This window comes from Demequina rhizosphaerae, assembly GCF_000971255.1.
GTDB lineage: Bacteria > Actinomycetota > Actinomycetes > Actinomycetales > Demequinaceae > Demequina > Demequina rhizosphaerae.
Genome location: NZ_BBMC01000004.1, coordinates 1 through 56,417, shown reverse-complemented (window position 1 = coordinate 56,417; position 56,417 = coordinate 1). Strand labels below are relative to the sequence as shown.

General features: G+C 73.1%; 51 protein-coding genes and 1 riboswitch (1 of these 52 running past the window's edge). Of the genes, 14 read left to right on the top strand and 37 right to left on the bottom strand.

Going from position 1 to position 56,417, the window contains the following annotated elements; translation table 11 throughout:
• Positions 1-749 carry the 3' portion of an LLM class flavin-dependent oxidoreductase gene (locus tag AOM07_RS06475; RefSeq protein WP_062311998.1) on the top strand. 229 nt of this gene lie to the left of the window's left edge, so only the last 749 of its 978 coding nucleotides appear in the window; its start codon lies off the left edge, out of view; its stop codon occupies positions 747-749.
• Between the two features lie 168 nt (positions 750-917).
• Here the strand turns inward: AOM07_RS06475 and AOM07_RS06470 are convergent, their stop codons facing one another.
• Complete coding sequence (locus AOM07_RS06470) at positions 918-2,318, bottom strand: aminotransferase-like domain-containing protein (RefSeq protein ID WP_062311997.1); 1,401 nt, start codon at positions 2,316-2,318, stop codon at positions 918-920.
• Positions 2,319-2,417: 99 nt separating this feature from the next.
• Between AOM07_RS06470 and AOM07_RS06465 the strand changes: the two genes are divergently transcribed.
• The 3 genes from AOM07_RS06465 (at position 2,418) to AOM07_RS06455 (ending at position 5,453) form a co-directional block, all read left to right on the top strand.
• Positions 2,418-3,728 (top strand): magnesium transporter MgtE N-terminal domain-containing protein, encoded by a 1,311-nt coding sequence (locus AOM07_RS06465; protein WP_062311996.1) that lies wholly within the window; start codon positions 2,418-2,420, stop codon positions 3,726-3,728.
• A complete protein-coding gene (locus tag AOM07_RS06460) occupies positions 3,721-4,248 on the top strand; it encodes a DUF1003 domain-containing protein (protein WP_062311995.1) in 528 nt (175 codons plus the stop codon). The genes AOM07_RS06465 and AOM07_RS06460 overlap by 8 nt, the downstream gene beginning before the upstream one ends.
• Positions 4,249-4,328: 80 nt before the next feature.
• Positions 4,329-5,453: an Mrp/NBP35 family ATP-binding protein gene (locus tag AOM07_RS06455; RefSeq protein ID WP_082101388.1), complete on the top strand. Its 1,125-nt coding sequence runs from the start codon at positions 4,329-4,331 to the stop codon at positions 5,451-5,453.
• 44 nt (positions 5,454-5,497) lie between these two features.
• Here the strand turns inward: AOM07_RS06455 and AOM07_RS06450 are convergent, their stop codons facing one another.
• Positions 5,498-6,130: a hypothetical protein gene (locus AOM07_RS06450; RefSeq protein WP_062311993.1), complete on the bottom strand. Its 633-nt coding sequence runs from the start codon at positions 6,128-6,130 to the stop codon at positions 5,498-5,500.
• A 78-nt stretch (positions 6,131-6,208) separates the two neighbouring features.
• Here AOM07_RS06450 and AOM07_RS06445 point away from each other — a divergent pair, with 78 nt between their 5' ends.
• Entirely contained in the window at positions 6,209-7,435 is a 1,227-nt protein-coding gene (locus AOM07_RS06445; protein WP_062311992.1) for a galactokinase, read from the top strand.
• 42 nt (positions 7,436-7,477) lie between these two features.
• Here AOM07_RS06445 and AOM07_RS06440 read toward each other — a convergent pair whose 3' ends face one another.
• The 5 genes from AOM07_RS06440 to AOM07_RS06420 all read right to left on the bottom strand — a co-directional run bounded on the left by AOM07_RS06440 (position 7,478) and on the right by AOM07_RS06420 (position 12,251).
• Complete coding sequence (locus tag AOM07_RS06440) at positions 7,478-8,278, bottom strand: exodeoxyribonuclease III (protein ID WP_062311991.1); 801 nt, start codon at positions 8,276-8,278, stop codon at positions 7,478-7,480.
• 195 nt (positions 8,279-8,473) lie between these two features.
• Positions 8,474-9,352 carry a bifunctional methylenetetrahydrofolate dehydrogenase/methenyltetrahydrofolate cyclohydrolase gene (locus AOM07_RS06435; protein ID WP_062311990.1) on the bottom strand — a complete coding sequence of 293 codons (879 nt, stop codon included), beginning with the start codon at positions 9,350-9,352 and terminating at the stop codon, positions 8,474-8,476.
• On the bottom strand, positions 9,352-10,644 hold the full coding sequence (gene glyA / locus AOM07_RS06430) for a serine hydroxymethyltransferase (protein ID WP_062311989.1): 1,293 nt from the start codon (positions 10,642-10,644) through the stop codon (positions 9,352-9,354). Before glyA ends, AOM07_RS06435 begins: the two co-directional genes overlap by 1 nt.
• A gap of 52 nt (positions 10,645-10,696) precedes the next feature.
• Positions 10,697-10,785, bottom strand: a riboswitch (ZMP/ZTP riboswitch).
• A gap of 32 nt (positions 10,786-10,817) precedes the next feature.
• Positions 10,818-11,687, bottom strand: coding sequence for a hypothetical protein (locus tag AOM07_RS06425; RefSeq protein ID WP_062311988.1), 870 nt, complete (start codon positions 11,685-11,687; stop codon positions 10,818-10,820).
• A gap of 24 nt (positions 11,688-11,711) precedes the next feature.
• Positions 11,712-12,251, bottom strand: a complete 540-nt coding sequence (locus AOM07_RS06420) for a GNAT family N-acetyltransferase (protein ID WP_062311987.1) — start codon at positions 12,249-12,251, stop codon at positions 11,712-11,714.
• A gap of 86 nt (positions 12,252-12,337) precedes the next feature.
• Between AOM07_RS06420 and purU the strand changes: the two genes are divergently transcribed.
• Positions 12,338-13,189, top strand: a complete 852-nt coding sequence (gene purU, locus AOM07_RS06415) for a formyltetrahydrofolate deformylase (protein WP_062311986.1) — start codon at positions 12,338-12,340, stop codon at positions 13,187-13,189.
• Between the two features lie 131 nt (positions 13,190-13,320).
• Here purU and AOM07_RS06410 read toward each other — a convergent pair whose 3' ends face one another.
• The 10 genes from AOM07_RS06410 to AOM07_RS06365 form a co-directional block, all read right to left on the bottom strand.
• A complete protein-coding gene (locus AOM07_RS06410) occupies positions 13,321-14,199 on the bottom strand; it encodes an N-acetylglucosamine-6-phosphate deacetylase (RefSeq protein WP_228374394.1) in 879 nt (292 codons plus the stop codon).
• Positions 14,200-14,201: 2 nt separating this feature from the next.
• Positions 14,202-14,984: a glucosamine-6-phosphate deaminase gene (locus tag AOM07_RS06405; protein ID WP_062311984.1), complete on the bottom strand. Its 783-nt coding sequence runs from the start codon at positions 14,982-14,984 to the stop codon at positions 14,202-14,204.
• A complete protein-coding gene (locus AOM07_RS06400; RefSeq protein WP_062311983.1) occupies positions 14,977-15,873 on the bottom strand; it encodes an ROK family protein in 897 nt (298 codons plus the stop codon). The genes AOM07_RS06405 and AOM07_RS06400 overlap by 8 nt, the downstream gene beginning before the upstream one ends.
• A gap of 1 nt (position 15,874) precedes the next feature.
• A complete protein-coding gene (locus AOM07_RS06395; RefSeq protein WP_084830151.1) occupies positions 15,875-17,305 on the bottom strand; it encodes a glycoside hydrolase family 3 N-terminal domain-containing protein in 1,431 nt (476 codons plus the stop codon).
• Positions 17,302-18,138, bottom strand: a complete 837-nt coding sequence (locus AOM07_RS06390) for a carbohydrate ABC transporter permease (protein WP_062311981.1) — start codon at positions 18,136-18,138, stop codon at positions 17,302-17,304. Before AOM07_RS06390 ends, AOM07_RS06395 begins: the two co-directional genes overlap by 4 nt.
• On the bottom strand, positions 18,135-19,091 hold the full coding sequence (locus tag AOM07_RS06385) for a carbohydrate ABC transporter permease (RefSeq protein WP_062311980.1): 957 nt from the start codon (positions 19,089-19,091) through the stop codon (positions 18,135-18,137). Before AOM07_RS06385 ends, AOM07_RS06390 begins: the two co-directional genes overlap by 4 nt.
• A gap of 128 nt (positions 19,092-19,219) precedes the next feature.
• Positions 19,220-20,536 (bottom strand): extracellular solute-binding protein, encoded by a 1,317-nt coding sequence (locus AOM07_RS06380; RefSeq protein ID WP_082227031.1) that lies wholly within the window; start codon positions 20,534-20,536, stop codon positions 19,220-19,222.
• Positions 20,537-20,594: 58 nt separating this feature from the next.
• Positions 20,595-21,773 carry an ROK family transcriptional regulator gene (locus AOM07_RS06375; RefSeq protein WP_084830150.1) on the bottom strand — a complete coding sequence of 393 codons (1,179 nt, stop codon included), beginning with the start codon at positions 21,771-21,773 and terminating at the stop codon, positions 20,595-20,597.
• Between the two features lie 422 nt (positions 21,774-22,195).
• Positions 22,196-23,185 carry a malate dehydrogenase gene (locus AOM07_RS06370; RefSeq protein ID WP_062311978.1) on the bottom strand — a complete coding sequence of 330 codons (990 nt, stop codon included), beginning with the start codon at positions 23,183-23,185 and terminating at the stop codon, positions 22,196-22,198.
• Positions 23,186-23,255: 70 nt separating this feature from the next.
• Positions 23,256-24,473, bottom strand: a complete 1,218-nt coding sequence (locus AOM07_RS06365) for an NADP-dependent isocitrate dehydrogenase (RefSeq protein ID WP_062311977.1) — start codon at positions 24,471-24,473, stop codon at positions 23,256-23,258.
• A 176-nt stretch (positions 24,474-24,649) separates the two neighbouring features.
• Between AOM07_RS06365 and AOM07_RS06360 the strand changes: the two genes are divergently transcribed.
• Complete coding sequence (locus tag AOM07_RS06360; protein ID WP_062311976.1) at positions 24,650-25,498, top strand: aquaporin; 849 nt, start codon at positions 24,650-24,652, stop codon at positions 25,496-25,498.
• A gap of 120 nt (positions 25,499-25,618) precedes the next feature.
• Here the strand turns inward: AOM07_RS06360 and AOM07_RS06355 are convergent, their stop codons facing one another.
• The 3 genes from AOM07_RS06355 to purN are packed head-to-tail and all read right to left on the bottom strand — an operon-like array spanning position 25,619 to position 28,080.
• Positions 25,619-25,882, bottom strand: coding sequence for a hypothetical protein (locus tag AOM07_RS06355; RefSeq protein ID WP_062311975.1), 264 nt, complete (start codon positions 25,880-25,882; stop codon positions 25,619-25,621).
• Positions 25,883-25,891: 9 nt separating this feature from the next.
• Entirely contained in the window at positions 25,892-27,448 is a 1,557-nt protein-coding gene (purH, locus tag AOM07_RS06350) for a bifunctional phosphoribosylaminoimidazolecarboxamide formyltransferase/IMP cyclohydrolase (RefSeq protein ID WP_062311974.1), read from the bottom strand.
• Complete coding sequence (gene purN / locus AOM07_RS06345) at positions 27,445-28,080, bottom strand: phosphoribosylglycinamide formyltransferase (RefSeq protein WP_062311973.1); 636 nt, start codon at positions 28,078-28,080, stop codon at positions 27,445-27,447. The genes purH and purN overlap by 4 nt, the downstream gene beginning before the upstream one ends.
• Positions 28,081-28,130: 50 nt before the next feature.
• Here purN and AOM07_RS06340 point away from each other — a divergent pair, with 50 nt between their 5' ends.
• Positions 28,131-28,556, top strand: coding sequence for a hypothetical protein (locus AOM07_RS06340; protein ID WP_062311972.1), 426 nt, complete (start codon positions 28,131-28,133; stop codon positions 28,554-28,556).
• On the opposite strand, the gene AOM07_RS06335 is transcribed toward AOM07_RS06340, so the two are convergent.
• The 5 genes from AOM07_RS06335 to AOM07_RS06315 all read right to left on the bottom strand — a co-directional run bounded on the left by AOM07_RS06335 (position 28,528) and on the right by AOM07_RS06315 (position 34,195).
• Positions 28,528-29,760 (bottom strand): cell division protein PerM, encoded by a 1,233-nt coding sequence (locus tag AOM07_RS06335; RefSeq protein ID WP_062311971.1) that lies wholly within the window; start codon positions 29,758-29,760, stop codon positions 28,528-28,530. The genes AOM07_RS06340 and AOM07_RS06335 overlap by 29 nt on opposite strands.
• Positions 29,761-29,988: 228 nt before the next feature.
• Positions 29,989-30,873, bottom strand: a complete 885-nt coding sequence (gene sucD / locus AOM07_RS06330; RefSeq protein ID WP_062311970.1) for a succinate--CoA ligase subunit alpha — start codon at positions 30,871-30,873, stop codon at positions 29,989-29,991.
• Positions 30,874-30,883: 10 nt separating this feature from the next.
• Positions 30,884-32,053 (bottom strand): ADP-forming succinate--CoA ligase subunit beta, encoded by a 1,170-nt coding sequence (gene sucC / locus AOM07_RS06325; protein ID WP_062311969.1) that lies wholly within the window; start codon positions 32,051-32,053, stop codon positions 30,884-30,886.
• Positions 32,054-32,177: 124 nt separating this feature from the next.
• Complete coding sequence (locus AOM07_RS06320; RefSeq protein WP_062311968.1) at positions 32,178-32,828, bottom strand: response regulator transcription factor; 651 nt, start codon at positions 32,826-32,828, stop codon at positions 32,178-32,180.
• The gene (locus AOM07_RS06315; protein WP_062311967.1) at positions 32,825-34,195 is read right to left on the bottom strand and encodes a sensor histidine kinase; all 1,371 of its coding nucleotides are present in this window, start codon (positions 34,193-34,195) and stop codon (positions 32,825-32,827) included. Before AOM07_RS06315 ends, AOM07_RS06320 begins: the two co-directional genes overlap by 4 nt.
• A gap of 216 nt (positions 34,196-34,411) precedes the next feature.
• Between AOM07_RS06315 and AOM07_RS06310 the strand changes: the two genes are divergently transcribed.
• Entirely contained in the window at positions 34,412-36,583 is a 2,172-nt protein-coding gene (locus AOM07_RS06310; RefSeq protein ID WP_062311966.1) for an MMPL family transporter, read from the top strand.
• A gap of 61 nt (positions 36,584-36,644) precedes the next feature.
• On the opposite strand, the gene AOM07_RS06305 is transcribed toward AOM07_RS06310, so the two are convergent.
• The 5 genes from AOM07_RS06305 to AOM07_RS06285 all read right to left on the bottom strand — a co-directional run bounded on the left by AOM07_RS06305 (position 36,645) and on the right by AOM07_RS06285 (position 43,221).
• Positions 36,645-37,598, bottom strand: coding sequence for an L-lactate dehydrogenase (locus AOM07_RS06305; RefSeq protein ID WP_062311965.1), 954 nt, complete (start codon positions 37,596-37,598; stop codon positions 36,645-36,647).
• A 96-nt stretch (positions 37,599-37,694) separates the two neighbouring features.
• Positions 37,695-38,324, bottom strand: a complete 630-nt coding sequence (locus AOM07_RS06300; RefSeq protein ID WP_156171834.1) for a hypothetical protein — start codon at positions 38,322-38,324, stop codon at positions 37,695-37,697.
• A gap of 42 nt (positions 38,325-38,366) precedes the next feature.
• Complete coding sequence (gene pcrA / locus AOM07_RS06295; protein WP_062311963.1) at positions 38,367-40,925, bottom strand: DNA helicase PcrA; 2,559 nt, start codon at positions 40,923-40,925, stop codon at positions 38,367-38,369.
• A 55-nt stretch (positions 40,926-40,980) separates the two neighbouring features.
• Entirely contained in the window at positions 40,981-41,688 is a 708-nt protein-coding gene (locus AOM07_RS06290) for a hypothetical protein (RefSeq protein ID WP_156171832.1), read from the bottom strand.
• A gap of 69 nt (positions 41,689-41,757) precedes the next feature.
• A complete protein-coding gene (locus AOM07_RS06285; protein ID WP_084830149.1) occupies positions 41,758-43,221 on the bottom strand; it encodes a DEAD/DEAH box helicase in 1,464 nt (487 codons plus the stop codon).
• A gap of 231 nt (positions 43,222-43,452) precedes the next feature.
• Between AOM07_RS06285 and AOM07_RS06280 the strand changes: the two genes are divergently transcribed.
• On the top strand, positions 43,453-44,142 hold the full coding sequence (locus AOM07_RS06280; protein ID WP_062311961.1) for a hypothetical protein: 690 nt from the start codon (positions 43,453-43,455) through the stop codon (positions 44,140-44,142).
• A 17-nt stretch (positions 44,143-44,159) separates the two neighbouring features.
• Here the strand turns inward: AOM07_RS06280 and AOM07_RS06275 are convergent, their stop codons facing one another.
• Both AOM07_RS06275 and AOM07_RS06270 read right to left on the bottom strand, forming a co-directional pair.
• The gene (locus tag AOM07_RS06275) at positions 44,160-44,810 is read right to left on the bottom strand and encodes a response regulator (protein ID WP_062311960.1); all 651 of its coding nucleotides are present in this window, start codon (positions 44,808-44,810) and stop codon (positions 44,160-44,162) included.
• Entirely contained in the window at positions 44,807-45,835 is a 1,029-nt protein-coding gene (locus AOM07_RS06270; RefSeq protein ID WP_062311959.1) for a sensor histidine kinase, read from the bottom strand. The genes AOM07_RS06275 and AOM07_RS06270 overlap by 4 nt, the downstream gene beginning before the upstream one ends.
• Positions 45,836-45,993: 158 nt before the next feature.
• Between AOM07_RS06270 and AOM07_RS06265 the strand changes: the two genes are divergently transcribed.
• Both AOM07_RS06265 and AOM07_RS15040 read left to right on the top strand, forming a co-directional pair.
• The gene (locus AOM07_RS06265; RefSeq protein WP_062311958.1) at positions 45,994-47,685 is read left to right on the top strand and encodes a PspC domain-containing protein; all 1,692 of its coding nucleotides are present in this window, start codon (positions 45,994-45,996) and stop codon (positions 47,683-47,685) included.
• Complete coding sequence (locus tag AOM07_RS15040) at positions 47,682-48,104, top strand: hypothetical protein (protein ID WP_062311957.1); 423 nt, start codon at positions 47,682-47,684, stop codon at positions 48,102-48,104. The genes AOM07_RS06265 and AOM07_RS15040 overlap by 4 nt, the downstream gene beginning before the upstream one ends.
• Before the next feature lie 165 nt (positions 48,105-48,269).
• Here the strand turns inward: AOM07_RS15040 and guaA are convergent, their stop codons facing one another.
• Genes guaA through AOM07_RS06240 form a run of 4 tightly spaced genes read right to left on the bottom strand, consistent with a single transcriptional unit; the run spans position 48,270 to position 52,151 of the window.
• Complete coding sequence (gene guaA / locus AOM07_RS06255) at positions 48,270-49,841, bottom strand: glutamine-hydrolyzing GMP synthase (protein WP_062311956.1); 1,572 nt, start codon at positions 49,839-49,841, stop codon at positions 48,270-48,272.
• Positions 49,838-50,200, bottom strand: a complete 363-nt coding sequence (locus tag AOM07_RS06250; protein ID WP_062311955.1) for a DUF3817 domain-containing protein — start codon at positions 50,198-50,200, stop codon at positions 49,838-49,840. The genes guaA and AOM07_RS06250 overlap by 4 nt, the downstream gene beginning before the upstream one ends.
• Positions 50,197-50,982 (bottom strand): SURF1 family cytochrome oxidase biogenesis protein, encoded by a 786-nt coding sequence (locus AOM07_RS06245; protein WP_062311954.1) that lies wholly within the window; start codon positions 50,980-50,982, stop codon positions 50,197-50,199. Before AOM07_RS06245 ends, AOM07_RS06250 begins: the two co-directional genes overlap by 4 nt.
• Positions 50,979-52,151, bottom strand: a complete 1,173-nt coding sequence (locus tag AOM07_RS06240; RefSeq protein ID WP_062311953.1) for a GGDEF domain-containing protein — start codon at positions 52,149-52,151, stop codon at positions 50,979-50,981. The genes AOM07_RS06245 and AOM07_RS06240 overlap by 4 nt, the downstream gene beginning before the upstream one ends.
• Positions 52,152-52,342: 191 nt before the next feature.
• Here AOM07_RS06240 and pta point away from each other — a divergent pair, with 191 nt between their 5' ends.
• Complete coding sequence (gene pta, locus AOM07_RS06235; RefSeq protein WP_062311952.1) at positions 52,343-54,421, top strand: phosphate acetyltransferase; 2,079 nt, start codon at positions 52,343-52,345, stop codon at positions 54,419-54,421.
• A complete protein-coding gene (locus AOM07_RS06230; RefSeq protein ID WP_062311951.1) occupies positions 54,418-55,554 on the top strand; it encodes an acetate/propionate family kinase in 1,137 nt (378 codons plus the stop codon). The genes pta and AOM07_RS06230 overlap by 4 nt, the downstream gene beginning before the upstream one ends.
• 74 nt (positions 55,555-55,628) lie before the next feature.
• Here AOM07_RS06230 and AOM07_RS06225 read toward each other — a convergent pair.
• Positions 55,629-56,417: IS30 family transposase (locus tag AOM07_RS06225; protein ID WP_156171826.1), on the bottom strand; the 789-nt coding region annotated here is incomplete at its 5' end.

The window sequence follows — 56,417 nt, the reverse complement described above, 5'->3', positions numbered from 1 at the left end:
GCGTCATGCTGCCCCACCACTCGCCGCTCGTCGTCGCCGAGCAGTTCGGCACGCTCGCCGAGCTCCACCCCGGCCGCATCGACCTCGGCCTGGGCCGCGCGCCCGGCGGCGACCGCGGGGTCTTCGCGGCCCTGCGCCGCACCCCCGAGGCCTCCGACCGCTTCCCGCAGGACGTCGTGGAGCTCCAGGGGCTTCTCGCCGGCGCCGACCGCCCCGACGGCCTCCGCGCGACGCCGGGCGCGGGCACGGACGTGCCGCTGTACGTGCTGGGCTCGTCGCTGTTCGGCGCGCAGCTCGCCGCGCAGCTCGGCCTCCCGTACGCCTTCGCGTCGCACTTCGCCCCGCAGGCGCTCGAGGAGGCCGTCGCGCTCTACCGCGGCACATACCAGCCCTCCGAGGCCCACCCCGAGCCCTACGTGATCGCCGGGGTCAACGTGATCGCGGCCCACGACCCGGACCAGGCTCGGGCCGAGCTCGCGGACGCACGCCGCTACCGCGTGCGCGCCCTCATCGGCCGCGGCCCGGCGGCCCGCAGCTACACCGACGACGAGATCGACGCGTTCCTCACGACGCCGCAGGGAGCGCAGATCGCGGCGATGATGTCCAAGGCGGCCGTCGGCACGCCGGACGAGGTGCGCGAGGGGCTCGAGGCCTTCGCCGCCGAGGCGCGCGCCGACGAGCTCATCACCGTCCACCCGTCGCTCGACCCGGCCGCGCGGATCCGCTCCGTGGAGCTGGCGGGCTCCTGAGCCGCACTGCCCCGCCTCACCGCGCACAACCCACGCCACCGCGCGCAGGAACCGGCGTATCTCACCGGGCTACCGCGCATCGTCCCTGGTGCCGGAGCACGAAGGTGGATCCGTACGCCGGTTCGTGCGGGGGGCCGCGGGGGCGGCGGGGGCGGCGCGCGAGAGCGGTCAGGCCGCGCGCTCGGCGAGCGTCTTGATCCCCAGCCGCATCTCCTCCGGCGGCAGGTAGAACGGCAGCCGGAAGCGATCCGCCCCGGCTCCCGGCACCACGGAGAACGCCGCGCCGGCGACCACGGGCACGCCAGCCCGCTCGGCCCGCTCGGCGAAGCGCTCCGCCGACTGCCCGGGCATGCGCACCCACAGCGACGGCCCGCCGGCCGGCTCGACCGCCTCCCAGCCGAGACCCGCCTCCGCGATCGCCTCGCGCGTCGCCGCAAGCGACTCCCGCAGCGACGCCAGCCGCCACGCGAGCGTGTCCTCGAACCGCTCGCGCAGCAGGCGCGCCCCCAGCCGCTGGAACAGCGCGGGGCTGCCGAGGTCCATCGCCGCCCGCCGGTGCCGCAGCTGCGCCGCGAGCGTCGCGTTCGTGTGGAGCCAGCCGATCCGCAGCCCGCCCCAGAACACCTTCGACATCCCTCCGACGGTCACCACGGGGGCGCCCGTCCCCAGCGCCGCGAGCGGCTGCGGCGACGTGCCGGACAGCGCGAGGTCCGCGAGCGTGCGGTCGTCGATCACCGTGGTCCCGGTGGACGATGCGGCGGCGAGCAGGCGCACGGCGTCCGTCTCCGCGAGCGCGGTGCCGGTGGGGTTGTTGTACGTCGTCACATAGGCGAGGTCGGGCTCGGCCGCGCGCAGCAGCTTGGCGGCGCCGTCGACGTCGAGCCCCGCGTCGGTCATCGGCAGCGCGAGCGGCCGCGAGCCGGCGGCGGCGATCGCGTCGAAGACGCCGGGGTAGGTCACCGCCTCGAGCGCGACCGGGGTCGAGGCGGTCGCGAGCGCCGTCACCGCGAGCCACAGCGCCTGCTGGGCGCCGGAGGTCACGACGATCTCGTCGGCGCGGGCGGGGACGCCCTGCGCGCGCAGGTGGTCGGTGATCGCGAGGGTGAGGTCGCGGTCGCCCAGCGCGGCGTAGCCGTTGCCGAGCGCCGCGCGCCCGTCGAGGAACGTCTCGGGCCGGGCGAGCGCCTCGGACACCGCGGGCGCGGGCGGCGGCGACGCGGTGTTAAGCGCGACCAGCGGCGGCTCCTGCCCCACGAGGATCCGCGAGAACCGGTCCTGCGCGGTGAGCGCGGACACGCCCCGCGAGCGCATGCCCAGGCGGGGCGCGGACCCGGGCGAGGCCTCGAGCCAACCCTGGTCGCGCAGCCGCTGGTACGCCGCCGTGACGGTGTTGCGCGACAGGTGGAGCTGCGTCGCGAGCGCGCGCTCCGACGGCATGCGTGCGCCGTGCTCGAGCGACCCGGCCTCGGCGAGCGACACGATCGCGTCGGCGAGCTGCTGGTACAGGGGTCCGGTGCCCGACTTCCAGTGGTCGAGCACGCCGCTGAGCTGGTCGGCCGTGGTGCGCATGCCCCCATCCCACCGCCAACTGGCACCTTGAAGCAAGTGCCACACGCCGCATCGTCCCACCTCCCAGGAGGGACGCTGACCCGGGGATACGCTTGGCCCATGAGCACCGCAGTCGACCGCGTCTACATCGCGCGCCTCGCGGGCACCCCCGTCTTCGACCCCATCGGCGACGCGGTGGGCCGCGTCCGCGACGTCGTCGTCGTCATCCGCCGCACCGGCGGCAACCCGCCCACGGCGGTGGGCCTGGTGGTCGAGGTCCCGGGGCGCAGGCGCGTCTTCATGCCCCTCACCCGCGTGACCGCGATCAACCCCGGGCAGGTGATCTGCACGGGCGTGGTCAACCTGCGCCGTTTCAAGGCGCGGCCCGGGGAGACCCTCGCGATCGCGGAGCTGTTCGAGCGCTCGGTCAAGCTCAAGGAGGACCGCTCCACGGGCTACATCGAGGACATCGCGATCGAGCAGGACCGCACCCGGACGTGGCGCCTCACCAAGCTCTACGTGCGCAAGGGCGAGCGCCGCAAGGGCGTGCTCGGCTTCTCGCGCCGGGGCGAGGCCCTGGTGGTCGGCGTCGACGAGGTGACCGGGCTGTCGGTCCGCGACAAGAACCAGGGCGCGTCGCTCGTCATCGAGGCCTTCGAGGACCACAAGCCCGCCGACCTCGCCGCGGCCCTCATGGAGATGTCGCCGTCGCGGTCCGCGGAGATCGCGGCCGCGCTGGACGACGAGCGCCTCGCCGACGTCCTCGAGGAGATGCCCGAGGACGAGCAGATCGTGCTCCTGTCGACGCTGCGCTCCGAGCGCGCCGCCGACGTCCTCGAGGCGATGGAGCCGGACGATGCGGCCGACCTCCTGGGCGACCTGCCCGCCCCGCAGGCGGCGGCGCTGCTCGAGCTCATGGAGCCCGAGGACGCGCGCAACGTCGAGCAGCTGCTCGGCTACGACGACGACTCCGCGGGCGGCCTCATGACCACCGAGCCGGTGATCGTGGGCCCCGAGACCTCGGTCGCGACGTGCCTCGCGCTCGTGCGCAAGCAGGAGCTGCCGCCGGCGCTCGCCTCGATGGTGTTCGTCGTGCGTCCGCCGCTCGAGACCCCGACCGGCCGGTACATCGGCCTCGTGCACATCCAGCGGCTGCTGCGCGAGCCCCCGCACGACTCGATCGGCAACTTCGTCGACCCCGCGATCGCGCCGCTGCACCCCGGCGACCGCCTCTCGGGCGTCGCGCGCCGGATGGCCGCCTACGACATCCTCGCCCTGCCCGTCGTCAACGACGAGAACCGCCTCGTCGGCGCCATCTCGATCGACGACGTCCTCGACCACCTGCTCCCCAGCGACTGGCGCGAGCACATGGACGAGGACGACGAGGAGGAGGCGGCGCAGGAGCCCGCGAAGGGAGGCGCCCGTGGCTGACCGGCTCGACCGCCCCAAGGGCGCCGAGCGCGGCATCTTCCGCCGCCGCGCCTCGAACCCCGACCGCGCGGGCGTCGTCGTCGAGGGCATCGCGCGCTTCCTCGGCACGCCGCGCTTCCTCGTCTACCTCACCGTGTTCTGCCTCGCGTGGCTCGCGTGGAACATCTGGGCGCCCGCGGACCTGCGCTTCGACTCGGCCGCGAACGGCTTCACGGCGCTCACGCTGATGCTGTCGCTCCAGGCGTCGTACGCCGCGCCCCTCATCCTGCTCGCGCAGAACCGGCAGGACGACCGCGACCGCGTGGCCGCCGAGCAGGACCGCCAGCAGGCCGCCCGCTCGCTCGCCGACACCGAGTACCTCGCCCGCGAGATGGCGTCGCTGCGCCAGGCCCTCGGCGAGACCGCGACCCGCGACTTCGTGCGCTCCGAGCTGCGCGCGCTCCTCGAGGAGCTCCGCGCCGAGGAGGACGACGACGAGCCGGGCGACGAGCCTCGCCGGCCCGCCCGCCGCACCCGCTGACGCCGGACGATGCGGCGCCCGCCGCATCGTCCCCCCGCACCCGCGCGGGACGCCCCGGGCGAGCGCCTACGATGGACGCCATGCCTACCGTCGAGCTCATCCGCGACGCCCTTGCGAAGGTCATCGACCCCGAGATCCGCCGCCCCATCACCGAGATCGGCATGGTCCGCTCGGTGGACCTCGAGGGCGACCTCGCGGTGGTCGGCATCGACCTCACCACGCAGGGCTGTCCGATGCGTGAGCGCATCACCACGGACGTGGACGCCGCGGCCCGCTCGGTCGACGGCGTCGCCGACGTGCGCATCGACCTCGGCGTGATGTCCGAGGAGCAGCGCCTCGAGCTTCGCTCCAAGCTCCGCGGCGGCAAGCCCGAGCCGGTCATCCAGTTCACGCAGCCGGGCAACATGACGCGCATCTACGCGATCGCGTCGGGCAAGGGCGGCGTCGGCAAGTCGACCGTGACCGCGAACCTCGCGGCCGCGATGGCGCAGGACGGCCTCAAGGTCGGCGTGCTCGACGCGGACATCTTCGGCTTCTCGATCCCCGGCATGCTGGGGGTGCAGGGCCAGCCCACGCGCCTCGACGACATGCTCCTGCCGCCCATCGCGCACGAGGTCAAGGCCGTGTCGATCGGCATGTTCGTGCCCGAGGGCCAGCCGGTCGTGTGGCGCGGGCCCATGCTGCACCGCGCGATCGAGCAGTTCCTCGCCGACGTGTTCTGGGGCGACCTCGACGTCCTGCTCCTCGACCTCCCGCCGGGCACCGGCGACATCGCGATCTCCGTCGCGCAGCTGCTCCCCCACGCCGAGATCCTCGTCGTGACGACCCCGCAGGCCGCGGCCGCGGGCGTCGCCGAGCGCGCCGGCGCGATCGCCACGCAGACCTCGCAGTCCGTCGTGGGCGTCGTGGAGAACATGGCGTGGCTCGAGCAGGCCGACGGCACGCGCCTGCATGTCTTCGGCGAGGGCGGCGGCGCCACCGTGGCCGGCCGCCTGTCCAAGGTGCTCGGCACCGACGTGCCCGTGCTGGGCCAGATCCCGCTCGACATCACCGCGCGCGAGGCCGGCGACAACGGCACGCCCGTCGTGGTCTCGGACCCGGAGTCTCCCGCGGCCGAGGCGATGCGCGACGTGGCCCGCCGGCTCACGGCGCGTCAGCGCGGCCTCGCCGGGCGCTCGCTCGGCGTCACGCCCGTCCGCAAGTAGCCGCTGAGCGTCCCGGGGGCGGGGAGGGGGCCGGCGTGCGCCCTTCAGTCCCGGTCGCGCGGACCCCAGCCCGCGATGATCGCGGCCACGAGGCCCGCGAGGATCCCGCCGGTGGTCACCGCGGGCGTCGCGAGCGCGGCCAGGAGAGCGTCGTCGAAGCCCGGCCCGGACGCGCCGATCAGCTCGAGCAGCTGGCCCGCGCCTCCCGACACGACGCCGTCGATCGAGCCCGTGACCGCCATGATGTGCACGCCGATGACGGTGGCGACGAACGCCGTCAGCTGCGTGAGGAGCCCGTGCTCGCGCGACAGGTAGCGGGTCGTGAAGCCGACCGCCGCCGTGAGCAGCAGCCCCAGCAGCACCGAGGCGTAGAGGTTGGGCTCGCTCGGCACGAGGATCGCGAGCAGCAGCGCGACCACCAACGCGACGGTCAGCGCCGCCGCGAGCGGGCCCACGCGGTTGGTGCGGACGCGCTCGAGCACGGACGGGGACGTGGACGATGCGACGGGCGCCGCCGCGGGCGCGACGGGCTCGGCGGCAGGCGCGGCGGGCGCGGCGGGCTCGGCCGCCGGCGCCGATCCGGCGGGCATCTCGGCGGTGGGCGCGGGCTCGGCTGCGGCAGCCGCCTCCGGCGCCGGCTGCTGCTCCTCGGGCTCGGGTGCGGGCTGGCGGGCCATGGGAACCTCCTCGGCTGACCCTCGCATTGTGGCACGCTCGCCCCGGCGCGCGGCCGGGCGCGCTGGCACAATGGCGGCGTGACCGCGTCCGTTCCCGACGACGCGCCTCGCTGGCTCGAGCCCTGGAGCCTCGACGAGGGTGCCGACCGCGCCCGAGCCCTGTTCGCGGACGCGTTCGAGGGCGAGCCCGACGCGATCGCGTCCGCGCCCGGACGCCTCACCATCGTCGGCGATCACACCGACTACAGCGAGGGCCTCACGCTCGCGACCGTCACCACGCACCGCACGTTCGTCGCCGCGCGCCGACGCGACGACCAGGCGGTGCGCGTCGTCACCGCGCAGGGGGACGACGTGCGCGGCCCGGGCCCGCGCTGGGAGGGGGCGCTCGGCGCGCTCGACCCGGCGGACGACGGCTGGCCGTCGCGCGTCGCCGGGGTGGTGTGGGCGCTCGCCGAGCGCGGCTACCCGGTGACGGGGCTCGACCTCGCGATCGACTCGTGCCTGCCGACGAGCGCGGGGCTCGGCTCGTCCGCGGCTCTCAGCGCCGCGGTCGCGCGCGCCGCCGACGCGGTGTGGGGGCTCGCGCTCGACACCGAGGCCGGCGCGATCGAGCTCGCGGAGGCGTGCTGGGAGTCGGAGAACATCTTCGTCGGCTTCCCGTGCGGGCGGCTCGACACGCACACCGTGCTCCGCTGCTCCGACGGCGAGGCGGTCCTTCTCGACTTCTCGCAGGTCCCGCCGGCGCTCACCCGCTACCCCCTCTACTTCCCCGACTACGGCATGCGCCTGCTGCTCATCGACACGGGCAAGCGGGATCCCGGCTGGCGGGAGTCCTACGGCCGGCGCAGCCGCGACGCGGCCCTCGCCGCGGCGACCCTCGGGGTGCGGTCGCTGCGCGCGCTCGCCGACTCCCCCGACGCGATCGCCAAGGTGCGCGCCATCACGGACCCGACCGTGCATCGTCGCGCGCGCCACATCGTCACCGAGGACCTGCGGGTGCGGGAGACGGTTGCGGAGCTCGCCGGGATCGGCCCGGCGCACGACCGCTTCACGGAGATCGGCGCGCTGATGTTCACCTCGCACCGGTCGCTGCGGTCCGACTACGGCGCGAGCACGCCGGAGCTCGACATCGCCGTCGAGGGCGCGGTCGAGGCGGGCGCGCTTGGCGCACGCCTCGCGGGAGCGGGCTTCGGCGGCTGCGCCGTCGCGCTCGTGCGCGCGACCCAGATCGACGTGGTCGCGCGGCGCGTGGACGCGCTCTTCGACACGTACGCCATCCCCCGGCCGCGCTACCTGCTCGTCTGACGCGCCGCATCGTCCCTGGTGGAGGGACGATGCGGCGGCCGGCTACAGCGCGTAGTCGACGACGAGCGGGGCGTGGTCCGTCCAGCGGGAGTCCCACGACGCCTGGCGGTCGACGCGCACCGCGGTCGCCTTCGCGGCGAGCTGCGGGCTCGCGTACTGGTAGTCGATGCGCCAGCCGGCGTCGTTGTCGAAGGCCTGGCCGCGCATCGACCACCACGTGTAGGGGCCGGGCTTGGCGCCCTCGAGCGAGCGGTGGACGTCGACCCAGCCCGCGTCGACCCAGCGGTCCTGGTAGGCGCGCTCCTCGGGCAGGAACCCCGCGGACTTGAGGTTGCCCTTCCAGTTCTTGATGTCGTTCTCGGTGTGCGCGATGTTGATGTCGCCCATGACGACGACGCGGTCGAACTCCGCGCGCAGGACCGCGAGGCGGTCCGTCATCGCGTCGAGCATCGCGTACTTGTCGTCCATCTTGGGGGTGCCGGCGGTGCCGGAGTGCATGTAGACGGAGACGATGCGCACGGGGCCGGACGGCGACGCCACCGTGGCCTCGATCCAGCGGCCGGTGTGGACGGGCTCGTCCATGGTGCCGCCGAGCGCGTCGACGCCCGCGAGCACGTCGGTCAGCGACGTGCGCGACGCGATCGCGACGCCCGCGCGGCCCTTGATCTCGCAGGCCTGCTCGACCACGTGCCAGTCCTCGCCGATCAGTGCGGCGGTGGTCTCGAGCGGCGCGCGGACCTCCTGGAGCGCGATGACGTCGCACCCGGAGCCGGCGATCCAGTCGTGCATGCCCTTCTTGGCGGCGGCACGGACGCCGTTGACGTTGACGGAAGCGATTCTCATGGCGAATACGGTACCCGCGGCCACCGACGCCGCGGGCCCGCGATTCCCAATGACAGATGTGACGCGGGTCCTGCCTCGTGACGGATGGGGCTGCCCCATCCGTCGCACCGGCGCTCACCGGTCACATCCGTCATTGGGAGTCGACGGGCCATCGCGAGTCGACGGGCCATCGCGAGTCGACGGACGATGCGCGCGTCAGGCGAGCGCGCGCTCCGCGCTCTCGACCACGTTGCTCAGCAGCATCGCGCGGGTCATCGGGCCCACGCCGCCGGGGTTCGGCGAGTACCAGGAGGCCTTCTCGCGGGCCTCGAGGGCGATGTCCCCGGCCACGCGGGACTTGCCGGTCTCGGGGTCCGTGACCCGGGAGACGCCCACGTCGACGAGCACGGCGCCGTCCTTGACCATGTCCGCGGAGACGATGCCGGGCACGCCGGCGGCCGCGATGACGACGTCCGCGACGCGGGTGTGCGCCGCGAGGTCCGCCGTGCCGGTGTGGCACAGCGTCACGGTCGCGTTGACGTCCTTGCGCGTGAGCAGCAGGCCGATCGAGCGGCCGACGGTGGTGCCGCGGCCCACGACCACGACCTCCTTGCCGCGCAGGTCGACGCCGTGGCGGGTCATGAGCTCGATGATGCCCTTGGGCGTGCACGGCAGGCTCGACTCGATCTCCTCGGAGATCCGCAGCACGAGGCGGCCGAGGTTGGTCGGGTGCAGGCCGTCCGCGTCCTTGTCGGGGTCGACGAGCTCGAGCACGCGGTTGGTGTCGATGCCCTTCGGCAGCGGCAGCTGAACGATGAAGCCCGTGCAGTCGGGGTTGGCGTTGAGCCGCTCGACCGCCGCCTCGATCTCCTCCTGCGTGGCCGTGCCGGGCAGGTCCTCGCGGATGGAGGCGATGCCCACCTCGGCGCAGTCGGCGTGCTTGCCGTTGACGTACCAGGTCGAGCCCGGGTCGTCGCCGACGAGCAGCGTGCCGAGGCCGGGGACGACGCCGCGCTCGCGCAGCGCCGTCACCCGCTCGGCGAGCTCGGCCTTGATGGCGGCCGCGGTGGCCTTGCCGTCGAGAACCTGCGCCATTACTGCGCGAGGCCCTCGTACAGCGGGAAGTCGTCCGCGAGGCGCGCGACGCGGGCGCGCAGCGCCTGGACGTTGGCGCCGCCCTTGAGCGCGGTGGCGATGACGTCGGCGACCTCGGTGAACTCCTCGGCGCCGAAGCCGCGGCTCGCGAGGGCCGCGGTGCCGATGCGCACGCCCGAGGTGACCATCGGCGGGCGGGGGTCGAACGGGACGGCGTTGCGGTTGACGGTGATGCCGACCTCGTGGAGGAGGTCCTCCGCCTGCTGGCCGTCGAGCGGCGAGTGGCGCAGGTCCGCGAGGACGAGGTGGACGTCGGTGCCGCCCGTGACGACGTTGACGCCGGCCTCGATCGCGTCGGGCGAGGTGAGGCGCTCGGCGATGATGCGGGCGCCCTCGAGCACCCGCTCCTGGCGCTCCTTGAACTCCTCGCCGGCCGCGGCCTTGAGCGCGACCGCCTTGGCCGCGATGACGTGCATGAGCGGGCCGCCCTGCTGGCCCGGGAACACGGCCGAGTTGAGCTTTTTCGCGAGCACGGTGTCGCGCGCGACGATCATGCCCGAGCGCGGGCCGCCGATGGTCTTGTGGATGGTGGTCGAGACCACGTCCGAGTGCGGCACGGGGCTGGGGTGCAGGCCCGCGGCGACGAGACCGGCGAAGTGCGCCATGTCGGTCCACAGCTTGGCGCCCACCTCGTCCGCGATCGAGCGGAAGGCGGCGAAGTCGAGGTGGCGGGGGTAGGCCGACCAGCCGGCGATGATGACGTCGGGGCGCTCGGCGAGGGCCTGCTCGCGCACCTGCTCCATCTCGATGCGGTGGGTCTGCTCGTCGAGGCCGTACGCGGCGACGTCGTAGAGCTTGCCGGAGAAGTTGAGCTTCATGCCGTGCGTGAGGTGGCCGCCATGCGCGAGCGACAGGCCCATGATCTTGTCGCCGGCGTTGATGAGGGCGTGCAGCACCGCGGCGTTGGCGGTGGCGCCCGAGTGGGGCTGGACGTTCGCGTACTCGGCCCCGAACAGCGACTTCGCGCGCTCGATCGCGATGGTCTCCGCGACGTCGACCTCCTCGCAGCCGCCGTAGTAGCGGCGGCCGGGGTAGCCCTCGGCGTACTTGTTGGTGAGCACGGAGCCCTGGGCCTGGAGCACGGAGCGCGGCACGAAGTTCTCGGACGCGATCATCTCGAGGTAGGTGCGCTGGCGGTCGAGCTCGCGGTCGAGGACCTGAGCGATCTCGGGGTCGAAGTCCTGCAGCGTGGCGTTCATCACCGCAGCGGTGGCGCTGGAGTCGGTCGTCATGACTGTCCTTGTCTGTCCGCCGGCAGGGTCGCCGGCATGCGTGATTCCGGTGACCAGTGGCCCAGGCGTGCGACCAGCAGTCGTCTGTACTCCTTGCCGCTCCCTGTGGGTGAGCCCACTGCGCCAGTTGCGGCAGGCCCGAGTCTAGCAACGCCCGCGAGCGCCGCGCGGCCTCAGCCGGAGGCGCCCCGACCCGCGGCGTCCGGGCCGTGGTCCGGGGCGGCGACCGGCGCATCGTCCCGCGTGGCGTGGGCGAAGCCCTCGCTCACCCGCCGCTCCACGGCGGCGCCCAGGCGGGTGCCGTGGCTGCCGCCGATGCGGTCGCGGATGCGGTCCCAGCGCGCCTGGTACTCCTCGGAGTAGCGGCGGCGCGCGCGCTCCATCTTCGCGTCGCCGTAGCGGCGGCGCGCCCAGAACGAGGTGGGCTTCGCGAGCCGGATCGCGCCGAGGGAGGCGACCAGCGGCACGACGACCCCGATGAGCGCGGTGATCCGCTTGCCCTTGAGCGCGCTGAGGATGACGAACGCGAAGTGGATCGCGAGCGTGATCGCGAAGGCCCACCACGAGCCCGCGTCCTCGGGGCTCACCCCGACGGGCGAGGTGCCGAGCAGCAGCGCCAGCGCGAGCACCGAGGCGATGAGGATCGCGTCGATGGACTTGCGCCCCTCCGCGGACCAGTAGACGTCCTCGAGGTGGAGCCACAGCGCGAACTCGTCGAGCGCGAGCGCCGCGCCGGCGCCGAACAGCGCCGCGAGGACCTCGACCCAGGGCGAGTCGGGCGCGAAGCGGAACTGGAGCACGCCGGTGACGAGCACGAGCAGGATGCCCCACACCTGGTGGTGGACGTGGACGCCGCCGAGGTGGATGTTGGACAGCAGGCCGCCCTCGGACGGCTCCGCCTCACCGATCGCGACGGCGTGCTCGCGCGCGCGGATGCGGCGGGTGACGCCGCGGGTGATCGCGAAGGTGAGCACGAAGCCGATGAGGAGCCACAGCGTGGGCGCCCGCCCGGGCTCGACGATGACGGTGTCGTACCAGGTCATCGCCCCTCCTCAGCGGTCCCGGGCTCAGCCCTCCGAGGAGGCCGCGGTGTCCTCCGCGTCGTCCTCGTCGTCGACGATCGCGCCGGCCTCGAGCACCTTGCGCAGGTACGCGTAGGTGAGGTCGCCGGCGACCTGGTCGAACTGGTGCTCGTACCCGGCCTTGTTGTACATCGTGATGTTGTGCTTGGAGTTCTGGCCGGTGAAGACCCAGACCTCCTTGGTGTCCTCGGGCAGGTAGCCGAGCACCGCGAACAGCAGCTGCGTGCCGATGCCCTGGCCCTGCTGGTCGGGCGCGACCGCGAGCCGGCCGATGGTGGCCTTGCCGTTCTCGAGGCCCACGCGGATCGACCCGATGAGGCGGTGACCCATCCACGCGCCCAGCGTGATGACGCCGTCGTCCTGGAGGTCCACGATCAGCTCGTCGAGGGTCTGCGTGAGCGCGGGGATGTTGGGATCGTTGAAGATCTGCGCCTCGGAGACGAACGCCGCGCGGCGCACCGTCAGGAGCTCGCCCGCGTCGGCGGTGCTCACCACGTCGATCCGGATCTCGTCGCCCTCGCTCATGGCTCCATCCTGGCACGTCCGGGGCCCCGCCACGCGCGCGGACGCCCCGTGGGACGCGCGCGTCGTTCCCGGTAATCTTGGGCGTCATGACCGACGCCTCCTCCTGGGTCCTCAGCCTGTCCTGCCCCGACCGCCCCGGCATCGTCCACGCGGTCTCCGGCGTGCTCGCCGACCACGACGGCAACATCACCGAGTCGCAGCAGTTCGGCGACCCCGACACGGGCCTGTTCTTCATGCGCGTGGAGTTCTCGTCGGCCGCGCCGGTGGAGGAGCTCGAGGCGGCGGTGGGAGGCATCGCCGAGCGCTTCGAGATGACGTGGAACCTCGACGTCGCGGGCCGCCGGATGCGCACCATCGTCATGGTGTCGAAGACCGCGCACTGCGTGAACGACCTGCTGTTCCGCGAGCGCGCGAAGACGCTGCCGGTCGACATCGTCGGCGTCGTCGGCAACCACACGACGCTGCGCGAGCTCGCCGAGTTCTACGGCAAGCCGTTCCACCACATCCCCGTGACGCCCGACACCAAGGCCGAGGCGGAGGCCGCGCTGCTCGCGCTGGTCGAGGAGCTCGACGCGGAGCTCGTGGTGCTCGCGCGCTACATGCAGATCCTCTCCCCCGAGCTGTCGGACGCGCTGCGCGGGCGGATCATCAACATCCACCACTCGTTCCTGCCGAGCTTCAAGGGCGCGCGCCCGTACTTCCAGGCGCACGACCGCGGCGTCAAGCTCATCGGCGCGACCGCGCACTACGTCACGTCGGACCTCGACGAGGGCCCGATCATCGAGCAGGACGTCGAGCGCGTCGACCACACGTACACGCCCGAGGCGCTCACCGCGATCGGCGCGGACGTCGAGCGGCGCGCGCTGGCCCGCGCGGTGCGCTGGCACGCCGAGCACCGCGTGCTGCTCGACGGCCACCGGACCATCGTCTTCAAGTAGCCGCCACCCCGGTTGCCTCTCCACCCGGGTGGGGCGCTCCCCCACCTCGCCGCGGGCGTGTCGTCGGCGTGTCGCGGCTTCAGGCCCGGTTCGGGCGGCCCCCGGAGGAACGTGCGTGGAGAGGTCCCCGCTCAGGCGAGGCCGAGCACCCGCTCGGGGGTGGACGATGCGGCGGCGAGGGCCTCGTCGCGGGGCACGCCCGCCTCGACGCACACCGAGACCGCGCGGTCCATGGTGAGCGTCGACCCGGCCAGCGTGTCGGTGCCGGCGAGCACCGCGCGGCCGTCGGGCGTGACGTCGACGTCGAGCCCGCCGAGCACGTAGCGCCCGGGCGCCGCCGCGGCCGCGCTCATCGCGTCCGTCACGAGCACCACCCGGCCCGGCGCGGCACGGAACAGCGTCGCGATGTTGGACGGGTGGACGTGGATGCCGTCGGCGATGACCTCGATGAAGACGCGCGGGTCGTCGAGCGCGGCGCCGAGCGGGCCTGGCTCGCGGCCCATGATCGGCCGCATCGCGTTGAAGCCGTGGGTGATGAGCGTCGCGCCGCGGTCGAAGGCCGCGCGGGCCTCGTCCGCGGTGCACTCGCTGTGCCCCACCGCGACCACGACGCCGTGCGCGACCAGCGTCTCTATCGCGCCGAGAGCGCCGGGAAGCTCGGGTGCCATGGTGATCTGGCGCATCGCCCCGTCGCAGGCCTCGAGCAGCGCCGCGACGGCGTCGGGCGTGGGCACCGCGAGCGCGTGCGGATCGTGCGCGCCCTTGCGCGCCGGCGCGAGGAACGGACCCTCGAGGTGCACGCCGAGCAGCCCGTCGTCCTCGCCCATGACCTCGCGGATCACGCCGACCGCACGCGCGATCTCGTCCGCCGGCGCCGACACGAGCGAGGCGACGATGCGACCCGTGCCGTGGGCACGATGCGCCGCGAGCGCGGCCCGGGTGCCCTCGACGCTGCTGCCGTAGTCGTGCCCGCCGCCGCCATGGGAATGGATGTCGGTGAAGCCCGCCACGATCAGATCCCCTGCCACTCCGGCTTGTGGTCCTGCGCCCAACGGTAGTAGTCGGCGAAGCGCAGCTGCGAGGCGGCCGCCGTGTCGACCACCACGGTGACCCGCTGGTGGAGCTGGATCGCGGAGCCCGGCATCGACGCGGACACCGGGCCCTCGACGGCCGCGGCGAGCGCCTCCGCCTTGGACTCGCCGAACGCGAGCAGCACGAGGTGACGCGCGCGCAGGATGGTGCCGAGGCCCTGCGTGACGCAGTGGATGGGCACCTCGTCGAGCGAGTCGAAGAAGCGCGCGTTGTCGAGGCGGGTGCGCTCGGTCAGCGTCTTGACGCGGGTGAGCGAGCCGAAGGACGAGCCGGGCTCGTTGAAGCCCAGGTGGCCCGTGCGGCCGATCCCGAGCAGCTGGAGGTCGACGCCGCCGTGGGCCTCGATCGCGGCCTCGTAGCGCTCGCCGGCGGTCTCGATGCCCGCGGCCGAGCCGTCGGGCACGTGCACCCGGGCCGGGTCCAGCCCGAGCGGCTCGGTGACCTCGCGGTCGACCACCGCGCGGTAGCTCTCGGGGTGGCCCGCGGGCAGCCCCACGTACTCGTCGAGCGCGAACGCGGACATCCGCGTGAAGTCGGTGCCCGCGTCGCGCTCGGCGCGCAGGCCCTCGTAGACCGGCAGCGGCGTCGACCCGGTCGCCACGCCGAGCGTGAACGCGGGCTCCCGCCGCACCTGCGCGGCGATGTGCGCCGCGACGAACGTGCCCGCCTCCGCGGGCGTCTCCAGAACGATGACCTCAGCCACGTCCACCTCCCAGCATCGCGGCGCCGATCGCGGCCACCGGAACGTCCATCTCGAGCCGCCGCATGCGCTGCGACAGCTGCAGCGACGCGAGGAACGGGCTCGTGGCCGCCCACGCGTCGAGGATGCGGGTCGCGCCCGCCATGAGGTCCTCTCCCCAGGCCGTCATGCCGCCGCCGACGACGACCTCGTCGACGTCGAGCGTGAGGACCAGGACCCGCACGCACGAGGCGAGCCCGTAGTAGGCGCGGTCGCAGATCTCCCGCGCCCGGGCGTCGCCCGCCTCGGCCGCCGCGACCACGTCGCGGCCGCTCGTGCCCTCGACGCCCCACTGGAGCATGAGGCCCGAACCGGAGGCGTAGGTCTCGAGGCCGCCGGGCAGCCCGTCCGAGCCGACGGGCCCGGCGGGGTCGACGGAGATGTGCCCGATCTCGCCGGCCGCGCCGCGCGCACCGCGCCACACCCGGCCGCCGAGCACGAGCCCCGCCGCGAGGCCGGTGCCGAGGTTGAGGTACGCCATCGAGCGGTGCGCGCCGTCGCCGGCGAGCACCCACGCGCCGAGCGCGGCCACGTTGACGTCGTTGTCGACCTCGGGGCGCGTGCCCCAGCCGGCGGCGAACTCCGCCGCGAGGTCGACCCGGTCGACGCCGAGGTTGAGGGCGTGGGACACCACGCCGTCGACCACGGTGCCCGGGGTGCCGATGCCGACCGTCACCTCGTCCGGGCGCACGCCGGCCTGCTCGCACGCGATCCGCGACGCCTCGAGCGCGGCCGCCACGACCGCGTCGCCGCCCTGGCCCGACGGGAGGCGGTGGCGGGACCGGACGACGCCGGCGGCGTCGACGACCACGGCATCGGTCTTGGTGCCACCGATGTCGATTCCCAGATGCATGTCAGTGTCCGATCAGCTCGAGGAGCGCGTCGCCTACCAGGCGCGACGCTCCGTAGGTGGCGACATCGGCGGCCACGTCGCCGGGCCAGCCCATGTCTACCACCACGGTGTCCCCCCGTCCGCGCACCGCGTCGATCGCGGCCAGGGCCCACGGGTGGCGGTGGTTGTCCTTGCCCACGACGACCGCGAGGGCACCGTCGGGCACGGCGGCCGCGAACGATGCGGGGTCGTCGTGCGGCCCCAGCGTCGCCGCGGCCTCCACCCCGGCCGCGAAGGGACCCCACGGCGCGTTGCCGACGGCCACGTTCGCGGCGGGCTCGAGGCGCAACCACACCCGCGGCCGGTCCGCGGCGAGCGCGGCGGCGGCCGCGTCCGAGACCTCGAAGGTGGCGCGCACGGCGGCGGCCCCCACGATCTCCGGGACGGCGGACGATGCGGCGGCCCGGCGCTCGGCGTGGGCCCGCCCCAGCGCGGCGCACCGCTCCGAGGCCTCGATCACGCGGGCCTCGTCGAGGGAGCCGTCCGCGACGGCGGCCTCGATCGCGGAGGCGATCTCGCCGATCTCCTCGTCGGGGTTGACCGAGCCGAGGCACAGCAGGTCGGCGCCCGCCGCGAGCGCGAGGACCGCGGCGGCCGGGATGCCCCGGCCCTCGCACGCGCCCTTCATGTCGAGCGCGTCGGTGACGATGACGCCGTCGAAGCCGAGGCCCGCCCGCAGCAGCCCCTGGAGGATCGGCCGCGAGAACGTCGCGGGCAGCTCGGGGTCGAGCGCGGGCACCATGATGTGCGACGTCATGACGGTCGCGACGCCCGCGTCGAGCGACGCCACGAACGGCGGCAGGTCGCGGGCGTGGAGCGTCTCCGCGTCCGCCTCGACCGTCGGCAGGTCGAGGTGCGAGTCCTTGGCCGTGTCGCCGTGCCCGGGGAAGTGCTTCGCGCACGCCGACACGCCCTGCGCCTGGACGCCGGCGACCCAGGCCGCCGAGTGACGGGACACGAGCGCGGGGTCCGTGCCGAAGCTGCGGATGCCGATGACGGGGTTGCGGGGGTCCGCGTTGACGTCGACGTCCGGGGCCAGGGTGAGGTCCACGCCCGCCGCGGCGAGCTCCGCGCCCACCCGGGCCGCGACGGCCTCGGTGGCCGCCGCATCGTCCATCCGTCCGAGCACCGCGTTGCCGGGGAAAGGCGAGCCGACCGCCTGGTACAGGCGCGAGACGTCGCCGCCCTCCTCGTCGATCGACACGACCGCGTGAGGGTTGGCCGCGTGGATCGCGTCGGTGAGGGCCCGCAGCTGCGCGGGCGACTCGACGTTGGCCGCGAACAGGCACACGCCGCCGAGCCCGTCGCGCAGGCGCCGCTCGAGCCAGTCCGGGAGCGTGTGCCCGACGAAGCCGGGCATGAGGGGGGCGAGCGGGTTCATCGTGGCGCTCATCCCTTGACCGCGCCGCCCACGAGGCCCTGCGCCATGCGGCCCTGGACGATCATGAAGAACACGATCACCGGGATCGCGACGAGCACGGAGCCGGCCATGACCTGGCCCCACTCGGTGACGCCGAGGTTGGAGGTCTGGGCGAAGTCGCGCAGCCACAGCGGCAGCGTGGCCTTCTGGTTCTCGGTGAGGATGATCGACGCGAGCGCGAACTCGTTCCACACCTGGACGAAGGCGAACACGCCCGACGCGACCAGGCCCGGCGCGAGCAGCGGGAACGTGACGCGACGGAAGGCGCCCATCCGGGTGCAGCCGTCGATCATGGCCGCCTCCTCGAGGTCGACGGGGACGCCCGCGACGAAGCCGCGCAGCATCCACGTCGTGAACGGCACCACCATCGCGAGGTAGATGACCGTGACGCCGATGACCGAGTTGAGGAGGTTGGCGGAGGCGAGCATCTTGTACTGCGCGATGAACATCGCCTCGGCAGGGAGCATCTGCACCACGATGATCGCGAGCACGAACGTCTTGCGGCCGCGGAAGCGGAAGCGGGCGATCGCGAGGGCCGCGAGCACCGCGTAGAGCACGCACAGCACGAGCGCGATCGCGGTGACGGTGAGCGACATGCCGAGCGCGGCGCTGAAGCTGTTGTCCGCGAGCACCTCGCGGTAGTTCTTCAGCGTGCCGTCGAGCGGCAGGAAGGTCGGGCTGAGCTTGTTGATCGTCGCCGGCGTCTGGAAGGACGTGTTGATCATCCAGTAGACCGGGAAGGCCCAGATCGCGGCGAGGACGACGGCGAGGGTGGCGCCGCCGGCGCGCAGGATGGTGCGGTTCATGACTCCTGGTCCTCCTTGATCATGTTGCGCACGTAGCCCCAGCTGATCGCGAGGGTGAGCGCCATCACGACCATGGCCGCCGCGGCCGCCATGCCGAACTGGCTCTGGCCGATGCCGAGCCCGTAGATGTAGGTGCCGAGCAGGTCGTAGCGCTCGCCCGCCGCGCCGAAGTCCTGCAGCAGCTGGATCTGCGCGAACACGCGCAGGTCCCAGATGAGCTGGAGGAGCAGCAGGATGACGAGGACGGGGCGGATGATCGGCACGATCACCATGCGCAGCGTCTGAGAGCGGCTGGCGCCGTCGAGCGACGCGGCCTCGAGGACCTCCTCGGAGACCTGGGTGAGGCCCGCGTAGACGGAGAACGCCACGAAGGGCACCGAGGCCCACGTGATGATCGTCATCGCGACGCCGAAGAAGCTGAGGGGCTCGATGAGCCAGTTGTGGCCGATGTAGTCGACGCCGGGGATGAGCGACAGCACGTAGTTGACCACGCCGTTGCGGTCGTCGATGAGCCAGTTCGCCACGGTCATCTGCGCCACGATGGGCATCGCCCAGGCCAGCAGCATCGCGACCTGGAGCACGATGCGCGACCACGCGGGGATGGCCTTCATGAGGAGCGCAAGGGCGATGCCGATGCCCATGGTGAGCAGCGCGGTGCCGGCCATGAAGGCGACCGAGCGGAGGGCGATCGTCCAGAAGACGGAGTCGGTGAAGAGGTCGAGGTAGTTCTGCAGGCCGATGAACTCGGCCGGCTGCCCGAACTGCTGGGCGAGCCCGTACTCCTTGAAGGAGTTGATGATCTGCCAGGTGACCGGGTAGCCGAGGCCGATGAGCAGCGTCGCGATCGCGGGGATCAGCAGCGCGTACGGCAGCTTCGGGCGCCGCTTGCGGTGGCGGGGCGCGGCAGGCTCCTGCCTCCCCGTCGCCTCCGGCGCCGTCACGGTGGTGGTCATGGTGTGCCTCTCGAGGGTGCTGAGGTGGTGCTGAGGTGGGTCTGGTGGGCGGGTCCGCCCATGACACGGGCCCGGGTGCGGGGTACACCCGGGCCCATGCGGGAGCGGTCGAGCCGCTCGGAAGGGACTTAGCCGTTGATCAGCTCGTCGATCTTGGCGTTGGCCTCGACGGCGAGCTTGGTGACGTCACCGCCCTCGGCGACGGCCTGGAAGAAGTCCTCCATGATGCCGGCCTCCTCGACGCTGGCCCAGCCGGCCGCGGCCGGGGTGAGCTTCGCGTTCGACGCGGCCTCGAAGGCGATCTCGTTGACGCCCTCGAACGTGGAGTTCTCGATGTAGGTGTCCGCGAAGTCGAGGTTCGCCGGGCCCATGCCGTTCTCCGCGAGCATCGTCTGGTACTCGTCCGAGAAGATGATCTCCATGAGGTCGAGCGCGCCGTCGACGTGCTGCGTCGCGGCCGAGACGCCGATGTTCGAGCCGCCGGCGAACACCGGGGCCGCACCGCCGTCGACGCCCGGGAGCGCGTAGACGCCGAAGGTCTCGGAGTTCCACACGTAGCCCTCGGTCTCCTCGTCGAAGTCGCCCAGGGTCCAGGTCGCCCAGCTCGGCGCGAGGGTCGACGACGCGGGCGTGCCCGAGAGGAAGTCGTCGTTGATGGCCGAGTAGGTGGTGGTGTCGTCGTCGGTGGGCTGCGCCACGTTGCCGGTCTCGAAGAGCTCCTGCCACTGCTCGACGCCCGCGATCGCCTCGGGGCTGTCGAGGGTGGCGTGCCACTCGGAGCCGTCGTACTCGGCGATGTCGCCGCCGTTGGCGAAGATCCACGAGATGGCCGAGCGCCAGTCGCGGCCCGCCAGGTAGGCGCCGCCGACGCCCTCGTCGAGCATCTTCTTGTTGACCTCGGTGTACTCCGCGAGGGTGGTGGGCACCTCGACGCCCGCGGCCTCGTAGATGTCCTGGCGGTAGAAGACCGCGCGCGAGCCGAAGTAGTACGGGAGGGCGTAGACCGAGTCGCCGATCGAGCCCGCCTCGACGAAGCCGGGCAGCAGCGAGTCGCCGCCGAGCTCCTCGTAGTGGTCCGTGAGGTCCATGAACGCGCCGACCGTGGTGAAGGTGGCCGCCTGGGTGTTGCCGACCTCGGCGACGTCAGGGGTGTTCTCCGAGTCGGGCAGCGCGGTGGTGAGCGACGAGATGAGGTCGCCCCAGCCGATCTGCTCGACGGTCAGCGAGCCGCCGTTGACGTCGGTGTACTCGGTCTTGAGGTACTCGATGAGCGCCTCGGGGGTGTCCGTGCCGGCGAGCCAGAGCGTGATGTCCTCGGCGGCCGCAGCGGTGTCGCTGGCGGCCGGGGAGGAGTCCGAGCCCGAGTCGGAGGCCGTCGAGCAGCCCGCGAGCGCGATGGCGCCGGCGGCCGCGAAGGCGGTCGCGCCGATCATCGTCTTCTTCATTCCAGTTCCTTCTCTTCAATGGGTTCCGTGGCGGGCTGCCACGGGTGGGGACACGAGGTCAGAAGACCCCCAGCTGGCCGGTGAGGACCATGACCGCTGCCCCGAGCACGACGATGTCGCGTCCGAGGGTGGTCATCCGTACCGCAGGACCGCCGTGCGAGTCGGCCATCGTGCGGGAGCGGATCGTCTCGGCGGCGGAGTCGAGCAGCGTGCCGTCGAGAAGATCGAGGGGGCCGGACAGGACGACCTCCCCCAGGTTGAGCGCGCCCACGACGGGCGAGATCGAGATGCCGAGCCGCTCGCCGGCCGCGGCGAGGACCGCGCGGCGCTGGGCGTCGTCGGCCGCGCCCTCGAGGCGGGCCTGGAGGCGCGGGATCGCGAGCCAGGTCTCGAGGCAGCCCGTCTTGCCGCAGGCGCAGGTCTCGCCGCCGTCGGTGCCGACGACGACGTGGCCGATCTCGCCGGAGGCCGAGTGGGCGCCGCGCACGAGGCGCCCGCCGACGACGAGGCCGGAGCCGACGCCTCGGCCGACGCGGATGAGCATCGTGTCGTCGTCCGCACCGCCGAAAGTGCGCTCGGCGAGGGCGGCCGCGTTGGCATCGTTCGCGACGAGGACCGGGAGCTCGGTGCGCTCCGCGAGGGCCGCCTGGAGCGGGACGTCCGACCAGCCGAGGTTCGGCGCGGAGAGGACGACGCCCGCATCGTCCACGATGCCGGGGCTGCCGACGCCGATGCCGAGCACGGGGGCGTTCGCGCGGGCCACGAGGCGGGTGAGGAGCTCGCCCACCGCGTCGACCGCGGCGGCGCCGGTCACGCCGGTGACGTCCATGTGCTCGCGGTGGAGCACCGTGCCGTCGAGGTCCGTGACGACGCCGCGGAAGAGGTTGTCGTACGAGAGGTCGAGCGCGACGATCGCGAAGCCCGCGCGGTTGATGTCGAGCAGCGTGGCCGGCTTGCCGGGACGGACGTCCGTGCGGATGCCCAGCTCGACGACCAGGTCGTCCGCGATGAGGTCCGCGACGAGGTCCGAGATGGTGACGCGGGTGAGGCCGACGGCGCGTGCGAGGTCCGCGCGGGACAGGCCCTCGGAGCGGTACAGCTCCTGCAGGACGAGCGCGCGGTTGTGGCTCCGCGCCCGCTCGGGGGTGACGCGGGCGCCGGCGCGCACCACGGAGGCGAAGCGCTGCTGACGCGCCGCACCCCGCTGCGCTGCGGGAGTCGTGACCTCTGAAGCCATGTTTGTTAGTAAAGAGTACTAACAATCAGTCCGCAACCCCTTGTTCACCGATCGTTACCGCTCCGTGATGTAAGCGTTCACACCGAGCGTGGCTCCGCCACCCTCGCCCGATGGGGTGCGAACTTCGAGGATCCCGGGAGCATAAGGCCTGGTTCCCGCCCGGATTCCTCGAAGTTCGTGCATGCCCGCGCGCCGCGCGCGCCGCCACCGCACACCGCCCGCACCGCACACCTCCGCACACCGCCGCGGACGCGACCGGCGTACGGAATCGACCTCGGTCCGGCGATCCAGGCACGACGCGAGACGGCCCGGATCGTGTACGGCGGTTGCGTCACGGCGCCGGCCCGCCCCAGCAAAGCCGAAGGCCCCGGGGACAACCCCGGGGCCTCCGACGAACAGCCAGAACAGCCAGAACAGCAGGACTAGATGAGACCGAGCTCCGTCACCGCGTCGCGCTCCTCGACGAGCTCCGCGACGGAGACGTCGATCTGCGACTGCGCGTACTCGTCGATCGACAGCCCCTGCACGATCTCCCACTTCCCGTCCTTCGAGACGCACGGGAACGAGGAGATGAGGCCCTCGGGCACGCCGTACGAGCCGTCCGACGGCAGCGCCACGGACGTCCACTCGCCCTCGGGGGTGCCGAGGACCCAGTCGTGCACGTGCTCGATCGCCGCGTTGGCCGCGGAGGCCGCCGACGACGCGCCGCGCGCCTCGATGATCGCCGCGCCGCGCTTGGCGACCGTGGGCACGAACGTGTCGCGCACCCACGCGTCGTCGCCGATGACCTCGGCCGCGGGACGGCCGCCGATCGTCGCGTGCGCGATGTCCGGGTACTGCTTCGCGGAGTGGTTGCCCCAGATGCTCACCTTCGACACCTCGGAGACCGGCACGCCGGCCTTCTGCGCGAGCTGCGCGAGCGCGCGGTTGTGGTCGAGGCGCATCATCGCGGTGAAGCGCTCGGCCGGCACGTCAGGCGCGTGCTTCGACGCGATGAGGGCGTTGGTGTTCGCCGGGTTGCCGACGACCAGGACGCGCACGTCGTCCGCCGCGCCGGCGTTGATCGCCGTGCCCTGCGGGCCGAAGATGCCGCCGTTGGCCGCGAGCAGGTCGCCGCGCTCCATGCCCGCGCCGCGCGGACGGGCGCCCACGAGCAGCGCCACGTTGACGCCGTCGAAGGCCGCGGTCGCGTCGTCGAAGATGTCGACGCCGTCGAGCAGCGGGAACGCGCAGTCGTCGAGCTCCATCGCCGTGCCCTCGGCCGCCTTGACGGCCTGCGGGATCTCGAGCAGGCGCAGGCACACGGGCGTGTCCGGCCCGAGCAGCTGGCCCGACGCGATGCGGAACAGCAGGGCGTAGCCGATCTGGCCGGCGGCACCCGTGACGGTGACATTGACGGGGGTGGTGCTCACGTCGTCGTGACTCCTTCGGAATGGGGGACGACGCGCCCGGCCGGGCGCGCCGACGATGGGGGCGTCGCGCCTAGGCCAGGCGCGCCGCGAGGTTGGTGTCGAGGGTCGCGAGGAACTCCTCGGTGGTCTGCCACTCCTGGTCCGGGCCGACCAGCAGCGCGAGGTCCTTGGTCATCGCGCCGGACTCGACGGTCTTGATGATGACGTCCTCGAGCGTCTCGGCGAAGCCGGTGACCTCGGGGGTCGAGTCGAGCTTGCCGCGGTGCTTGAGGCCGCCGGTCCACGCGAAGATCGACGCGATCGGGTTGGTCGACGTCGGCTTGCCCTGCTGGTGCTGGCGGTAGTGGCGCGTCACGGTGCCGTGAGCGGCCTCCGCCTCGACGGTCGAGCCGTCCGGGGTCATGAGCACGGACTTCATGAGGCCGAGCGAGCCGAAGCCCTGCGCGACGGTGTCCGACTGCACGTCGCCGTCGTAGTTCTTGCAGGCCCAGACGTAGCCGCCCTCCCACTTGAGCGCCGCGGCGACCATGTCGTCGATGAGGCGGTGCTCGTAGGTGATGCCGGCCGCGTCGAACTTGCCCTTGAACTCGGCCTCGAACACGTCGGCGAAGATGTCCTTGAAGGCGCCGTCGTACTGCTTGAGGATCGTGTTCTTGGTCGACAGGTAGACCGGGTAGCCGCGCTGCAGGCCGTAGTTGAACGAGGCGCGCGCGAAGTCCTTGATGGACTCGTTGAAGTTGTACATGCCCATGACGACGCCGCCCTCGTCGGGCATCTTCACGATCTCCATCTCGACCGGCTCGGAGCCGTCCTCGGGGGTGTACGTGAGGGTCACGGTGCCGCCGCCGGGGACCTTGTAGTCCGTGGCGCGGTACTGGTCGCCGTGCGCGTGGCGGCCGATGACGATCGGCTGCGTCCAGCCCGGCACGAGGCGCGGGATGTTGTCGATGATGATCGGCTCGCGGAACACGACGCCGCCGAGGATGTTGCGGATCGTGCCGTTGGGCGACCGCCACATCTTCTTGAGGCCGAACTCCTCGACGCGCGCCTCGTCGGGCGTGATGGTCGCGCACTTGACGCCCACGCCGTGGCGCTTGATGGCGTTCGCCGCGTCGACGGTGATCTGGTCGTCCGTCGCGTCGCGCGACTGGATGGAGAGGTCGTAGTACTCGAGGTCGACGTCGAGATACGGGTGGATGAGGCGGTCCTTGATGAACTGCCAGATGATCCGCGTCATCTCGTCGCCGTCGAGCTCGACGACCTTGCCTTCGACCTTGATCTTCGCCATGCGTCAGTCCTCACACCGTCGGGGATGGTGGCACCAGGCTAGTCCACGCGCCCGGGCCGTTCGTCACGGGTACGTCAGCGCGCATCGTCACCCCGCGCGCCCCCTCGCCTGGGGACGATGCGCGTGCGACGATGCGTCAGAGCGTGCCCGCCGCGGCGCGCCTGTGAGGAGGAACGATGAGCCAGTCGTCATTCGACCCCGCGTCCGACGCCGACGAGCCCGACGTCGTCGAGTTCACCGAGGAGATGACCGAGGAGGTGTGGGCGGAGGACACGACCGGCCCGAGCCTCGTGTCCCGCATGCTGGCGGAGCTCGCCGGCACCTTCATCCTCGTCTTCATGGGCGTGGGCGCCGCCCTGTTCTCGGGCGTGCTGGGCTGGGACGGCATCAACGTCGCGTTCGGCTTCGCGCTCGGCGTCATCATCGCCGCGCTGATCTTCGGCGGCATCTCCGGCGCGCACCTCAACCCCGCCGTCACGGTGGGCGTGTGGCTCGCGGGCCGCTTCCCCGGCCGCGACGTGGCGCCGTACGTGCTCGCGCAGCTCGTGGGCGCGACCGCCGCGGGCGGCCTCTTCTACGGACTGCGCTCGACCAACGAGCTCTACGACCAGCTCGGCACCGCGAGCGAGTTCCTCGCGACCGCCGCCAACGGCTACGCCGACTACTCCCCCACCCAGTTCGACTGGCTCGCGGGCGGCATCGTCGAGGTGATCATCGCGGCGCTGCTCGTCGCCGTGGTGCTCTCCATGACCTCGGGCCGCGCGGTGCCCGGCTTCGCGCCGTTCGGGATCGGCCTCACGGTCGGCTTCCTCGTCCTCATCGCGATCCCGTTCACCAACGGCGCGCTCAACCCGGCGCGCGCGACCGGCATCGCGCTGTTCTCGGGCACCGAGCACATCCAGCAGCTGTGGCTGTTCTGGCTCGCGCCGCTGCTGGGCGCGGCCATCACGGGCCTGCTCTTCCGCGCCTTCGGGCCCGAGGAGGACCTCGTGACGATCGAGGTCGTCGAGACCATCGAGGACTGACACCCCCGTCGATTCCCCATGACAGATGTGACGCGTGCGTCCCCACGACGGGAAGGCGCACGCGTCAGGAGCTGACCTGCGTCACTTCCCTCACATCTGTCATGGGGAATCCCCTGGCCGCTAGCCCAGCGGGGTGGTGAGGCCCAGGAACGCGAGCACCGCGGCGAGGAACGCCAGCACGCCCACGTCGATGGCGCGCCGCCGCACCTCGAAGGCGCGGCCCACGGGGGTGACGATGCGCGCGACCGCGCCCGCCGCGGCGAAGGCCGCGAGCGCGAGCACCGCGATGTCGACGCCCACGATGAGCCCCGACAGCGCGATCGCGACGACGGCCACCGTGACGCCGACCGCGAGGCCGAGCGGGGTGCGCGTCCGTTCTCCCATGCGCGTCTCCTAGTGGAAGAAGTGGCGGGTGCCGGTGTGGAACAGCGTGACGCCGGCCGCCTCGGCCGCCGCGATGACCTCGGCGTCGCGCACCGAGCCGCCGGGCGACACGATCGCGCGCACGCCGCCGTCGACGAGCACCTGGAGGCCGTCCGCGAACGGGAAGAACGCGTCGGAGGCGGCGACCGAGCCGGCCGCCCGCTCCTCGCCCGCGCGGCTCACCGCGAGGCGGCACGAGTCGACGCGGTTGACCTGGCCCATGCCGATGCCGACGGCGCCGCCGTCCTTCGCGAGCAGGATCGCGTTGGACTTCACGGCGCGGCACGCGCGCCACGCGAACTCGAGGTCCGCGAGCATCGCCTCGTCCGCCGCCGGACCGGCCACGTGCTGCCACGCGGCGGGCGCGTCGCCGGGCGCGTCGATCGCGTCGAGGTCCTGGACGAGCAGGCCGCCCGTGACGCGGCGCCACTCGGTGGACAGCGGCGCGGGATCGATCTCGAGGATGCGCAGGTTCTTCTTCTTGGTGAGGATCTCGACGGCCTCGTCCTCGTAGCCGGGGGCCACGACGACCTCGGTGAAGATCCCCGCGATCTGGCGGGCCGCATCGGCCGTCACCACGCCGTTGGACGCGATGACGCCGCCGAACGCGCTGACCGGGTCCGTCGCGTGCGCCTTGGCGTGCGCCTCGGCGATGGTGTCGGCGACCGCGATGCCGCACGGGTTCGCGTGCTTGATCACGGCGACCGCGGGGCCGGCGTGGTCGTACGCGGCGCGCACCGCCGCATCGGCGTCCACGTAGTTGTTGAACGACATCTCCTTGCCGTGGAGCTGGCGCGCGCCGGCGATGCCGGTGCCCGAGCCGTCGGTGTAGAGCGCGGCGGCCTGGTGCGGGTTCTCGCCGTAGCGGAGCTCCGCCTGGCGGGCGAACGATGCGCCCATCCAGCCGGCGAGGCCGGTGCCGTCGTCGTCGGGCGCCTGGGTCTCGCCCATCCAGGTGGCGACCTGGACGTCGTAGTCGGCGGTGTGGCGGAAGGCCTTCGCGGCGAGACGGGTGCGGTCGGCGAGCGTGAAGCCGCCGTGGCCGACGGCGTTGGCGACGCCCTCGTAGTCCTCGGGGTCGACGACGACCGCGACGCTCGCGTGGTTCTTGGCGGCGGCGCGCACCATCGACGGTCCGCCGATGTCGATCTGCTCGACGATCGCGTCGGGGGCGGCGCCCGACGCGACGGTCGCGGCGAACGGGTAGAGGTTGACCACCACGAGGTCGAACGGCTCGATGCCGAGCTCGTCGAGCTGGCGCACGTGGTCGTCGAGGCGGCGGTCCGCGAGGATGCCCGCGTGGACGCGCGGGTGCAGCGTCTTGACGCGCCCGTCGAGGCACTCGGGGAAGCCGGTGAGCTCCTCGACCGGGGTGACGGGCACGCCCGCGGCGGCGATGCGCTGCGCGGTCGAGCCGGTGGAGACGATCTGCACACCCTCGTGGGTGAGCGCCATCGCCAGCTCGTCGATGCCGGTCTTGTCGTAGACGGAGATGAGGGCGCGGCGCACGGCCTGACGCTCGGTCATTGTTCCTCCTGGGCTCCGATGCGGACGGAGCGCCCTGTCACGGTCCAGCCCTCGCGCGCCATGCGGCCGAGCGTGCGGACGACGAGCCCGCGCTCGACCTCCTTGATGCGCTCGTGGAGGGTGGCCTCGGTGTCGTCGTCGTGGACCTCGACCGCCGCCTGCGCGACGATGGGCCCGGTGTCCACGCCGTGGTCGACGACGATGACGGTGCAGCCCGTCACCTTCGCTCCCCCGGCGAGGGCGTCCCTCACCCCGTGCGCGCCGGGATAGGCGGGCAGCAGGGCGGGGTGCGTGTTGAGGATGCGGCCTCCGAAGCGCGCGAGCGAGGGCTCGCCGAGCAGCCGCATGAAGCCCGCGAGCAGCACGAGCTCGGGGTCGAAGGTGGCGATCGTGCGGGCGACGGCCTCGTCCCACAGGACGCGGGACTCGAAGTCCTCGAGGCGCACCACGGCGGTGGGGATGCCATGCTCGCGGGCGATCTCGAGCGCGCCGGCGCCGTCCTTGTCGGTGACCAGACCGACGACGCGGGCGCCGTACGCGTCGTCGCGCGCGGCCTCGAGCACGGCGCGCATCGTGGACCCTGTCCCGGAGGCGAGCACGACGACACGCCGGGGACGGGGTGCGTTTGTCACAGCGTCGAGCCTATCGGCATGCTGGGGGTCACACCGACCGAGGGAGCCGCATGACGCCCACCCCCGACGCCGCGCCCGAGGTGGGTGCCGGCGCTCGCCGAGCCGTGCGGTGGAGCCTCGCGCTCCTCGCCGCGATGCTGCTCGTGCCGATGCTCGGGCCCACGTGGGGGCTGTCCGCGCTCGTGCTCGCCCCGGCGGGCGCGGCGGCCATGATCACCGCGCTCGTGATGCTGCGCGGCACGCGGCTGCCGATGCTCAAGGTCATGCTCGGGATCGGCATCGGCGCGTCGGGCGTCGCGCTGCTCTACGGCTTCGGGCTCGTCATCCTGCACGACCAGGTGCAGGCGCTCGTCGACTGTCAGAACAACGCGATCACCAACACCGCGCGCCAGGTCTGCCTCGACGAGTACGAGCAGTCCTACCTCGACCTGCTCGAGGAGTGGGGCCTCACCGTGCCCGGCCAGCTGGTTCCCTGACGGGTTCCGCCGCCGGCGCCGGCGCATCGTCCCGGCCGACGCTCCCCCGCACCCAGCGCCAGCCCGCGGCGAGCGCCCACACGGCGCCGTAGCCGGCGACCACGAGCGCGGTGCCGATGAGCGTGACCGGCACGATCTCGGCGCCCATCTGCTCGAGGCGTCCGGGGCCGGCGGACCCGCGCGAGGCGGCGGTGAGCGCGGCGAGGCCCGCGGCGACCACCGCGATCGCGACGCCGGCCGCGCGCGCGGCGGCCCAGTCGAGGCCGATGCGGCGGCTCAGGGCCGCGCGGGCGAGCGCCGCGAGCGCCACGACGACCAGCGGCGCCCAGGTCCACCATCCGCCCGACCCCGAGGGCAGCGCGCCCAGCAGCGGCAGCTGCGGCAGCGCGTCGGCGGTGAGGGTGTCCGGGGCGTACAGCGAGCCGGTGCCGACGACGAAGCCCGGTCCCACGAGCCACGCGACCATCCAGCACACCATGGTCGGCACGTAGAGCGTCTCGGCGATCGCGAGCGAGCCCGCGCCGAGCGGGTCCATGCGCAGCTCCGACGCGATCGTCGCGATGCGGTCCATCCCGAGCACCGCCCACGCGCCGCCGACCGCGGAGGCCGCGGCGACGATGAGCGCGACCGTGCCGAGGCCCAGGCGCAGGCCCGCGCGCACCTCGGAGGGCACGCGGTCGAGCAGGTGCAGGCGGGCGCCGTACGCGCGCCAGATGCCGGTCGCGACGGCGGGCGCCGCGATGAGCGCACCCACGAGCGCGGCGCGCAGCGCGCCGGCCTCGCGCGATCCGTCGGGGCTGCCGAGCCAGCCGATGAGCGCCGCGCCGCCCGCGAACGTGGCGACGCCGATCCCCCAGCTGGCCCAGGTCTTCACCGCGAAACGGCGCGCGACGGCGGCGAGGATCGCGGCGCTGACGAGGGGCATGCCGAGCGGGATGAGGCTGATGGTCGCGCCGCCGAACGCGACGGGGACGCCGTGCCCGAGCAGCCACACGCTCGTCGCGACGGTCGCGGCACCCGGCCAGTCGACGGCCGCGGAGCCGTCGAGGCTGGGTGCGCCCGCGACGGCCGCGAGCGCGGGGGCGAGCACGACGAGGTACGACAGCAGCACGGCCTGGCCTCCCGTGAGCAGGCCGCCCGCCCAGCCGGGCAGGGCCGCGCGGAGGCGGTCGAGGCGCGCGGGTCGGGGGGCGTCGGCGGGCATGGCATCCATGGTCGCCCGGAGCGGCGCCGATGCCCGGGACCGCCACGCCCCGGCCTCACCCGCCTCCCGCCGACAGTCCGCACGGAAACGGTCGCCCGCCGCCGGCGTGGCGCGCCGATGCGAGGGCCGTCGTCCGGCGTGTCGCGGCGAGATCCGTGCGCGCTGTCGGGGAGACGGAAGCGGGGCCCGGGCGCTCGCGCACCCGGGCCCCGCATCGTCCGTCCTGGATCAGGAGCCGGTGAGGATCTCCCGCATGAGGCGCGCGGTCTCGGAGGGCGTGGTGCCCACCTTGACGCCGGCGGCCTCGAGGGCCTCCTTCTTGGCCATCGCGGTGCCCACGGAGCCGGAGACGATGGCGCCGGCGTGGCCCATGGTCTTGCCCTCGGGCGCCTCGAAGCCGGCCACGTAGCCGACGACCGGCTTGGTGACGTGCTCCTGGATGTACGCCGCGGCGCGCTCCTCGGCGTCGCCGCCGATCTCGCCGATCATGACGATCGCCGCCGTGTCGGGGTCGTTCTCGAAGGCCTCGAGGCAGTCGATGTGCGTGGTGCCGACGATCGGGTCGCCGCCGATGCCCACGCACGTGGAGAAGCCCAGGTCGCGCAGCTCGAACATCATCTGGTAGGTCAGGGTGCCCGACTTCGACACGAGGCCGATCTTGCCGGGGCCCGTGATGTTGGCCGGGGTGATGCCGACGTTCGAGGCGCCGGGGGTGATGAGGCCCGGGCAGTTGGGGCCGATGAGGCGCGTGCCCTTCGACTGCGCGTAGGCGAAGAACTCGGCCGTGTCGGCGACCGGGACGCCCTCGGTGATGATGACCACGAGCGGCATGCCCGCGTCGACGGCCTCCATGACGGCGGCCTTGGTGAACGGCGGCGGCACGAAGAGCACCGACACGTCGGCGCCGGTGGCCTCCATCGCCTCGGCGACGGTGCCGTAGACGGGCACGAGGACGTCGCCGGGGAACTCGACCTCGGCTCCGGCCTTGCGCGGGTTGACGCCGCCCACGACGGTGGTGCCGGACGCGAGCATGCGCTGGGTGTGCTTCATGCCCTCGGACCCGGTCATGCCCTGGACGATGACCTTGGACTCTGCGGTGAGGAAGATGGCCATGGGTGTCTCCTTACTCGGCCGCGGCGGCGAGCTCGGCGGCCTTGGCCGCGGCGCCGTCCATGGTCTCGACGATGGTCACGAGCGGGTGGGCGGCGTGCGCGAGGATCGCGCGGCCGTCCTCGACGGCGTTGCCGTCGAGGCGCACGACGAGAGGCTTGGTCGCCTTGTCGCCCAGCGACTCGAGCGCGCCGACGATGCCGTCCGCGACGGCGACGCACGAGGTGATGCCGCCGAACACGTTGACGAACACGCTCTTGACCTGCGGGTCGTGGAGGATGACGTCGAGGCCGTTCGCCATGACCTCGGCCGAGGCGCCGCCGCCGATGTCGAGGAAGTTCGCGGGCTTCTGGCCGCCGAACTGCTCGCCCGCGTACGCGACGACGTCGAGCGTGGACATCACGAGGCCCGCGCCGTTGCCGATGATGCCGACGGAGCCGTCGAGCTTCACGTAGTTGAGGTTCATGTGCTTGGCCTTGGCCTCGAGCGGGTCCGCCGCGGCCTTGTCCTCGAGCGCGGCGTGGTCCGGGTGGCGGAACGCGGCGTTCTCGTCGATCGTGACCTTGCCGTCCAGCGCGATGATCGAGCCGTCCTCGGTGCGCACCAGCGGGTTGACCTCGACCAGCGTCGCGTCCTCGTCCTTGTAGACGAGCCACAGCTTCTCGATCGCGTCGATGACGGCCTCGCGCAGCTCCGCGGGGAAGCCGGCGGTGTCGACGATCTCCTCGGCCTTGGCGCGGTCGATGCCGACGATCGGGTCGACGGCGACCCTCGCGAGGGCGTCGGGCCGCTCGACGGCGAGCTGCTCGATCTCCATGCCGCCCTCGACGGAGCACATCGCCAGGTAGCGGCGCTCGGCGCGGTCCAGCAGCACGGAGAAGTAGAACTCCTCGGCGATCGCGGCGCCGGCGGCGATCATCACCTTGTGGACGGTGTGCCCCTTGATGTCCATGCCGAGGATCGCCTCGGCGTGCGCCTCGGCCTCCTCGGGCGTCTTGGCGACCTTGACGCCGCCCGCCTTGCCTCGCCCGCCTACTTTGACCTGAGCCTTGACGACGACGACGCCGCCCAGCTGCTCGGCCGCGGCGCGTGCCTCGGCGGGGGTCTCGGCGACGATGCCGGGGAGCACGGGTACGCCGTGCTTCTCGAACATGTCGCGCGCCTGGTACTCGTACAGGTCCATGCACTGTCCTCACGCGAGAGTGCGCGCCCTCGTCGGCGCGCGGGTCCGATGGTGCAGGGCTCAGCCTACCCACGCCGTCCGCGTCGGCGGGACCATCGTCCCGGGAGAGCGCTCCCGGGACGCGTCAGCGCCGGTCGGACGTCTCACCAGGCAGGACGAAGCCGCTCTCGTACGCCACGATGACCGCCTGGGTGCGGTCGCGCACGCCGAGCTTCATGAGGATCGACGCGACGTGCGACTTCACCGTCTCGACCGAGACGAACAGCTCGGCGGCGATCTCGCCGTTGGAGCGGCCGCGCGCGAGGGCCCGCAGCACGTCCTCCTCGCGCTCCGACAGCTCGGGCAGCCGCTCGGCCCCGCGGGTCGCGAAGCGCTCGATGACCGCGCGGGTCGAAGCGGGGAACAGCAGCGACTCGCCCGACGCGACCACGCGGATCGACTCGAGGAGCTCGGCGGGCGGGACGCGCTTGAGCACGAAGCCGGAGGCCCCGGCTCGCATCGCCTCGAACACGTACTCGTCGACCTCGAAGGTGGTGAGCACGAGCACCCGCGTCGCCGAGCCCGACGCGACGATCTCGCGCGTCGCGGCCAGCCCGTCGACGCCGGGCATCCGCACGTCCATGAGCATGACGTCCGGCCGCTCCCGCGCCGCGAGCGCCACCGCCGCGGCGCCGTCGCCGGCCTCGCCGACCACGTCCCAGCCGTCCTCGGAGCTCACGATCGCGCGCAGCCCCATGCGCACCAACGGGTCGTCGTCGACGATCGCCACCCTCATGCACGCACCTCCTCACGGAGATCGTCCCACGCGGAGCCCGACGCGGCGGGGCTCACCTGCGCGGCGAGGGGAAGCAGCGCGCGCACGCGGTAGCCGCCGTCGGCCGTCGGGCCGATCGCGGTGCGCCCCCCGAGCAGCGTGACGCGGTCGCGCATGCCGGCGACGCCGCGGCTGGGGCGGGGGGACGATGCGACGGGCGAGGAGGTGCGGACGCCGGCCGCGCGCGCCGGCCCGTTGGCGACGTCGATGCCCAGCGCATCGTCCTCGCGCACGACGCGCACCGTCACCGGGGCGCCCGGCGCGTGCCGGGCCGCGTTCGTGAGCGCCTCGCGGACGATCCCGAAGGCCGCGCGCCCGATCGCGGGCGGCACCGGCGAGGTGTCGACCTCGGCGTCGACCGCGATGCCGGCGTCGCGCGAGGCGTCGACGAGCGCGGGGACGTCGTCGAGGCCGGGCAGCGGGGCGCGCTCGACGTGGTCGTCGCCGCGCAGCGTCGCGATGATCCGGTCGAGCTCCCCCATCGCGGCCCGCCCGCGCTCCTCGATGTTGCGCAGCGCTTGCCGCGCGAACTCGGGGTCGCTGTCGAAGACGTGTGCGCCGGCGCCCGCCTGGACGATGTTCATGGTGATCATGTGGCCGATGCTGTCGTGCAGCTCCTGGTCGATGCGGACCTGCTCCTCGGCGAGCTCGGCGCGCGCGGTGGCCGCCTCGGCGATCTCGCGGTCGCACGGCCCCAGCGCCCAGCGGGCGAGGATCCGGTGGAGCTCGGCGGTGCCGCGCACGATCCACGCGGGCATGGGCACGACGAGCACGATGAGGGGCGTGCCCATCGCGACCCAGAACGCGACGGTGTCGACCACGTCGGCCGCGGCCGGGTCGGTGCCGTAGTCGGCGACGTCGATCACGCCGACGAGGTGGAGAACGGACCACGCGACGGCGGCGAGCAGCGAGACGGGGACGACGGCGGCGACGACCGCGAGCGCGAAGCCGACCGGCCCGAGGACGATGCGCACGACGATCCACGCGAACGTGCGCCACGACGACTGGTCGTGGAACGGCGCGAGCGCGCGGCGGACGCGGCCCGCGTGCGGGGGGACGCGCAGCGGTGCCGGCGCACGGACCTCGGCATGGAGCACGCCGTTCGCCATGCCACGCTCCCACGACCCGAGCGGGCGCATCGACGCCTGCACCGCGACGAGGATGATCACGCCGACCCACACGACCGCGAGGCCGATGCCGAGCGCGTACCCGGTGACGGCGTACACGAAGAGCGCGATCGACACGGGCAGGCCGAGCAGGAGGTAGAGCACCGCGCTCCAGGTGCGTGCCTCCCAGGTGGCGGCGAGGTAGCCGCGGATGAGGTCCATGAGCCCATCGTGCCGCGCCGGTCCTCCTCGCGGCCTCGCCCGCCCGGAGGGTTCCCCTCCCTCGCGCGGGGGAAGCTCCCGGCGCGCTCCCCCATCGGGACGAGCGCACGTTCCCCCTCGAGGCGTGCCCGAATCGTCCCTGAGCGGGCTGAGCGCAGGGGGGACGCCTGCCTAGCGTCGAATCAGCCGGGCATCCGGCCTCATCTGGGAGGAATCATGAACCTAGGCATCACCGGGCGCATCGCCCGCACCGCGGCCGCCCGGCCGTGGGTCACCATCTCCGCCTGGCTCGTCGCGGTCGTCGCGGCGGTCCTCGCGGCCGGGGCGCTCGGAGACGCCCTCACGCAGGACGACCGGCTGCTCGTCACCACGGACTCCGAGCGCGCCGCCGCGATCGACGAGCGCCTGCGCGGGTCGGACGATGCGACGGTGGCCGAGACCGTCGTGGTCACCGCGACCGACGCGCGCTTCGGCGACGCCGAGTTCACCGCCGTGATCGACGACCTGGTCGCCGGCCTCGGGTCCGCGCCCGGCGTCCTCGAGGTCGCCGCCCCGACCGCGGAGCAGCCCGCCCCGGTCGCCGCGGACGGCCGCTCGGCGCTCGTCACCGCGACCGTCGACCCGGGCGACGACTCGGCGCCCGTGGCCCAGGCCATCCAGGAGGCCACCGATGCGGCGACCGTCGACGGCTTCGCGCTGTACAACGTGGGCGACGCCACCACCGAGCTCGCGTTCGGCGACCTCGCGGAGGACACGCTCGCGCGCGGCGAGATGATCGGCATCGCGGTCGCGCTCGTCATCCTCGTCGTGGTCTTCGGCGCGCTCGTCGCCGCGGGCCTGCCGCTGCTCGTGGCGGTGGTGTCGATCGTGACCGCGGTGGGAGCCACCGCGATCATCGGTCAGGCCTTCGAGCTGTCGTTCTTCATCGTCAACATGATCACGATGATGGGCCTCGCGCTCGGCATCGACTACAGCCTCGTCGCGGTTCAGCGCTTCCGCGAGGAGCTCGCGCACGGGCGCACCGTCAAGGACGCCGTCGCGATCACCGGCTCGACCGCCAACCGCGCGGTGCTGTTCTCGGGCGTGACCGTGCTCATCTCGCTGCTCGGCCTGCTCGTTGTCCCGTCGACGATCATGCGGTCGCTCGGCACGGGCGCGATCCTCGTCGCGATCATGTCGATCGTGTCGGCTCTCACGCTGCTGCCGGCGGTGCTGCGCCTGCTCGGGCACCGCGTCAACCGCGGCCGCGTCCCCACCGCGCACCCCGGTCGCGAGCCGCGTACGTGGACCGCGATCGCCCGCACGGTGACCGCGCGTCCCGCGGTGTCGGCCGTCGCCGGCCTGGCGCTGCTGGTGGCGCTCGCGCTGCCGATGCTGTCGATCCGCCTGGCCTTCCCCGGCCTCGAGTCGCTGCCGGCCGACAACGAGCTCCGCCAGGGCGTCGAGGTCCTCGTCGACGACTACGGCCTCGGCCAGTCCTCGACCGTGATCGCGATCGAGGACGCGGGCGGCTCGCGCGGCGCGGTCGCGGACCTCGCGGCCGCCGTCGAGTCCGACCCCGCCTACGCCGAGACGACCGTCGACTGGCGCGGCGGCACCGCGTTCATCGACACCCGTGACGTCTACGACGCGGCCGACCCTGCCGCCGCGGACGCGCTCCACCGGCTGCGCGACGACCTCGTGCCGGCCGCGCTCGACGGGACCGACGCCGCGGCGTACGTGGGCGGCGGCCAGGCCGACGCCGTCGACTTCACCTCGGTGATCGTCGACCACACCCCGCTGGTGATCGCGATGGTGCTGGGCGCGAGCTTCCTGCTCCTGCTCGTCGTGTTCCGGTCGCTGGCCATCCCGCTCACCGCGATCGCGCTCAACGTGATCTCCGCGGCGGCGGCGTTCGGCCTGCTGGTCGGGGTGTTCCAGCTCGGGTGGGGCGCGGACCTGCTGGGCTTCGCGCAGGTCGACGCGATCGCCCCGTGGATCCCGCTGTTCCTGTTCGCGGTGCTCTTCGGGCTGTCGATGGACTACCACGTGTTCCTCATCAGCCGCATCAAGGAGCGTCACGACGCGACCGGCGACACCCGCGACGCGGTGGTGTTCGGGCTGTCCCGCACCGGCTCGCTCATCACCGGCGCGGCGCTCATCATGGTCGCGGTGTTCCTCGGCTTCGCGCTGGGCGACCTCGCGGAGTTCCAGCAGATGGGCTTCGGCCTCGCCGCCGCGGTCATCATCGACGCGACGATCGTGCGCACCATCCTCGTGCCGTCGCTCATGACGCTGCTGGGCCGGCACAACTGGACCGTGCCGTCGTGGCTCGGCTGGCTGCCGCGGCTGTCCGTCGAGGGCGAGGCGCCCGAGGCGCCCCGCGAGAAGGAGCTGGTGCGCGTGTGAGCCTCCCGCACACGACGATGCCCCGGCCGCCTCAGGCGACCGGGGCATCGTGCCGCGTGGATCAGCCCACGCCGAAGCGGTTCGCCGTCTCCTTGATGGACCGCGCGGAGGCCTCGAGGAGGGCCTTCTCCTCGTCGTCCATCGGGGTGGCGGCCTGGTGCTCGATGCCGTTGCGGCCGATGACGGCGGGCAGCGACATGCACACCTCGCCGACGTTGGGGTAGTCGATGAGGGTGGACACCGGCATGATCCGGCGCTGGTCGCCCAGCACGGCCTCGACGATGCGCGCACCCGCGGCGCCGACAGCGTAGTTCGTCGCACCCTTGCCCTCGATGATCGTGTACGCCGAGCGCATGACGTCGTGGTGGATGCGCTCGCGCACCTCCTGCGTCATGACGACCTCGCCGTCGCGGCCGCGCCAGTCGAGCAGCGGCTGGCCGCCGATGGTCGCCGAGGACCACAGCGCGACCTCGGAGTCGCCGTGCTCGCCCGCGATGTACGCGTGGACGTTGCCGACCGCGATGTCGCAGTACGCGGCGATCTGGTGGCGCAGGCGCGAGGTGTCGAGCGCGGTGCCCGAGCCGAACATCCGCGACGGGTCCATGCCCGACTTCTTGATCGCGGCATAGGTCACCACGTCGACCGGGTTGGTGACGAGGATGTAGATGGCGTCGGGCGCGGCCTCGAGCAGCGGCGGCAGCACCTTGTCCATGAGCCCGATGGTGGCGCCCGCGAGGTCCATGCGGCTCTGGCCCGGCTGCTGCTTCGCGCCGGCGGTGATGACCACGACGTCCGAGCCCTCGACCACGCTCACGTCGTCCGAGCCGAGCACCGTCGCCTCGGGCATGAACTGGATGCCCTGCGCGAGGTCGAGCGCCTCCGCCTCGACCTTCGCCTTGTTGATGTCGTACAGCGCGACCGTGCGCGCGAACCCGCGCATCAGGCCTGCGTACGCGAGGGTCGCCCCCACCGCGCCTGCGCCCACGATCGACACCTTCGAGGTCTTCGCCTCCATGCCACCCTCCCTGAGATCGGTCCAGGACGAGCCTAGTCGGGAGGGACGATGCGCGGGTGGCGGACATCGGGCGCGCGACGCCGCGTCGGGGTGGGCTCAGGTCGCGGGCTGGAGGCACACGCGCTGCGGGAGGTCGCCTGCCGGCGCCGGCGCGTCCGAGCCGCCGGCGGCGCCTCGCACGACCTGCACCTCTCCGGCCACGTCGAGATCGACGCAACCGCTCCGATCGGCATGGAGCTCGCCGGGGAGCAGCGAGTCGGAGAGCGAGATGCCGGCCGAGGGTTCGTCCGTGGCGAGCGTGAACCGCACCGCGTCGCCGCCGCAGCCGACCACGTGATCCGCGGCCGGGAGCAGCGGGTCGTCGTCGACGTCCTCGGGCCAGTCGGCGCAGTCGGAGGCCCCCATGAGCACGTAGGCGCCGATGCGGACCAGCTCGCCCTCGGTCGGCTCGCAGCCGGCCGGCGCGGCCGCGGCGATCTCGACCGGGTCGGCGAGCGACGTGTCGGCCCAGAGCCGCCACGGCAGCGCGGAGATCACCGGGCGAACCTCGCGCCCCGTGAGCGTCGCGTCGACCGCGACGGTCACGCAGGCACCCAGCTCGGGCGAGTCGAAGGTCCACGTGCCGGTCACGGGCGCCTCGGCCGCCTCGGCCGCCGGGAGCAGCGGAACCGTCACCAAGGCGGTCACGAGCGCGACGGCCACGCCGCCGACAAGCCACCACCGCATCGTGCCCCCCATCGATACCTGGGGTAACGCTAGCGGTGCGGGCTAGAGCTTGTCGAGGTTGTTGAAGCGCAGGACGAGGCGCTTGACGTCGCCGCCGAAGTCGACCTTGACGACCGCGTTGCGGCCCACGCCCTCCGTGCCGACGACCTTGCCCATGCCGTGCTTGTCGTGCAGGACGCGCTCGCCCACCTCGAAGCCGATGTCGCCCGAGGCCACGCCCGGCGGGCTCGGCGGCACGCGGCGGGTCTTGACCGCTCCGGCGCGCGCGTACGAGTTGCCGTCCTCCCGGTCCTGGCTGCCGCCGTAGCCCATGCCGGACCACGCGCCCGAGCGGGACGAGCCGCGGTCGGACCGCTCACGCAGCGCCGACATCGTCACCGCGGCGCGCGTCCACTCCATGAGCTCGGCCGGGATCTCCTCGACGAAGCGGCTCGCGCCGAAGTACTGCGGCGCGCCCCAGCTCGAGCGGGCCTCGGCGCGCGTGAGGTAGAGCCGCTCGCGCGCGCGGGTGAGGCCCACGTACGCGAGGCGCCGCTCCTCCTCCATGTCCTTGGTGTCGCCCGACTCGATCGACCGCATGTGCGGGAAGGTGCCGTCCTCCATGCCGGTGAGGAACACCACGGGGAACTCGAGGCCCTTCGCGGTGTGGAGGGTCATCATCGTGACGACGCCGCCGGTGCCGTCGGCGTCGGGGACCTGGTCCGCGTCCGCGACGAGCGCGACCTTCTCGAGGAAGTCCGCGAGGGTGCCCTCGGGGTTGTCCTCGGAGAACTCGCGGCCCACCGCGACGAGCTCCATGATGTTCTCGATGCGGCTCGCGTCCTGCGGGTCCTCGCTCCTGCGCAGGCTCGCGAGCAGGCCCGAGCGGTCCGCGATCGCGTCGAGCACGCCCGCCGGGCCGTTGTCCTTCGCGAGCGCGCGCAGGTCGTCCATGAGCCGGACGAAGTCCGTGATGGCGCGCTCCGAGCGGGCCTGGAGGCCCGCATCGTCCAGGCGGCGCAGCGCCTTGCCGAAGCTGACGTCCTCGCCCGCCGCGACCAGGGTGCGGCGCACGCCCTCGACGGACTCGACGGCGGTGTCGCCGATGCCGCGCTTGGGCTCGTTGATGATGCGGCGGGTCGCGATGTCGTCGTCCTCGTTCACTACGGCGGCGAGGTACGCGAGCATGTCCTTGATCTCCTTGCGCTCGTAGAAGCGCGTGCCGCCGACCACCTTGTAGGGGATCTCGGCGCGGATGAAGCGCTCCTCGACGGCGCGGGACTGCGCGTTGGCGCGGTACATGATCGCGATGTCGGTCGGCTCGACGCCGTCCTCGGCCATCAGCCGCTTGATCTCCTCGGCGATGTACTGCGCCTCGCCCTGCTCGGTGTCGGCGGCGTAGCCCTTGATCTTCTCGCCGGCGCCCGAGTCGGTCCACAGGTTCTTGGGCCTGCGGTCGGAGTTGTTCTGGATGACCGTGTTCGCGGCGGTGAGGATGTTCTGCGTCGAGCGGTAGTTCTGCTCGAGGCGCACGATGTGCGCGTTCGGGTAGTCCTTCTCGAACTCCATGATGTTGCGGATGGTCGCGCCGCGGAAGGCGTAGATCGACTGGTCCGCGTCGCCCACGACGGTGAGCTCGCCCGGGGGCAGCGACGCGTCGTCGGCCGGGCCGACGAGCTCGCGCACCAGCACGTACTGCGCGTGGTTGGTGTCCTGGTACTCGTCGACCAGGATGTGGCGGAACCGCTCGCGGTAGGCGCGCGCGACCTGCGGGTGCTCCTGCACCAGCTTCACGGTCTTGACGATGATGTCGTCGAAGTCGACCGCGTTCGCGGCCTCGAGGCGGCGCTGGTAGAGCGGGTACGCGGTGGCCGCGGCGTGCTCGATCGAGAACTTGCTGGCCATGGAGGCGCCGGCGAGGGCGACCTCGGGGTCGATCAGCTCGTCCTTGAACTTGCCGATGCGGCCCAGCACCGCCTTGGGCGTGAACTTCTTGGGGTCGAGGTTCAGCTCCTTCATGACGAGCTTCATGAGGTTGACCGAGTCCGACGTGTCGTAGATCGAGAAGCTGCTGCTCAGCCCCGCGAGCTCGTGGTCGCGGCGCAGGATGCGCACGCACGCGCTGTGGAACGTCGACACCCACATGCCGCGCGCCTCGGGGCCCACGATCGCCTCGACGCGCTCGCGCATCTCCGCGGCGGCCTTGTTGGTGAAGGTGATCGCGAGGATCTGGTGCGGTCGCGCGCGGCCCGCCTCGAGCAGGTGCGCGATGCGGTGGGTCAGCACGCGGGTCTTGCCGGAGCCGGCGCCGGCCATGATGAGCAGCGCCTCGCCCTCGTGGAGGACGGCCTCGGCCTGCGGCGGGTTGAGGCCCTCGACGAGGGACGATGCGCCGCGCGCGGGCCGGTTCGGGGCCGCGGCGGGCGCGTGGTGGCCCGTGAGGATGGGCGCCGGCGGGATCCAGGCGTCCTCCGGCTCGGGCTCGTAGTCGGGCTCCGGGGCCGGCTCGTGCTCCGGCTCGGGCCAGGGCTCGGGCGCGGGAGCCGCCGCCTGCGGCTCGGCGGGCGGCGTGGGCTGGGGCTCGCGGGGGACGGAGCCGTCGAGATCGAAGAGCGCATCCATGACCCGGAAAGTCTAGGCGCTGGGACCGACGCCCGGCCCCGCCTCGGTGCGGAGGTCAGGCCTTGGGCACGGTCCCGTGGGTCTCGAGCGCGATCAGCGCCTCGTCCGCGGCGGCCCGCACCTCGGCATCGGGGTCCGCGTCGCACAGCTCGAGCAGCGCGCGCCACACGCGCCGGTCGCTCACCGCGCGGCCCATGCGCGCGAGCAGCGCCTGGCAGCGCGCGTACGTGATCCGTCCCTCGACGTCCCCGTCGGCGACCAGGCAGCCCAGGTGCGGGGCGAGCGAGACGAGCATGTCGAGCGCCTCGTCGACGCCCTCGCCCTCGTCCGCGCCCGCCGCCGGCAGCGCGTCCTCGACCATGGAGGCCGGCTCCGCATCGGGCACCGGGGCGAGCGCCACGGGCGCGACCGTCTCCGCGGGCGCGGTCACCACCGGCACCTCGCCGGACTGCCGCGGCAGCGGGATCACGTCGACGTCGTCGGGCTCGGCGATGGACGGCGCGACGCGCATCGGCAGGCCCGCCGAGGTCCGCTCGAACGGCCCCTGCACGCGTGCGGAGGCCGCGACCGGCGCGGGCTGCGGGGCGGGACGCGGCGCGGGCCGGCGCTCCTGCTGGCGCGCCGACCACGACCGGGCGTTCCAGTACTCGTGGGCGCGGCTGCGGCGCGCGCGCCTGCCCACGAACCCGTCGTCCGAGGGCGCGGCGGAGCCGACCGCCGGAGCGGTCGCGCGCATCGGCCCCTCAGCCTCGTCGCCCCCCATGGGCACGAGCGTAGGTCGGCACCCTGCGGGCGCACAACCCCCCGAGTCTAGATACCAGGGATATCACCCTCAGCGGGAGCGACGGCGGCGCGACGCGCCGGAGCCTCCGCGCGCCGAGAAGGCCGCGGCGCCGCCCTTGCCGGAGGACGCGGCCGCGCCACCCTTGCCGGACGAGGCCGCGGTGCCGCGCGACGCGGGGCGCTGGGCGCGCTGCGTCGAGCCCGACGGCGCGGCCGTGCCCGAGGCGCCGCCCGAGCGCCCGCGACCGCGGCGGCGTCGACCGCCGCCCGCCTGGGGCTGGGACTGCTGCTGGCGCCGCTGCGCCGGTGCCGGCGCGGGGCCGGCCGCGCTGGGCTCGACGTGCGCGGCGACCTCGCCGACGAGGCGCGACACCTGCGGCGAGGCGGATCTGACGGACTCGGGACGGACGGTGATCCCGGCCTTGCGCAGCAGCTGCGAGGTCTCGCGGCGCTGCTCGGGCAGCACGACCGTGACGACGTCGCCCGCGGAGCCCGCACGCGCGGTGCGGCCGGAGCGGTGGAGGTACGCCTTGTGCTCGGCGGGCGGGTCGACGTGGACCACGAGCTCGACGCCGTCGACGTGCACGCCGCGCGCCGCGACGTCGGTCGCCACCAGCACGCGGACGCCCTCGCCCGCGAAGGCGGCGAGGTTCCGGTCACGCGCGTTCTGGGAGAGGTTGCCGTGCAGGTCGACCGCGGGGATGCCCGCGGCCGTGAGCTGCTTGGCGAGCTTCTTGGCCTGGTGCTTGGTGCGCGTGAAGAGGATGCGGCGCGAGGCGCCGGACGCGAGCGTGTGGATGAGGTCGCGCTTGGCGTCGACGCCGTCGGTGTGGAAGACGTGGTGCGTCATCGCCTCGACGGGGCTGTCGGCCGGGTCGACCGCGTGCGTGACCGGGTCGGACAGGAAGCGCTTCACGAGCTTGTCCACGCCGTTGTCGAGCGTCGCGGAGAACAGCAGGCGCTGGCCGCGCTGGGGCGTCGCGTTCATGATCCGGGTGACGCCGGGGAGGAAGCCCAGGTCGGCCATGTGGTCGGCCTCGTCGAGCACGGTGATCTCGACCGAGTCGAGCGACACGTGGCCCTGACCCATGAGGTCCTCGAGGCGACCGGGGCACGCGACGACGATCTCGACGCCGCGGCGCAGCGCCTGCTCCTGGCGCCGCTGGCTCACGCCGCCGAAGATCGTCGCGGTACGCATGCCGTACGCGGCCGCGAGCGGCGCGATGACCGCGTCGATCTGGGTCGCGAGCTCGCGCGTCGGGGCGAGGATGAGCGCGCGGGGGCGCCCGGGGGCGGCACGGCCGCCGCGCGCGCCGAGGCGCGCCGCGGTCGGGAGCGAGAACGCGAGGGTCTTGCCGGAGCCCGTACGGCCGCGGCCGAGCACGTCGCGGCCCGCGAGCGTGTCGGGCAGCGTGCCGACCTGGATGGGGAACGCGTGGGTCTTGCCCTCGCGCTCGAGGACGTCGGTGAGCTGGACGGGCACGCCGAGCTCGGCGAAGGTCGTGGGGGACATGCGTGTGCCTTTCGGGGCAGGGGCCGATGCGCGCGACGCCCTGGCAGGGCGAGGGGCACCGGCGATGGTGGCGAAGGCGGAGGTGTCCGCTCTCGTTCGCCGAAGAGAATCTCTACGAGCCGCGCAACCATGCGGTGCGCTGGCGAGAGGTGGAGGCAATCTGCGACGCAGGAGGACCGTGTCGGCCCTGCAAGTACCCCCAAGGGTAGCAGGGAGGAGCACAATCGCCTCATGACGGCGATCCCGGAGGGCGGCCGCGGCGAGCACCGCTGGCCCGCCGTGGCCGCGCTGCTCGTCGCGCTGGCCCTGTACCTCGCGCTGCCCTCGACGTTCCTGCCGGCCTTCCGCTACGCGGTCGTCGCGATCGGCCTCGTGCTGCTCGTTCCGCTGCTCGTGGTCAACCCGGTGAGGCTCCACGTGCAGACGGCGTGGACGCGGCGGCTGTCCGTCGCGCAGGCGCTGCTGCTCGCCGCCGCCAACCAGGTGATGCTGGTCCAGCTGCTCGTGTCGCTCACGGAGCCGAGCACCGGCTCCGGCAGCCGCGTGCTGATCTCCGCGGCGCAGGTGTGGATCACCAACGTCATCGCGTTCGCGCTCGTGCTGTGGGAGCTCGACCGCGGCGGCCCGGTGGTCCGGCGCGCGCTCGAGAGGGGCGAGGTGCCGACCGCCGACATCAGGTTCGCGCAGGACGAGGACCACGACGCGATCGACGAGGTGGCCGCCGCATCGTCCCTCCACGGCGGCTGGCGGCCACGGTTCGGCGACTACCTCTACACGTCGCTGTCGAACTCGATGGCGTTCTCCGCGACGGACTCCATCCCGCTGTCGGGGCGCGCCAAGGCGCTCATGGGCCTGCAGGCGTTCTCCGGCTTCGTGCTGCTCGCCCTGGTGATCGCGCGCGCGGTGTCGCTGTTCCAGTGAGGCCTCGCGGCAGCGACCTAGACGATCCGGCGCTGCGCCGCCCAGTGCGCGAGCTCGTGCCGGTTCGACAGCTGGAGCTTGTGCAGCACCTTGCCCACGTGCGTCTCGACGGTCTTGATGGAGATGAACAGCTTCTCCGCGACCTCGCGGTACGTGTAGCCGCGCGCGATCAGCCGCATCACCTCCTGTTCGCGCTCGGTGAGCTTGTCAAGGTCCTCGTCGGCGGCCGCGACCTCGCCGCCGGCCGCTCCGAACGCGTCGAGCACGAAGCCCGCGAGCCGCGGCGAGAACACCGCGTCCCCCGTGGCGACGCGGCGGACGGCATCGGACAGGTCGGGGCCGGAGATGGACTTGGTGACGTAGCCGCGGGCGCCCGCGCGCACGGTCGCGACGACGTCCTCGGCCGCATCCGACACGGACAGCGCGAGCACGCGCGGCGCGCCGGGCCGGTGCAGCACCTCGGCGAGCACGTCGAGCGCGCCGCCGCCGGTGCCCCCGGGCAGGTGCACGTCGAGGATCACCACCTGGGGAGCCTTGGCGCGGATCTCCGCGACGGCGGACTCGACGTCGCGGGCCTCGCCCACCACGTCGATGTCGTCGTCGAGGCTCTCGCGCACCCCCACGCGGATGACGTCGTGGTCGTCCACGATCACCACGGAAACGGTCATGGTCGGTCCTCTCGGGCGTCGGGCTGGACGGCGACCGCGACCTCGGTGCGGCCGCCAGGAGACGAGGTGATGGTCGCGGAGCCGCCGAAGCGCTCGACGCGGCCGACGATGGACTCGCGGATCCCGAGCCGCCCCTCCGGGATCGCGGCCGGGTCGAAGCCGGGGCCGCCGTCGCGGACGAACGCCTCGAACGCTGCGGGCGTCACCTCCGCGTACACGGAGTACGGCCCGGTCGCGTGGCGCGCGGCGTTCGTGGCGGCCTCGGCCACCGCGCGGACGGCGGCGTGGAGGGCGGGCGTGGTCTGCGCGTCGCCCACGGTGACGAGCTCGACCTCGACGCCGTGGCGGTCCTCGACCTCCGCGACGGCCTCCGCGAGCGCCGCCGCGACGGACTCCTGCGTGGTGCGCCGCTCCTGGTACAGGTACGAGCGCAGGTCGCGCTCCTGCGCACGGGCGAGCCGCGCGACCGCCTCGGGGTCGTCGGCGCGGGCGCGGATGAGGGTGAGGGTCTGCAGCACCGAGTCGTGGAGGTGCGCGGCGATCTCGGCGCGCTCGAACTCCCGCACCCGCTGCTCCCGCTCGACGCGGACCTGCCGGATGAGGCGCAGCCACCACGGCGCGAGCAGCAGCGCGAGGCCCGCGACGATGGTCGCGGGGATCGCGACGGCCCGCACGAGCGGGTTCCAGTCCGGGTCCGCCGCGGCGAACCACCACAGCGCGCCGACCGCGAGCCCGATCCCGGCGAGCATCCGCAGCCACGCGTCCCGCGAGAACAGCGCCACGACGTCGGGCCGGCGCGCGTCGAGCTGCACCGCGCTCTCGAGCGGGCTCCAGACGAGCACCACGCCCATGACGAACACCAGCAGCGGCAGGAGCCACCACGATAGGTGGGCCCACTCGTAGCGGTGGATGAGGAGCGTCGCCGCGATCGCGAGGAGCACCCCGCCGAGGGACGCGCGCCACCACTGCGCGGCCGGGGAGCGACGCTCCAGCGGCCGCGCGACACGGGGCGCGGGGGCGGACATGGGACCACCTTCGCACAGCGGCGGCGGCGACCGCCTCGGCCTCGGGGACGATGCGGCGGTCACCCGTGCGGGACCGAAGATCAGGGTCGAATCAGGGGGTTCCCTCATGGTGCCGCGCCTGGTCGCGGGGCGAGACTCGAAGAAGAACGGAGGCAGCCATGACCGACCAGCAGACGCCGCCCACCGAGGCGTCGTTCTTCACCAGCATCCGCCGCTGGGGCATCACCCGCGGCGACTCGCGCGTCCTCGGCGGCGTCGCGAGCGGCATCGCCGAGCGGCTCGGATGGTCGCTCGGCTGGACGCGCGTGGGCGTCGCCGCCGTCGCGCTCCTCACCCACGGGCTCGGGCTGCTCGCCTACGCCGCCGCGTGGGCGCTGCTGCCGGACCGCCAGGGCCGCATCATCGCGCAGGACTTCGGGCGCGGCATGCCGAACGTCGGCGCGCTCATCGTCATCGGCATCCTCGCCGTCATCGGCCTCATCGGCCTGAGCGACGCGGGCAGCCCGTGGGCGTGGGGCGCCGGCGGCTGGCCGGGCGACTTCGAGCTCGGCGGCCCGCTGCGTGCGATCGCGGCCGTGCTCGCGGTGCTCATCCCGCTCGCGATCGTGGGCGGCGTCATCGCGCTCATCGTCGTGCTGGCGCGTCGCGACCGCGACAGGGTCCCCGGCGCGGGCGGCTCGGCGCCGCGCCCCGACGGCACCCCGCCCGTCTACGCGGCCCCCCCGGCGTGGGCCGCGGAGCGCCAGCGTCAGCGCGCCGAGGCGGCCAGCTACGCCGCCGAGGCGGGAGCCGCGGCCGGTGCCGCCGCCACCGCCGCCGGGGCGCAGGCCGCGCGGGCAGCCGAGCAGGCGGCGCAGGAGGCGGCGCAGGCCGCGTCCCAGGCCGCCACCCAGGCGGTCCCGCAGTGGGGCCCCGCACCCGCCGGCGGCGCCCCGGTGCCGCCCGTTGCGCCCGCCGCTCCGTACGCGGCCCCTCGCCCGCCCCGGCCGCCGCGCGTGCCGGGTCCCGGCGTCGCGTTCTGGCTCCTCACGCTCGCGTGGCTGGTGCTGTCCGGCGCCGGCACCGCGTGGGCGACGTGGCAGGACCGGATCGTCGTGCACCCGCTCATCGCGTGGTTCGCGCTCTTCGTCACGGGCCTGGGCGTCATCCTCATGCTCGTCGCGCTGACCGGCCGCCGGCTCGGCTTCCTCGCCTTCCTGTCCGCGCTGCTGCTCGTGCCGGTGACGGCGATGATCGTCGAGGCCGACGAGATCCGCGACGGCTGGGCCGACCGCTACTTCCCCGAGGTCCACGTCGAGCGCGACGGCGACCAGGTGACGCGCATCGAGATCGGCGACGGCAGCATCACCATCGGCGAGGACGGCGTGACGATCGGCGAGGACGGCATCGTCATCGGGTCCCCGCCGCCCGTGGAGTCCGACGCGTCCGCCGCGGCCGAGCCGAGCGGCGAGGCCGAGGCGGAGCCGGGCACCGAGGCCATGGAGGTCGACGCCGTGGCCGAGCTCGAGGACACCTACGCGCTGCTGTTCGTGCCGTCCGCGTGCACCGACGACGTGTCTGTCGAGGCGGACGGGTCGTCGCGTGGGCTCATCTCGACGCGGGGGCTCGAGGGCGAGCGGACGGTGAAGCCGTCCGCGCACGTCACCACCCTGCGCGTCGACGAGGGCACCGGCGTCGCCATGGAGCTCGCCGACGACGAGGCGGTCCGCGTCGTGTGGGCCGACCGCGGCTTCGCGTGCGACGTCGCGCCGGGCGAGTCCTTCGCCGCCCTCAGCCTCGGCGACCCGCTCGTCACCGTGGACCCCACCGCCGAGGTCCAGTACATCGTCATCGAGGAGGTCGCATCATGAGCCCCGACATCAAGCCCCGCCGCGGCGCCACCGAGCGCATCACCGGGGTCATCTGGGGAGCCATCGTCACCGCCGCGGGCGCGTGCCTGATCGCCGCGCTGTCGGGCTACGACATCGACCTCGAGCTGGTCGCGATCCTCGCGCTCGTCGCGCTGGGCGGCTGGCTGCTGTTCTCGGCGATCAACGTCGCGATGCGCGACCGCCGCCGCGAGACCTGGCAGCCGCCGGTCGAGCCGGAGGAGCCCGGGGTGGACGATGCGGAGCCCGGCTCCCCCGCCGCACCCAGTTCCCCCACCGCATCCGGCTCCCCCGCCGCACCCGGCTCCCCCGCCGCACCCGGCTCCCCCGCCGCACCCGGCTCCCCCGCCGCACCCGAGGCCGAGCCCGACCCGCAGCCCGAGCGTCGGACGGATCCCTGATCGATCCGTCGGGCAGGCCGGGAACGGCACGGCCGTCGGATCGATCGGCGATCGGTCCGACGGCGAGCGCGCCGGCGACGACAACAGGACGCCGTCGAAGAGACCGGCAAGGAGCACCGACAGGAACGGGCCCCGTGCATCAGCACGGGGCCCGTTCCTGTCAGCTCACTCCCACTCGATGGTGCCCGGCGGCTTGCTCGTGACGTCGAGCACCACGCGGTTGACCTCCGACACCTCGTTGGTGATGCGGTTGGAGATGTGCGCGAGCACGTCGTAGGGCACGCGCGACCAGTCGGCGGTCATGGCGTCCTCGGAGGACACGGGGCGCAGCACCACGGGGTGGCCGTAGGTGCGGCCGTCGCCCTGGACGCCCACCGAGCGCACGTCCGCGAGCAGCACCACGGGGCACTGCCAGATGTCCTGGTCCAGCCCCGCCTTGGTGAGCTCCTCGCGCGCGATCGCGTCCGCGCGGCGCAGGATCTCGAGGCGCTCCCACGTGACCTCGCCGATGATGCGGATGCCCAGGCCCGGGCCGGGGAACGGCTGGCGGCCCACGATCTCCTCGGGGATGCCGAGCTCGCGGCCCACCGCGCGGACCTCGTCCTTGAACAGCGTGCGCAGCGGCTCGACGAGCGAGAACTGCAGGTCGTCGGGCAGGCCGCCCACGTTGTGGTGGCTCTTGATGTTGGCCGCGCCCTCGCCGCCGCCGGACTCGACGACGTCGGGGTACAGCGTCCCCTGGACGAGGAACTCGACCTGCTCGCCGTGCGCGCCGGCCTCCTCGACCACCTGGCGGGCGGCGTCCTCGAAGACGCGGATGAACTCGCGGCCGATGATCTTGCGCTTGGTCTCCGGGTCGGAGACCCCGGCGAGGGCCGAGAGGAACCGCTCCTTCTCGTCGCGGATGATGAGGCGCACGCCGGTCGAGGCGACGAAGTCCTTCTCGATCTGCTCGACCTCGCCGGCCCGCATGAGGCCGTGGTCGACGTGGATGCAGGTGAGCTGGTCGCCCACGGCCTTCTGGACGATGGCCGCCGCGACCGCGGAGTCGACGCCGCCGGACAGCGCGCAGATCACCATCTTGTCGCCCACCTGGGCGCGGATGCGCTCGACCTGCTCGTCGATGACGTTCGCGGAGGTCCAGTCGGGCTGGAGGCCCGCGACGTTGTAGAGGAAGTTCTCGATGGCGTGCTGGCCGAGCGGCGAGTGCTTGACCTCGGGGTGCCACTGCACGCCGCACATGCGCTTGTCGAGGTTCTCGAAGGCCGCGACGGGCGCGCCCTCGGTGGTGGCGAGGACCTCGAAGCCGGGGGGCGCCTCCTGCACGGAGTCGCCGTGGCTCATCCAGACCTCCTGGACGGCGGGGCTGCCCGCGAGCGCGGCGCCGGCCGTGCCGACGGAGGCCTGGGTGCGGCCGTACTCGCGCAGGCCGGTCTGCGCGACGGTGCCGCCCATGGCCTGCGCCATCGCCTGGAAGCCGTAGCAGATGCCCATCACGGGCACGCCGGCCTCGAACAGCGCGGGGTCGATCTGCGGGGCGCCGTCCTCGTACACGGACGACGGGCCGCCGGAGAGGATCACCGCGGCGGGGTCCTTCGCGAGCATGTCCTGCGCGGACATGCTGTGGGGCACGATCTCCGAGTAGACGTGCGCCTCGCGCACGCGACGCGCGATGAGCTGCGCGTACTGCGCTCCGCAGTCGACGACGAGGACGGGACGATGCTGCGTCTCGTTCACTTGGCCTCCTCCAGTTGGGCCGAGACCTCCGCGTGCACGCGGCGCTCGGCGAAGAACGACAGCAGCGGGACCACGCCGCCGGCCGCCATGTAGATGAGGCGGCCCGTGCGCCACCCCATCAGCAGCCACAGATGCGTGACGGCGGCGAGGTACACGATGAACACGAAGCCGTGGAGCTGCGCGACGACGAACATCGTCGGGTCGAGCGTCTCCTTGAGCCCCTCGAGCCCCGGGATGTACCGGATCAGGCCCGCGAACACGATCAGCAGCAGCGTTCCGGTGATGAACGCCATGATGCGGTAGCGGGCGAGCGCGCCCGCGATCCTGCGGGACTGGGTGGTGCTGGGAGCGTCGCTCACGCCTGGTCCTCTCGGGTGTCGCGCGCATCGTCCGGGGTCTCCGGGTGCGCGCGTCCATTGTCCCGTATCCAGCGCACCGTGATGAACAGCGCGAAGGCCCCGAACAGCCACCACTCGAGCGCGTAGGCGGCGGAGCGGAAGTTGAGCTCGGTCGTGGGCGGCAGCGGCTCGAGCGCGGTCCACGTAGCGGTGCCCTCGTAGGACACGAGCAGGGCGCTGTACAGCGGCGAGGGCCAGTGCTGCGCGAGCTCCGAGGTCGCCATCGCGGAGGCCCAGAAGGTCCCGTCGGCGGGCGCGACGTCGGGGGCGGACGATGCGGTGGACGCCTCCGGCGCGCGCAGGTAGCCCTCGAGGCTCACCTGGGTGCCCGGCGCATCGTCCGGTCCCGCGACCTCGCCCTCGGGTCGCCAGCCGACGACGACCGCGAGGGTCGCCTCCGCGCCGGTGCCGGTCTGCTCGGCGGGCACCGTGAGCGCGCGCACGAGCATCTCGGCGGCGACGCCGTCGACCTCGCGGCCGGTGACGACGGCGGCGTCCTCGTCGGCCCACGTGCCGGTGACCGTGACCTGGCGGCCGTACGCGGTGCCCGCGGACGCGGCGGGCGCGAGCACCTCGGCGAGCGGCACGGCCGGGTCGGGCTGCACCGTGCGGCCCGTGGTCGACGCGCGCGACCACTGCCACCAGCCGAGCGCGCCGCATACCCCGACCGCGATCGCCGCGACGAGCACGGCGGCAAGCACGCGGCCCCAGAGGAGGGTGCCGCGCGTGTCCTCCGCCGTCACCGGGTGCGCCGGATGATCGGCGTGGGGGCGGTGGGCGCGTCGTCGTACGGGCGGGTCCGGATGCGGTCGCGGCCCGCGAGCTTCGCGTCGTACAGCGCATCGTCCGCGCGCTTGACCACGCGGTGGCTCGCACGATCGGCGCAGCCCTCGGAGACGCCGACGGACACCGTGACGCGATGGGCGTGGTCGCCGCACGCGACCGGGCTCTCTCCGACGATCCTTCTCATGCGCTCCATCATGACGGCTGCGTCGGCCAGCGAGGTATCCGCGAGCACGACGATGAACTCCTCGCCGCCCCAGCGCCCCAGCTGGTCGGTCACGCGGACCTGCCCGCGCAGCCGCTCGCCGAGGACCGCCAGCACCCGGTCGCCGCACGCGTGGCCGAAGTCGTCGTTGAGCTGCTTGAAGCGGTCGAGGTCCGCGATCGCGACCGCGTACGTGTGCCCGTCCGCCGCGGCGAGCTCCTCGAGGCGCGCCATCACGGGGCGCCGGTTCGCGAGGCCCGTGAGCGGGTCGGTGTTGGCGAGGTACTCGGCACGCTCGGCCAGGCACCGCGCCTCCTCCTGCGCGGCGCCGGCACGATGCTGAGCCACCACGGAGAGCACGAACATGAGGGTCGCGGTGCCCACCGCGTTGACCGCGAACGTCGCGCCCGCCTGCTCGACCGACGCGTAGGCGCCCACGCCGGGGGTCGCGAGCTGCGCGACGAGGAAGCCGCTCGCGGACACCACCACGAACAGCCACCGCAAGCCGCGCTGACGATCCGTGAACATGAGGAACACCAGCTGCGCGGCCGCGATGAGGTAGAGATGGTGGCCCGCGCTCCAGCCGTACATGCCGGCCATCGTGACCATGCCCGCGGTCGCGGCGGCGAGGTACACGACCGCGCCCACGAGCTGGTGGCCGCGGGCGACGGCCACGAGCGCGACGGCGAACGCGAGGACGAGCGCGGTGTCGAGCCCGATTAGCGCGGCGGGGAGCCCGTCGGGCGACGCGGCGAAGCGCGCGGCGAAGCCGACTGTCGAGACGATCGACAGCAGCGCGAAGGTGTGGACGGTGCCTGCCGCGGAACCCTCGGGGCCGGACAGCCCGCCGGCGCGGCGGTCGAAGAAGGTCGACAGGAGCGCGGGCACGCGCGAGCCGCGCAGGAGGCGCTCGTCGCCTGCCATCGTCCCTCCCCACATCGCGCACCGGCGCGCGGGCAGGGGGAGATCGGCCTCACCCCTCAGCACGGCCGTGGGCTCAGCCTACGCACCCGTGTGCCGAAAGACCGCAGGAAGTGACGTTGATCGCACGATCGCATACCCCCGGTGGGACCTTCGACCATGTGGGTCCTAGGAGTTCGTGAAACCATAGGCCCGTGGCACGAAGCATCTACATCGCATCGGCCGAAGGCGATACCGGCAAGTCGACCATCGCCCTCGGCATCACCAATCTCCTCGCCAAGCAGGTCGGACGGGTCGGGATCTTCCGGCCGGTCGCCCGCGTCGCGGACGGATCCGACTACGTCCTGCAGCTCCTGCTCGGGCACGAGAGCATCGACCTCTCGTACGAGGAGGCGATCGGCGTCACCTACGACGACGTCCACGCGGACCCCGAGAAGGCGCTGTCGACCATCGTGGCGCGGTACCACGAGGTCGAGCGCCGCTGCGACGCGGTCGTCATCGTCGGCACCGACTACACCGACGTGTCCGCCGCCGCCGAGCTCGAGTTCAACGGCCGGATCGCCGCGAACCTCGGCGCGCCCGTCGTGCTGGTGGTCCGCGGCCACGAGCGCACGCCCGCCGAGGTCCACCAGGTCGTCGAGCAGGCCCGCAACGAGCTTGTGAACTCCCACGCGATCATCGCGGGCATCTTCATCAACCGCGCGGCGGCCGACGACCTCGACGCGATCGCCGAGCTGCTGCCCGCAGAGCTGCGCCTGGGCGTGCTGCCCGAGGACCCGCTGCTCATCGCCCCGTCGATGAACCAGCTCGTCGACGCCGTCGAGGGCACCCTCGTCACCGGCGATCCCGCGCTGCTGTCGCGCGAGACCCGCGGCATCACGGTCGGCGCGATGACCACGTCGAACCTCCTCGACCGCCTCGAGGACGGCTCAGTCATCATCGTCCCGGGCGACCGCTCCGACACCGTGCTCGCGCTGCTCGCCGCGCACGGCGCGGAGGGCTTCCCGTCGCTGTCCGGCGTCATCCTCACCGGCGGCCTCGAGCCCCGCTCCGCGGTGCGCCGCCTGCTCGAGGGCCTCAACTCCCCGCTGCCGGTGGTGCGCACCGACCTCGACACGTTCGAGACCGCGCGCCGCTGCTCGACCACCCGCGGCCGCCTGTCGCGCGAGAGCCAGCTCAAGGTCGACACCGCGCTGGCGATGTTCGACCAGCGCGTCGACGTCGAGCGCCTGCGCGACGTCCTCGACCTCGCGCGCACCGAGGTCATCACGCCGCTGATGTTCGAGTACGGCCTGCTCGACCGCGCCCGCACGCGCAAGCAGCGCATCGTCCTGCCCGAGGGCAGCGACGACCGCATCCTGCGCGCCGCCTCGTCGCTGCTCACGCGCGACGTCGTCGAGCTCATCATCCTCGGCGGCGAGCAGTCGATCCGGGCCCGCGCCGCGGAGCTCGGCCTCGACCTCGTCGGCGCGACCATCATCGACCCGACCGACCCCGAGTACGTCGAGCGCTTCGCCCACGAGTACTACGAGATGCGCAAGCACAAGGGCGCGACCGTCGAGGCCGCGCGCGACCGCGTCCAGGACGTCAGCTACTTCGGCACGATGATGGTCCAGCTGGGCCTCGCGGACGGCATGGTGTCCGGCGCGGCCCACACGACCGCGCACACGATCCTGCCGTCGTTCCAGATCATCAAGACGGTGCCCGGCGTGTCCGTGGTGTCGTCCGTGTTCTTCATGTGCCTCGCCGACCGCGTGCTGGTCTACGGCGACTGCGCCGTCAACCCCGACCCGACCGCCGAGCAGCTCGCGGACATCGCGATCTCGTCCGCGGACACCGCCGCGCAGTTCGGCGTCGACCCCAAGGTCGCGATGCTGTCCTACTCGACGGGCGAGTCCGGCACCGGCTCGGACGTCGACAAGGTCCGCGAGGCCACGCGCATCGTCAAGGAGCGCCGCCCCGACCTGCTCGTCGACGGCCCCATGCAGTACGACGCCGCGGTCGAGCCGTCGGTGGCCCGCTCCAAGGCGCCCGACTCCCCGGTCGCGGGCCAGGCCACCGTGCTGGTCTTCCCCGACCTCAACACCGGCAACAACACCTACAAGGCCGTGCAGCGCTCCGCCGGAGCGGTCGCCGTCGGCCCCGTCCTGCAGGGTCTGCGCAAGCCGGTCAACGACCTCTCGCGCGGCGCGCTCGTGCAGGACATCGTCAACACGGTCGCGATCACCGCGATCCAGGCCCAGAACCTCGACACCTCGGAAGGCAACGCGTGAGCGTCAACTACAACGGCATCGCCCTCGTCCTCAACTGCGGCTCCAGCTCGATCAAGTACCAGGTGGTGGACACCACCCTCGACGCGCCTCTCGCGTCGGGCCTGGTCGAGCGCGTGACCGACCACAACGAGGGCGTGCGATCCGTCATCGAGTCCCTGTCCCAGCCCGACTCGGGCGTGGACCTGTCGCAGCTCACCGTCGTCGGCCACCGCGTGGTCCAGGGCGGCTCGGAGTTCTCCGCGCCGACCATCATCGACGACGAGGTGCAGGACGGCATCGCGAAGCTCTCCGTCCTCGCCCCGCTGCACAACCCCGGCCACGTCGCCGGCATCGCCGCCGCGCGCGCCGCGTTCCCGGACATCCCGCACGTCGCCGTCTTCGACACCGCGTTCCACCAGACGCTGTCCGAGGCCGCCTACTCGTACGCGATCGACCAGCGCCTCGCCCACGAGCACGGCATCCGCCGCTACGGCTTCCACGGTACCTCGCACGGCTACGTGTCGCGCGAGTGCGCGCGCCTCATGGACCGCGACCCCAAGGAGCTGCGCATCATCACGCTGCACCTGGGCAACGGCGCGTCCGCGGACGCGATCAAGGGCGGCCACGCGATCGACACGTCGATGGGCCTCACCCCGCTCGACGGCCTCGTCATGGGCTCGCGCACCGGCGCGATCGACCCCGCCGTCGTGTTCCACCTCCACCGCGCCGCGGGCATGGACATCGACGAGATCGACGACCTGTTCAACAAGCGCTCCGGCATGCTCGGCCTCACCGGCTACTCGGACATGCGCGACGTCCACAAGGCGATCGAGGAGGGCAGCCACGAGGCCAAGGTGGCGCTCGACATCTACACCCGCCGCATCAAGGGCTACGTGGGCCAGTACATGGCGCAGCTCGGCGGCCTCGACGCGATCGTCTTCACCGCCGGCGTCGGCGAGAACGACGACATCGTGCGCCTCGAGTCGCTCGCGGGCCTCGAGGAGCTCGGCATCGAGATCGACGAGGAGCGCAACGCGGGCCGCAAGAAGCAGGAGACGCTCATCTCGACCGACTCCTCGCGCGTCCAGGTGTGGGTCATCCCCACCAACGAGGAGCGCGAGATCGCGCTGCAGTCGATCGCGTCGGTCTCCTAGCCGCCGCATCGTCCACGAGGGCCGGTCTCCCGCGAGGGCGGATTCTTGGGGTCCTCGCAACACCTGGTGTTTGGCTAGGTGGTCAGTAGTAGATCACGCAGACGCTCGGCTGGAGTTTTCCAGCCGAGCGTTTTGCGTGGGCGGCCGTTGAGTTCCTGGGCGACATGCTCGAGGTCCACGGCGCTGTGAACGGCCAGGTTGGTGCCCTTGGGGAAGTACTGGCGCAGCAGCCCGTTGGTGTTCTCGTTCGATCCGCGCTGCCAGGGCGAGTGGGGGTCGCAGAAGTACACGGGCACGCCGGTCGCGACGGTGAACTGCTTGTGGCCGGACATCTCGGCTCCCTGGTCCCAGGTCAGCGACCCGCGCAGATGCTCCGGCAGGGTGCCGATCAGGGGCACGAGGACGTCGCGGACCTCCTCAGCCGTGTGACCGGCGGGCAGGTGGCCCAGCATCACGTAGCGGGTCGATCGTTCCACCAGGGTGACGATCGCGGAGGCGTTGTTCGCGCCGACGATGAGGTCGCCCTCCCAGTGGCCGGGCACGGCACGGTCCTCGACCTCGGCGGGACGCTCACTGATCATGATCATGTCGTCCACGAAGCGCTTGGTGCGCTGGGCGGGGTCACGGTGGGGCTTGCGCCGGGTGCGTCCCGTGCGCAGTGCGGCGGCGACCTCACGTTTCAGCCCACCCCGGGCCTGGACGTAGATCGCCTGGTAGATCGTCTCGTGGCTCACGCGCATGCTCTCGTCGCTGGGATACTCGTCGATCAGAGCGTGACAGATCTGCTCCGGCGACCACTTCAGGCGCAGCTTCTCCACCACGAAGTCCCGCAACGGGCCAGGATGCGCGAGCTTCGACTCCTT

Bases quoted from the DNA above. Each gene is read 5' to 3' on its own strand.
- AOM07_RS06315 (WP_062311967.1), bottom strand. From the start codon at position 34,195: ATGGACCTCATCCGCGGCTACCTCGCCGCCACCTGGGAGGCACGCACC.
- AOM07_RS06395 (WP_084830151.1), bottom strand. From the start codon at position 17,305: ATGAGCGCCACGATGAACCCGCTCGCCCCCCTCATGCCCGGCTTCGTC.
- AOM07_RS06265 (WP_062311958.1), top strand. From the start codon at position 45,994: ATGACCGACCAGCAGACGCCGCCCACCGAGGCGTCGTTCTTCACCAGC.
- purH (WP_062311974.1), bottom strand. From the start codon at position 27,448: ATGACCGAGCGTCAGGCCGTGCGCCGCGCCCTCATCTCCGTCTACGAC.
- AOM07_RS06390 (WP_062311981.1), bottom strand. From the start codon at position 18,138: ATGAACCGCACCATCCTGCGCGCCGGCGGCGCCACCCTCGCCGTCGTC.
- AOM07_RS06335 (WP_062311971.1), bottom strand. From the start codon at position 29,760: ATGCCCGCCGACGCCCCCCGACCCGCGCGCCTCGACCGCCTCCGCGCG.
- sucC (WP_062311969.1), bottom strand. From the start codon at position 32,053: ATGGACCTGTACGAGTACCAGGCGCGCGACATGTTCGAGAAGCACGGC.
- AOM07_RS06420 (WP_062311987.1), bottom strand. From the start codon at position 12,251: ATGAGCGAGGGCGACGAGATCCGGATCGACGTGGTGAGCACCGCCGAC.
- glyA (WP_062311989.1), bottom strand. From the start codon at position 10,644: ATGACGACCGACTCCAGCGCCACCGCTGCGGTGATGAACGCCACGCTG.
- AOM07_RS06440 (WP_062311991.1), bottom strand. From the start codon at position 8,278: ATGAGAATCGCTTCCGTCAACGTCAACGGCGTCCGTGCCGCCGCCAAG.
- AOM07_RS06425 (WP_062311988.1), bottom strand. From the start codon at position 11,687: ATGACCTGGTACGACACCGTCATCGTCGAGCCCGGGCGGGCGCCCACG.
- AOM07_RS06270 (WP_062311959.1), bottom strand. From the start codon at position 45,835: ATGTCCGCCCCCGCGCCCCGTGTCGCGCGGCCGCTGGAGCGTCGCTCC.
- AOM07_RS06275 (WP_062311960.1), bottom strand. From the start codon at position 44,810: ATGACCGTTTCCGTGGTGATCGTGGACGACCACGACGTCATCCGCGTG.
- AOM07_RS06285 (WP_084830149.1), bottom strand. From the start codon at position 43,221: ATGTCCCCCACGACCTTCGCCGAGCTCGGCGTGCCCGTCCAGCTCACC.
- AOM07_RS06400 (WP_062311983.1), bottom strand. From the start codon at position 15,873: ATGCATCTGGGAATCGACATCGGTGGCACCAAGACCGATGCCGTGGTC.
- pcrA (WP_062311963.1), bottom strand. From the start codon at position 40,925: ATGGATGCGCTCTTCGATCTCGACGGCTCCGTCCCCCGCGAGCCCCAG.
- AOM07_RS06360 (WP_062311976.1), top strand. From the start codon at position 24,650: ATGAGCCAGTCGTCATTCGACCCCGCGTCCGACGCCGACGAGCCCGAC.
- AOM07_RS06240 (WP_062311953.1), bottom strand. From the start codon at position 52,151: ATGGCAGGCGACGAGCGCCTCCTGCGCGGCTCGCGCGTGCCCGCGCTC.
- AOM07_RS06380 (WP_082227031.1), bottom strand. From the start codon at position 20,536: ATGAAGAAGACGATGATCGGCGCGACCGCCTTCGCGGCCGCCGGCGCC.
- AOM07_RS06310 (WP_062311966.1), top strand. From the start codon at position 34,412: ATGAACCTAGGCATCACCGGGCGCATCGCCCGCACCGCGGCCGCCCGG.
- AOM07_RS06355 (WP_062311975.1), bottom strand. From the start codon at position 25,882: ATGGGAGAACGGACGCGCACCCCGCTCGGCCTCGCGGTCGGCGTCACG.
- AOM07_RS06455 (WP_082101388.1), top strand. From the start codon at position 4,329: ATGCCTACCGTCGAGCTCATCCGCGACGCCCTTGCGAAGGTCATCGAC.
- AOM07_RS15040 (WP_062311957.1), top strand. From the start codon at position 47,682: ATGAGCCCCGACATCAAGCCCCGCCGCGGCGCCACCGAGCGCATCACC.
- AOM07_RS06280 (WP_062311961.1), top strand. From the start codon at position 43,453: ATGACGGCGATCCCGGAGGGCGGCCGCGGCGAGCACCGCTGGCCCGCC.
- AOM07_RS06450 (WP_062311993.1), bottom strand. From the start codon at position 6,130: ATGGCCCGCCAGCCCGCACCCGAGCCCGAGGAGCAGCAGCCGGCGCCG.
- purU (WP_062311986.1), top strand. From the start codon at position 12,338: ATGACCGACGCCTCCTCCTGGGTCCTCAGCCTGTCCTGCCCCGACCGC.
- AOM07_RS06470 (WP_062311997.1), bottom strand. From the start codon at position 2,318: ATGCGCACCACGGCCGACCAGCTCAGCGGCGTGCTCGACCACTGGAAG.
- AOM07_RS06300 (WP_156171834.1), bottom strand. From the start codon at position 38,324: ATGCGGTGGTGGCTTGTCGGCGGCGTGGCCGTCGCGCTCGTGACCGCC.
- AOM07_RS06320 (WP_062311968.1), bottom strand. From the start codon at position 32,828: ATGAGGGTGGCGATCGTCGACGACGACCCGTTGGTGCGCATGGGGCTG.
- AOM07_RS06365 (WP_062311977.1), bottom strand. From the start codon at position 24,473: ATGGCGAAGATCAAGGTCGAAGGCAAGGTCGTCGAGCTCGACGGCGAC.
- AOM07_RS06305 (WP_062311965.1), bottom strand. From the start codon at position 37,598: ATGGAGGCGAAGACCTCGAAGGTGTCGATCGTGGGCGCAGGCGCGGTG.
- sucD (WP_062311970.1), bottom strand. From the start codon at position 30,873: ATGGCCATCTTCCTCACCGCAGAGTCCAAGGTCATCGTCCAGGGCATG.
- AOM07_RS06290 (WP_156171832.1), bottom strand. From the start codon at position 41,688: ATGGGGGGCGACGAGGCTGAGGGGCCGATGCGCGCGACCGCTCCGGCG.
- AOM07_RS06465 (WP_062311996.1), top strand. From the start codon at position 2,418: ATGAGCACCGCAGTCGACCGCGTCTACATCGCGCGCCTCGCGGGCACC.
- AOM07_RS06385 (WP_062311980.1), bottom strand. From the start codon at position 19,091: ATGACCACCACCGTGACGGCGCCGGAGGCGACGGGGAGGCAGGAGCCT.
- AOM07_RS06435 (WP_062311990.1), bottom strand. From the start codon at position 9,352: ATGGCGCAGGTTCTCGACGGCAAGGCCACCGCGGCCGCCATCAAGGCC.
- AOM07_RS06340 (WP_062311972.1), top strand. From the start codon at position 28,131: ATGACGCCCACCCCCGACGCCGCGCCCGAGGTGGGTGCCGGCGCTCGC.
- AOM07_RS06375 (WP_084830150.1), bottom strand. From the start codon at position 21,773: ATGGCTTCAGAGGTCACGACTCCCGCAGCGCAGCGGGGTGCGGCGCGT.